Annotated in this window: 47 protein-coding genes and 1 pseudogene (1 of these 48 running past the window's edge); 25 read left to right on the forward strand and 23 right to left on the reverse strand. The window is 42.0% G+C overall.

From position 1 onward, the window contains the following. Positions 1–246, reverse strand: a 246-nt coding sequence (locus tag H562_RS0109135) for an IS1182 family transposase (protein ID WP_034691021.1), incomplete at its 3' end; no start/stop codon positions are given. Between the two features lie 192 nt (positions 247–438). Here H562_RS0109135 and H562_RS0109140 point away from each other — a divergent pair. The 4 genes from H562_RS0109140 (at position 439) to H562_RS0109155 (ending at position 6,092) form a co-directional block, all read left to right on the forward strand. Then, on the forward strand, positions 439–984 hold the full coding sequence (locus tag H562_RS0109140) for an NADPH-dependent FMN reductase (protein WP_027377227.1): 546 nt from the start codon (positions 439–441) through the stop codon (positions 982–984). A gap of 117 nt (positions 985–1,101) precedes the next feature. Continuing rightward, positions 1,102–2,985, forward strand: coding sequence for a DNA topoisomerase IV subunit B (locus H562_RS0109145; RefSeq protein ID WP_027377228.1), 1,884 nt, complete (start codon positions 1,102–1,104; stop codon positions 2,983–2,985). A gap of 23 nt (positions 2,986–3,008) precedes the next feature. Next, positions 3,009–3,482: a hypothetical protein gene (locus H562_RS0109150; RefSeq protein WP_027377229.1), complete on the forward strand. Its 474-nt coding sequence runs from the start codon at positions 3,009–3,011 to the stop codon at positions 3,480–3,482. A gap of 6 nt (positions 3,483–3,488) precedes the next feature. Continuing rightward, entirely contained in the window at positions 3,489–6,092 is a 2,604-nt protein-coding gene (locus H562_RS0109155; protein WP_027377230.1) for a DNA gyrase/topoisomerase IV subunit A, read from the forward strand. Between the two features lie 203 nt (positions 6,093–6,295). On the opposite strand, the gene H562_RS0109160 is transcribed toward H562_RS0109155, so the two are convergent. Both H562_RS0109160 and tamL read right to left on the reverse strand, forming a co-directional pair. Next, positions 6,296–8,521, reverse strand: coding sequence for a M20/M25/M40 family metallo-hydrolase (locus H562_RS0109160; protein WP_027377231.1), 2,226 nt, complete (start codon positions 8,519–8,521; stop codon positions 6,296–6,298). Between the two features lie 63 nt (positions 8,522–8,584). Continuing rightward, the gene (tamL, locus tag H562_RS0109165; protein ID WP_027377232.1) at positions 8,585–11,146 is read right to left on the reverse strand and encodes a translocation and assembly module lipoprotein TamL; all 2,562 of its coding nucleotides are present in this window, start codon (positions 11,144–11,146) and stop codon (positions 8,585–8,587) included. Between tamL and H562_RS0109170 the strand changes: the two genes are divergently transcribed. Beyond that, complete coding sequence (locus H562_RS0109170; RefSeq protein WP_027377233.1) at positions 11,132–11,860, forward strand: RNA methyltransferase; 729 nt, start codon at positions 11,132–11,134, stop codon at positions 11,858–11,860. The genes tamL and H562_RS0109170 overlap by 15 nt on opposite strands. 38 nt (positions 11,861–11,898) lie before the next feature. Here the strand turns inward: H562_RS0109170 and H562_RS0109175 are convergent, their stop codons facing one another. From H562_RS0109175 to porQ, 5 genes are all read right to left on the reverse strand, one after another. After that, positions 11,899–12,396: a hypothetical protein gene (locus tag H562_RS0109175; protein WP_027377234.1), complete on the reverse strand. Its 498-nt coding sequence runs from the start codon at positions 12,394–12,396 to the stop codon at positions 11,899–11,901. 2 nt (positions 12,397–12,398) lie between these two features. Next, positions 12,399–12,707: a phage holin family protein gene (locus tag H562_RS0109180; protein WP_027377235.1), complete on the reverse strand. Its 309-nt coding sequence runs from the start codon at positions 12,705–12,707 to the stop codon at positions 12,399–12,401. A gap of 76 nt (positions 12,708–12,783) precedes the next feature. After that, on the reverse strand, positions 12,784–13,167 hold the full coding sequence (locus H562_RS0109185) for a YtxH domain-containing protein (protein ID WP_027377236.1): 384 nt from the start codon (positions 13,165–13,167) through the stop codon (positions 12,784–12,786). Between the two features lie 99 nt (positions 13,168–13,266). Next, complete coding sequence (gene cmk / locus H562_RS0109190) at positions 13,267–13,941, reverse strand: (d)CMP kinase (RefSeq protein WP_027377237.1); 675 nt, start codon at positions 13,939–13,941, stop codon at positions 13,267–13,269. An 89-nt stretch (positions 13,942–14,030) separates the two neighbouring features. Beyond that, the gene (porQ, locus tag H562_RS0109195) at positions 14,031–15,029 is read right to left on the reverse strand and encodes a type IX secretion system protein PorQ (protein ID WP_027377238.1); all 999 of its coding nucleotides are present in this window, start codon (positions 15,027–15,029) and stop codon (positions 14,031–14,033) included. Between the two features lie 138 nt (positions 15,030–15,167). On the opposite strand from porQ, the gene pyrH reads away from it, so the two are divergent. Further along, positions 15,168–15,875, forward strand: a complete 708-nt coding sequence (pyrH, locus tag H562_RS0109200; RefSeq protein ID WP_027377239.1) for a UMP kinase — start codon at positions 15,168–15,170, stop codon at positions 15,873–15,875. A gap of 54 nt (positions 15,876–15,929) precedes the next feature. After that, complete coding sequence (gene frr / locus H562_RS0109205) at positions 15,930–16,484, forward strand: ribosome recycling factor (RefSeq protein WP_027377240.1); 555 nt, start codon at positions 15,930–15,932, stop codon at positions 16,482–16,484. 158 nt (positions 16,485–16,642) lie between these two features. On the opposite strand, the gene H562_RS0109210 is transcribed toward frr, so the two are convergent. After that, complete coding sequence (locus tag H562_RS0109210) at positions 16,643–17,293, reverse strand: NAD(P)H-binding protein (RefSeq protein ID WP_027377241.1); 651 nt, start codon at positions 17,291–17,293, stop codon at positions 16,643–16,645. 92 nt (positions 17,294–17,385) lie between these two features. On the opposite strand from H562_RS0109210, the gene H562_RS0109215 reads away from it, so the two are divergent. Beyond that, positions 17,386–17,730: an MmcQ/YjbR family DNA-binding protein gene (locus tag H562_RS0109215; protein WP_027377242.1), complete on the forward strand. Its 345-nt coding sequence runs from the start codon at positions 17,386–17,388 to the stop codon at positions 17,728–17,730. Positions 17,731–17,872: 142 nt separating this feature from the next. Here the strand turns inward: H562_RS0109215 and H562_RS0109220 are convergent, their stop codons facing one another. Next, entirely contained in the window at positions 17,873–18,793 is a 921-nt protein-coding gene (locus H562_RS0109220) for a bifunctional riboflavin kinase/FAD synthetase (RefSeq protein WP_027377243.1), read from the reverse strand. A gap of 402 nt (positions 18,794–19,195) precedes the next feature. Between H562_RS0109220 and atpD the strand changes: the two genes are divergently transcribed. The 4 genes from atpD (at position 19,196) to H562_RS14925 (ending at position 25,057) form a co-directional block, all read left to right on the forward strand. Further along, positions 19,196–20,704 (forward strand): F0F1 ATP synthase subunit beta, encoded by a 1,509-nt coding sequence (gene atpD, locus H562_RS0109225; protein WP_027377244.1) that lies wholly within the window; start codon positions 19,196–19,198, stop codon positions 20,702–20,704. 72 nt (positions 20,705–20,776) lie between these two features. Continuing rightward, a complete protein-coding gene (locus tag H562_RS0109230) occupies positions 20,777–21,058 on the forward strand; it encodes a FoF1 ATP synthase subunit delta/epsilon (protein WP_027377245.1) in 282 nt (93 codons plus the stop codon). 318 nt (positions 21,059–21,376) lie between these two features. After that, the gene (locus H562_RS0109240) at positions 21,377–22,186 is read left to right on the forward strand and encodes a glucose 1-dehydrogenase (RefSeq protein ID WP_027377246.1); all 810 of its coding nucleotides are present in this window, start codon (positions 21,377–21,379) and stop codon (positions 22,184–22,186) included. A gap of 222 nt (positions 22,187–22,408) precedes the next feature. Beyond that, positions 22,409–25,057 (forward strand): MGH1-like glycoside hydrolase domain-containing protein, encoded by a 2,649-nt coding sequence (locus H562_RS14925; RefSeq protein WP_034691022.1) that lies wholly within the window; start codon positions 22,409–22,411, stop codon positions 25,055–25,057. A gap of 6 nt (positions 25,058–25,063) precedes the next feature. On the opposite strand, the gene H562_RS0109250 is transcribed toward H562_RS14925, so the two are convergent. The 4 genes from H562_RS0109250 to H562_RS0109265 all read right to left on the reverse strand — a co-directional run bounded on the left by H562_RS0109250 (position 25,064) and on the right by H562_RS0109265 (position 28,830). Next, positions 25,064–25,831 (reverse strand): COG4705 family protein, encoded by a 768-nt coding sequence (locus H562_RS0109250; protein WP_027377247.1) that lies wholly within the window; start codon positions 25,829–25,831, stop codon positions 25,064–25,066. A gap of 83 nt (positions 25,832–25,914) precedes the next feature. Then, positions 25,915–26,325 (reverse strand): nucleoside diphosphate kinase regulator, encoded by a 411-nt coding sequence (rnk, locus tag H562_RS0109255; RefSeq protein ID WP_027377248.1) that lies wholly within the window; start codon positions 26,323–26,325, stop codon positions 25,915–25,917. 77 nt (positions 26,326–26,402) lie between these two features. Continuing rightward, the gene (locus tag H562_RS0109260) at positions 26,403–27,677 is read right to left on the reverse strand and encodes an aminotransferase class I/II-fold pyridoxal phosphate-dependent enzyme (RefSeq protein ID WP_027377249.1); all 1,275 of its coding nucleotides are present in this window, start codon (positions 27,675–27,677) and stop codon (positions 26,403–26,405) included. Between the two features lie 115 nt (positions 27,678–27,792). Beyond that, positions 27,793–28,830, reverse strand: a complete 1,038-nt coding sequence (locus H562_RS0109265; RefSeq protein WP_027377250.1) for a PLP-dependent cysteine synthase family protein — start codon at positions 28,828–28,830, stop codon at positions 27,793–27,795. 224 nt (positions 28,831–29,054) lie between these two features. Here H562_RS0109265 and H562_RS0109275 point away from each other — a divergent pair, with 224 nt between their 5' ends. From H562_RS0109275 to H562_RS0109290, 4 genes are all read left to right on the forward strand, one after another. Further along, positions 29,055–32,540: a glycosyltransferase family 117 protein gene (locus H562_RS0109275; RefSeq protein WP_027377251.1), complete on the forward strand. Its 3,486-nt coding sequence runs from the start codon at positions 29,055–29,057 to the stop codon at positions 32,538–32,540. 44 nt (positions 32,541–32,584) lie between these two features. After that, positions 32,585–33,115 carry a DUF1697 domain-containing protein gene (locus H562_RS0109280; protein WP_027377252.1) on the forward strand — a complete coding sequence of 177 codons (531 nt, stop codon included), beginning with the start codon at positions 32,585–32,587 and terminating at the stop codon, positions 33,113–33,115. 142 nt (positions 33,116–33,257) lie between these two features. After that, positions 33,258–34,067: a 3-deoxy-8-phosphooctulonate synthase gene (gene kdsA, locus H562_RS0109285; protein WP_027377253.1), complete on the forward strand. Its 810-nt coding sequence runs from the start codon at positions 33,258–33,260 to the stop codon at positions 34,065–34,067. A 292-nt stretch (positions 34,068–34,359) separates the two neighbouring features. Continuing rightward, the gene (locus tag H562_RS0109290; RefSeq protein ID WP_027377254.1) at positions 34,360–36,531 is read left to right on the forward strand and encodes a TonB-dependent receptor plug domain-containing protein; all 2,172 of its coding nucleotides are present in this window, start codon (positions 34,360–34,362) and stop codon (positions 36,529–36,531) included. A 163-nt stretch (positions 36,532–36,694) separates the two neighbouring features. Here the strand turns inward: H562_RS0109290 and H562_RS0109295 are convergent, their stop codons facing one another. The 5 genes and pseudogenes from H562_RS0109295 to H562_RS0109315 form a co-directional block, all read right to left on the reverse strand. Continuing rightward, entirely contained in the window at positions 36,695–37,105 is a 411-nt protein-coding gene (locus H562_RS0109295; RefSeq protein ID WP_027377255.1) for an MliC family protein, read from the reverse strand. Between the two features lie 331 nt (positions 37,106–37,436). Then, positions 37,437–38,959: pseudogene (locus H562_RS14930) on the reverse strand (nitrilase-related carbon-nitrogen hydrolase). A 21-nt stretch (positions 38,960–38,980) separates the two neighbouring features. Then, on the reverse strand, positions 38,981–40,024 hold the full coding sequence (locus tag H562_RS0109305; protein WP_027377256.1) for an anhydro-N-acetylmuramic acid kinase: 1,044 nt from the start codon (positions 40,022–40,024) through the stop codon (positions 38,981–38,983). A gap of 29 nt (positions 40,025–40,053) precedes the next feature. Further along, entirely contained in the window at positions 40,054–40,644 is a 591-nt protein-coding gene (gene lptC, locus H562_RS0109310) for an LPS export ABC transporter periplasmic protein LptC (protein WP_027377257.1), read from the reverse strand. A 3-nt stretch (positions 40,645–40,647) separates the two neighbouring features. Continuing rightward, positions 40,648–41,922 (reverse strand): hypothetical protein, encoded by a 1,275-nt coding sequence (locus H562_RS0109315; protein WP_027377258.1) that lies wholly within the window; start codon positions 41,920–41,922, stop codon positions 40,648–40,650. A 245-nt stretch (positions 41,923–42,167) separates the two neighbouring features. Between H562_RS0109315 and H562_RS0109320 the strand changes: the two genes are divergently transcribed. From H562_RS0109320 to H562_RS0109340, 5 genes are all read left to right on the forward strand, one after another. Next, positions 42,168–43,283 (forward strand): DNA polymerase III subunit, encoded by a 1,116-nt coding sequence (locus tag H562_RS0109320; protein ID WP_027377259.1) that lies wholly within the window; start codon positions 42,168–42,170, stop codon positions 43,281–43,283. Between the two features lie 139 nt (positions 43,284–43,422). Beyond that, positions 43,423–44,016, forward strand: a complete 594-nt coding sequence (locus tag H562_RS0109325) for a TetR/AcrR family transcriptional regulator (protein WP_027377260.1) — start codon at positions 43,423–43,425, stop codon at positions 44,014–44,016. A 47-nt stretch (positions 44,017–44,063) separates the two neighbouring features. Continuing rightward, a complete protein-coding gene (locus tag H562_RS0109330) occupies positions 44,064–45,392 on the forward strand; it encodes a TolC family protein (protein WP_027377261.1) in 1,329 nt (442 codons plus the stop codon). A 54-nt stretch (positions 45,393–45,446) separates the two neighbouring features. Then, entirely contained in the window at positions 45,447–46,508 is a 1,062-nt protein-coding gene (locus H562_RS0109335; RefSeq protein WP_027377262.1) for an efflux RND transporter periplasmic adaptor subunit, read from the forward strand. Positions 46,509–46,512: 4 nt separating this feature from the next. Further along, positions 46,513–49,701, forward strand: a complete 3,189-nt coding sequence (locus tag H562_RS0109340) for an efflux RND transporter permease subunit (RefSeq protein ID WP_027377263.1) — start codon at positions 46,513–46,515, stop codon at positions 49,699–49,701. An 87-nt stretch (positions 49,702–49,788) separates the two neighbouring features. Here H562_RS0109340 and H562_RS0109345 read toward each other — a convergent pair whose 3' ends face one another. The 3 genes from H562_RS0109345 to H562_RS0109355 all read right to left on the reverse strand — a co-directional run bounded on the left by H562_RS0109345 (position 49,789) and on the right by H562_RS0109355 (position 53,156). Then, on the reverse strand, positions 49,789–51,159 hold the full coding sequence (locus H562_RS0109345) for an MATE family efflux transporter (RefSeq protein WP_027377264.1): 1,371 nt from the start codon (positions 51,157–51,159) through the stop codon (positions 49,789–49,791). Between the two features lie 67 nt (positions 51,160–51,226). After that, the gene (locus H562_RS0109350) at positions 51,227–52,411 is read right to left on the reverse strand and encodes a sigma-54-dependent transcriptional regulator (RefSeq protein WP_027377265.1); all 1,185 of its coding nucleotides are present in this window, start codon (positions 52,409–52,411) and stop codon (positions 51,227–51,229) included. A gap of 67 nt (positions 52,412–52,478) precedes the next feature. After that, positions 52,479–53,156, reverse strand: a complete 678-nt coding sequence (locus H562_RS0109355; RefSeq protein WP_027377266.1) for a YggS family pyridoxal phosphate-dependent enzyme — start codon at positions 53,154–53,156, stop codon at positions 52,479–52,481. A 328-nt stretch (positions 53,157–53,484) separates the two neighbouring features. Between H562_RS0109355 and H562_RS0109360 the strand changes: the two genes are divergently transcribed. Both H562_RS0109360 and H562_RS0109365 read left to right on the forward strand, forming a co-directional pair. Continuing rightward, on the forward strand, positions 53,485–54,282 hold the full coding sequence (locus tag H562_RS0109360) for a sensor histidine kinase (protein ID WP_156831983.1): 798 nt from the start codon (positions 53,485–53,487) through the stop codon (positions 54,280–54,282). After that, entirely contained in the window at positions 54,255–54,899 is a 645-nt protein-coding gene (locus H562_RS0109365) for a response regulator transcription factor (RefSeq protein WP_027377268.1), read from the forward strand. Before H562_RS0109360 ends, H562_RS0109365 begins: the two co-directional genes overlap by 28 nt. A 145-nt stretch (positions 54,900–55,044) precedes the next feature. Here the strand turns inward: H562_RS0109365 and H562_RS0109375 are convergent, their stop codons facing one another. Then, positions 55,045–55,728, reverse strand: a complete 684-nt coding sequence (locus H562_RS0109375) for a Sir2 family NAD-dependent protein deacetylase (protein WP_027377269.1) — start codon at positions 55,726–55,728, stop codon at positions 55,045–55,047. Positions 55,729–55,821: 93 nt separating this feature from the next. Here H562_RS0109375 and H562_RS0109380 point away from each other — a divergent pair, with 93 nt between their 5' ends. Both H562_RS0109380 and gpmI read left to right on the forward strand, forming a co-directional pair. Beyond that, complete coding sequence (locus H562_RS0109380) at positions 55,822–56,346, forward strand: GNAT family N-acetyltransferase (RefSeq protein WP_027377270.1); 525 nt, start codon at positions 55,822–55,824, stop codon at positions 56,344–56,346. Between the two features lie 81 nt (positions 56,347–56,427). Continuing rightward, positions 56,428–57,671 carry the 5' portion of a 2,3-bisphosphoglycerate-independent phosphoglycerate mutase gene (gene gpmI / locus H562_RS0109385; RefSeq protein WP_027377271.1) on the forward strand. It continues 286 nt past the right edge of the window, so 1,244 of the gene's 1,530 nt are visible here — the first part of the coding sequence; it begins with the start codon at positions 56,428–56,430; the stop codon falls past the right edge of the window.

The following is a 57,671-nucleotide window of genomic DNA, read 5'->3' on the forward strand; positions in this document are numbered from 1 at the left end:
TTTTTCGATTTTCCTGCTGGAATAGATATTATCCATATAAGCGTAAACCATTACCTTGAGCATCATCTTGGGATGAAAGCTGGGTTTGCCATCTTTACTATACTCCTCAATGAGCAGTCTCAGATCAAGTTGCTCAATAACCCCATTAACGATGCGAACAGGATGACTTTCCGGAATCAATTCCTCGATTGAGGGCGGGAATAACCAGTTTTGTTGTTGATTATAATCTTTAAATTTAATATTCATATCATTGATTATCAATACTTAAAGATACAAAACAACTATAAAATAGACAATACTTTGCAAAAAAAATCACAAAAAAACCGCCTCAGTTTTGAGACGGCTTCTTTTATTTAAAGATCTCGGGCGCACTTTTATTTTAGCCAGATCCGCAGAAAAAGAAATGAATTTTGTACCTTACCTTTAAATAATTAAAAAATGTCGAAAAAAATAGCAGTACTCGTTGGCAGTTTACGGAAAGACTCATACAACAGAAAGATCGCAGAGGAACTTATCCGTCTGGCGCCCGAAAGCCTGGATATGCAACTCGTGGAAATTGGAAACCTTCCGCTTTACAACGAAGATCTGGAGGAAAATACACCGCAGGAATGGGTTGAATTCCGGAACAGGATCAAAAACTCAGATGGCATTCTTTTCGTTTCCCCGGAATATAACCGCTCAATTCCCGGCTGTTTAAAAAACGCAATTGATGTAGGTTCCCGGCCCGGCGGAAAAAGTTCATGGAAAGGGAAACCCGGAGCGGTGGTGACTTGCTCGCCAAGTGGGCTCGGTGGCTTTGGTTCCAACCACAACATCCGGCAGGCAGTCGTTTTTCTGGATATTCCGATGATGCAGCAGCCTGAAGCATATATTGGCAATGTCAACGAACTTTTTCTCAACGACGGAAAAACTGTAAACGAAAAAACAGAACCTTTCCTCACAAAGTTTGTAAATGCATTCGAAGTTTGGGTGAACAGGTTTTAATCCACGTTGCTTATTGCGACTGTCATTCAAAGTAATTCTCCACAATATTTTATAAATCAACTTGCATTCGCTATTTTTGTGAGTTACTTAATTTTTTAAAGACTTCTATTTCAACATATGAGCGAAAACAACCCCGTGATCTATTCCGAAGATAATATACGTACCCTCGATTGGCAGGAACATATACGCATCAGGCCGGGAATGTATATCGGGAAACTTGGCGACGGTTCCTCGGCAGACGACGGAATTTATATACTTTTGAAGGAGATCATCGACAATTCTGTAGATGAATTTGTGATGAAATCCGGCAAACGCATCGAGATAAAAATCGATGAAGGAAAAGCCACGATCCGCGATTACGGCCGTGGAATTCCGCTGGGTAAAGTGGTAGACGCGGTTTCGAAAATGAATACCGGTGGTAAATACGACTCCAAAGCGTTCAAGAAATCGGTAGGTTTAAATGGGGTAGGGACCAAAGCTGTTAACGCACTTTCCACCTATTTCAAAGTAAAATCTGTACGCGACGGTAAAGTAAAAACTGCAGAATTTTCAAAAGGTATTTTAACTGAAGATACCGCTGAGATCGATTCCACTGAAAGAAACGGAACCGAGATCAGTTTTGTTCCCGACGAGACTATTTTCACGCATTTCAAGTTCCGGAAAGAATACATCGAGAAGATGCTGAAAAATTACTGTTACCTGAATCCGGGTTTAAAAATCGTCTTTAATGGCGAAACTTATTTTTCGGAAAACGGTTTAAAGGACTTGCTTCAGGAAGAAATTGAAGGTGAGATTCTGTATCCTGTCATTCACCTTAAAGATGAAGATATCGAAGTCGGTATCACACACAGCGATAAATCGCAATCGGAAACTTATTTTTCTTTTGTAAATGGTCAGAATACCACGCAGGGCGGAACGCACTTGAATGTCTTTCGGGAAGCGTATGTGAAGACCATCCGCGAATTCTTTAATAAAAATTTTGAAGCGGCAGATATCCGAAAGTCAATTATCGCAGCGGTTTCCATTAAGATCGTGGAACCTGTTTTCGAATCACAGACCAAAACCAAACTCGGTTCCAGCGAAATGGAACCCGGTAAAGAAACGATCCGCGTATTCCTGACCAACTTCTTAAAAAATAAACTCGATAATTTCCTGCATCAGAATCAGGAAATCGCAGAGGCAATTCACCGTAAGATCATCATTTCCGAGCGCGAAAGAAAGGAACTTTCCGGAATTCAGAAACTGGCACGCGAACGGGCAAAAAAAGTTTCGCTTCACAACAAGAAACTCCGCGACTGCCGGCAGCATTATAACGATCAGAAAGCGGCCAGAAAAGGGGAGACCATGATCTTCATCACAGAGGGAGATTCTGCGTCGGGTTCCATTACAAAATCGCGCGACGTCGAAACGCAGGCCGTTTTTTCTCTGAAGGGAAAACCATTGAACTGCTACGGACTTACCAAACGCGTGGTTTATGAAAATGAAGAATTCAACATGCTTCAGGCAGCACTAAATATTGAAGATTCGCTGGAAGACCTTCGTTATAACCACGTGATCATCGCAACCGATGCCGATGTGGATGGAATGCATATCCGCCTTTTGATGATTACTTTCTTCCTGCAGTTTTTCCCCGACCTTATCCGAAACGGACATCTTTACATATTGCAGACGCCGCTGTTCCGCGTGAGAAACAAAAAGGAAACACGGTATTGCTATTCACAGGCCGAGCGTATAAAAGCATTGAATGAACTTGGGAAAAATCCTGAGATCACACGGTTCAAAGGTTTGGGTGAAATTTCTCCCGATGAGTTCAAATATTTCATCAGCAAAGATATCCGGCTGGAACCTGTAGTTTTGGGCAAAGACCAGACGATAGAGCAGATCCTGGAATTTTATATGGGAAAAAATACACCGGACAGGCAGTCATTCATTCTCGAAAATCTTGTAGTAGAAGAAGCCGACATTGAGACCAAAGAACTGCCGGAAGAAGTAGAAGCCTAACTAAACTGTGGAAACTGCAAACCATGAGACTCAGTAACCGCCGAAAAACCGGATTGTATACATTTCTGAATACGTTGCTTGTGATGAGTTTCGTTCTGGGCACAATATTGTGGCTGCTCGAAAAGTATAAATACCATTATCTGGGTTGGAGTTCATCTTTGTTTCTGCTGATTCCACTACTTTTTGGACTCATTTTTTACCTTCGCGGCCGGCAGATCTTTGAGTATGACAGCGATGGTGAAGCATTGAATTTTAAAAACAGGAACGTGTTCCGGCTTTTTGCAAAAGCAGTAAGCGACGAGTTCCCTAAGTATAAATTAAAAAATTATGAGGTCTTGAATGCGTTGCTGTTCAAGAAATTATACATCACCGTCTCAAGTAAAAAAAACAGTGCACTCATCCTTAAATACGATATTTCTTATCTGACAAAAAAGGAGTTGAGCGACTTGAAACTTTCACTGAGCAAAGTGATTAAAACTAATAAAGAGAGAGAATAACAGTTGATGCAAGAACAAGAAAATCACCACGAAGAATCGCTGAAAAAAGTTTCCGGACTCTATAAAGACTGGTTTCTGGACTACGCTTCCTATGTAATTCTGGACCGTGCCATACCTTCAATTTTCGATGGTTTCAAACCTGTGCAGCGCCGCATCATGCATTCCATGCGTGAACTGGAGGACGGCCGCTACAATAAAGTCGCAAACCTGGTAGGAAACACCATGAAGTACCACCCGCACGGCGATGCATCGATTACTGATGCCATGGTGCAGATTGGCCAAAAAGAGCTTCTTATCGATACCCAGGGGAACTGGGGAAATATTTTTACCGGCGATTCTGCGGCCGCGGCAAGATATATTGAAGCCCGCTTAACACCGTTTGCGCTGGAAGTGGTCTTTAACCCAAAAACAACAGACTGGGCAAAATCTTATGACGGCCGGAATAACGAACCGATCGATCTTCCTGTAAAATTTCCGCTTTTACTGGCTTCCGGAGTGGAGGGAATTGGCGTAGGGCTTTCTACCAAGATCATGCCGCATAATTTCAATGAACTCATCAATGCTTCGATCGCGCATTTAAAGGGAAAGAAATTTGAACTCTATCCGGATTTTCTGACAGGTGGAATGCTCGATGTTTCCAACTATAATGACGGTGAACGTGGCGGCAAAATCCGCACGCGCGCACGAATCATTCACAAAGACAAGAATACGCTGTGCATTACGGAACTGCCGTTTGGTAAAAATACAGGCGATCTCATCGATTCTGTGATCAAGGCCAATGATAAAGGCAAGATCAAAATTAAAAAAATCGAGGATAATACATCGGATGAAGTAGAGATCAACATCCATCTGAATAATGATGTGTCGCCAGATAAAACAATCGACGCCCTTTATGCATTTACCGATTGTGAAATTCCCATTTCTCCCAATGCCTGCGTAATTGTTGGCGACAAACCCGAATTTCTTTCGGTATCTGAGATTTTGCGGAGAAATACCGATCACACGGTTTCCCTGCTGAAGAAAGAACTGGAGATCGAACTCCATGAACTTCAGGAAAACTGGCATTTTTCGTCCCTTGAAAGGATTTTTATCGAAAACCGTAGTTACCACGATATCGAAGAGGTGGAAACCTGGGAAGATGTGATTGCAACAATTGACGCCGGTCTGAAGCCACATACTACGCACCTGCTGCGTGCTGTAACCGAAGCGGATATCCTGAGACTGACAGAAATCCGGATCAAAAGAATTTCCCGTTTTGATCTGGATAAATTTAAAGAAAACATCCTGGCGCTTGAAGGAAAGATCGAGCAGGTAAAGTACAATCTTGAAAACCTGATTGCCTACGCCATAACTTACTACACCAACATTCAGAAAAAATACGGCAAAGGAAAGGAACGCCGTACAGAACTGCGCGTTTTCGATACGATCGATGCGGCAAAAGTGGCCGTAGCGAACGAGAAATTTTATGCCAACTTCGAGGAAGGTTTTATCGGCACCTCTTTAAGGAAAGATCAGTATCTGTTCGACTGTTCGGATATCGATGATATCATCACTTTCCAGAAAGACGGTACCATGAAAGTGGTGAAGGTGGAAGCCAAGACCTTCATCGGTAAAAATATCGTGCACGTCGCAGTCTGGAAGAAAAACGATAAACGCACCGTGTACAACATGATTTACCGCGAAGGCAAAGAAGGTCCGTATTTTATGAAACGTTTTTCAGTGACCGGCGTCACCCGAAATACAGATTACAAACTTGCTTCCGACAAAAAAGGCTCCGAGATGCTGTATTTCTCCGCAAATCCTAACGGCGAAGCAGAAGTAGTTTCCGTTCTTTTAAAACCTAATGCCCGCGTCCGAAAGAATAAGATGGATATCGATTTTTCAGAGCTCGCCATTAAAGGAAGAGATTCCAAAGGAAATCTTGTAACGAAATATGCGGTAAAAAAAGTTGATCTGAAAGAAGAAGGCCATTCTACATTAGCGCCCCGCAAGATCTGGTTCGATGATACCGTACGACGACTTAATGCTGATGCGCGCGGAACGCTGCTCGGAAGTTTCAAAGGTGATGACAAGATCCTGACGGTCAATACGCATGGTGAAGCAAAGCTGCTGACCTTTGATCTGATGAACCGTTTCGAAGACGACTACCTGGTTCTGGAAAAATGGAAACCGGAACAGCCAATCACTGCAATTTATTTTGATGGCGAAAAGCAGATTTATTTCATTAAGCGCTTTTTACTGGAAAATACCACCAATGTTCAGCACTTCATGCTGTCGGAGCATCCAAAATCTTTTATTGAAAATGTAATTGTAGCCAACAATGCGACACTGGAACTAATTTTCGCAAAAGAAAAGGGCAGGGAAAAAGAACCTGAAACCGTAGTCGTTGACGAGTTTATCGCCGTAAAAGGAATCAAGGCCATTGGAAACCAGCTTACAAAAAGCAAACTGAAAACCGTAAATGTCACCATTCCGGAACCGGAAGAAGAAATTAACGAAGGTTTCGATGTTGTGGAGATCACCGACGGACATACCAGTTTCATTGATGAAGATGTGAAAGAAGAAGATTATCCGGAAGAAGGAAAACTGGGCGAACTTCCATTTGACTAATAAAAGAAACGTTTTTTACGCGGTAAAAATATTGGCACCCTGTCAAGGTTTGGAACCTTGACAGGGATTTAAAAAAAATAGTTTTCAGAAGAACAAAACCAGTGCGGGTCCCATTTGGCTGATAAATGAAATCCGCATCTAACAAGGAAATTTTCATTTAGAAAAAAGCGACCATCTGGCGCCTTTTCAATTTTTAAAGTCTGTTAAAACTTCACCTGAACAGTCATTTCTCTGCCGGCACGCAAAATGGTCACCGGAAGTTCATCGCCGGAATTAATTTTTGAGAGACAGTCCATATAACTGTAAACTTCCTTTACTTCGCACTTTCCGATTTTTTTCAAAATATCACCCGCCTGAATTCCTGCTTCTGCAGCCGGGCGTTTTTCGGTGACACCATCGATGTGCAGACCGTCTTTGGTATTGGCATAACTTGGCATAATGCCGAGTGTGACTTTGTATTTCGGTACGGCTTTGCTCTCCGATATTTTGGTTTTTGTAAAGGGGATCTGTTCTGCACGCGCTAAATCATTGGCAATATTAAAAACATAATTAGTCAGATTTTTTAAACCTGTGAAGTTGATCAACTCTGTATCATCACTTGGTTTATGATAATCGGCGTGCGTTCCTGTAAACAGAAAAAGAACAGGAATATCCTTTAAATAAAAACTGGTATGATCAGAAGGTCCGACGCCCGAACTGTCAATGGCCAGATTGATTCCTGCCGGTCTATTTTTACTAATGATTTCTGGAAAAATTGGCGAGGTGCCGACACCACCAACCGTCAGGACTTTGTCTTTATTCAGGCGGCCTATCATATCCAGGTTGATCATGCTGATGACATTTGGATATTTATTTTTGATGTTTTCGGCGAAATATTTTGAACCCATCAAACCATCTTCTTCCCCGGAAAACAGGGCAAAAACATAGTTTGCTTTCTCTTTGGATTTATTTTGAGAAAACATTCTTGCCAATTCCAAAACCGCAGAAACTCCGGAAGCATTATCATCTGCACCGTTGTGAATCTGCCCTTCAGAATTCATGAGCGTAGAATTGTGGTGTTCATTCAAACCCAAATGATCGAAATGTGCCCCAATAATAATGGTTTTATCCGCTTTATTATCCAGATATCCGATGACGTTTCTTCCATTAATTCTCACGGAAGAATTGTCTTTGTGCGGATTTAATTTCACGTCATAAGAATAATTCTGCATGAAATTTTTTCCTTCTAAAGGTTTTAACTTTAAAATTGAAAACTCTTTTGCAATATAATTTGCGGCTAATTTTTCGCCTTCACTTCCGGTCAATCTTCCTTTTAATTCATCGGAAGCTAAATAGGAAATTGTTTTTTTTAGATTTTTTTCGGAAACCAGTTCGGCTGGATCACTTTCAACCCAATCTGCGATGAAGACGTTTGTTTCGTGCGGTTTATCACCTTGTCGGTTACTCGCGAAAACGAATTTTTTTCCGTCGGGAGAAAACATTGGAAATGCATTGAACTCGCTTTCATAGGTAATTTGCTGTAAATTATTTCCATTCAGATCAACGGAATAAATCTGGAAATCATACCCTTTAGTAGAATGATGATTGGAAGAAAATACAATTTTTTTATCGGATGGATGAAAATACGGAGACCAGTTCGCTTTTCCAAGATGCGTTACCTGTTTTAAATCTGTTCCGTCAATATTCATGGTATAAATTTCCATCGCAGTTGGCGCAACTAAATGCTGAGCGAGCAAATCCTTATAATCTTTAATCTCTTCGGGAGTTGTTGGTCGGGAAGAACGGAAGACTAATTTTTTGGAATCGTGGGAGAAAAAAGCACCGCCATCATAACCCAATCCGGAAGTCAGCTGTATTAAATTTTTTCCGTCAATATCCATTCTCCATAATTCCAGATCGCCACTTCGGTCCGACGTAAAAACGATATATTTTCCGTCCGGAGAAACTACTGCTTCGGCATCGTACCCGGGCGAATCGGTTAATTTTTTGATGATTTTTCCATTTAAATCTGCAATATAAATATCAAATTCTGCGTAAACTGGCCACAAATATTTTCCGTCCGTTCTGGGAGCAGGTTTTGCGGGACATTCTTTGCTCGACTCAAACGTGGAAGCATACAAAATATGTTTTCCATCGGGCATGAAAAAAGAGCAGGTTGTTCTTCCTTCACCATTTGAAATTAGCTGCAGATCCTTGGTTCCGATATTTTTTTTATTGAGATCCAAAAGGTAAATCTGATCGCAATGCGCACCTATAGCAGGATTGGTAACCTGCATGGTGAGCATTTTGCTGTCGGGCGAAAAATATGCTTCGGCATTGTCTCCGCCGTATGTCAGCTTCCGGATATTTTTCAGATTCACTTCCTGCCCAAATAAAAGTGCAGAAAATCCTATTACCGTAAAGGTTAAAAACGAGCGTTGTATTTTCATTTTTCTCATTTTGAATATGATCAAATATAAGAAAATTAAAAACGCATACCGGAAAAAGGGCCTTTAAAAAGGATAACCGAACGCGAAATTCAGCACAGGTTTCCAGGTATTACCCAGGACAAACCGCTCGCCAACCGGTTTGTTGGGATCGTATACTTTGTACGCGGCATCCAGCCGGAGCGTGATATAGGCCACATTAATTCTTACACCCAGTCCGGTTCCTACGCCCATTTGGGAGATGAATTTGTTGAATTTAAATTCATCGCCAAAACCATTGTCCTTCAAGCTCCAGATATTTCCTGCATCTACAAACGCAGCGCCTTCAAACATTTTGGTGAAAGGCATTCTGTACTCAATATTGGTGGTAAGCTTCACATTATCCATAATATAAGAGCGCACTTTCTCATCGAGTTGGGAATCTGCAGGTCCCAGACCGCCAAATACACGCCACGCGCGAATGTCGTTGGAACCGCCATTAAAATACGACCTTACAAAAGGCATGGTACTGGAGTTTCCGTAAGGAATTCCGATCCCAATGAACTGGCGCAGCGCCAGGGTGTTTTTGCCGCTTGCGAAGGTGAAATACTTTCGTACATCAAAATCAAATTTTACGAACTGCGAATAGGGAATGTTGAATATTTTTTTTGTTTCTCCCGATACCACGCCATCTGCCTGCGGACTTGCATTAAAAATACTGAAAACATTTCCGGCAGTTTCAACCTTTGCGTTGACGTAAATCGGATTGATACGGTCTTTTTTTCCAATTTCGTTGTAGATGAAATTATAAATGAAAGAAGAGATAAGTACGTCCTGGGTTTGCCTGTCTTTATTAATTAAAGTCTGACGGAAGGTGTTAAAAAGTGACAGCTGATCGGCACTCAGGGTACCCTGAAAACCAGGATCGTTGACAATTACGCCGGAAAGATAATCGGAACTGAGTTCATTATTAATGAAATCCTGATACAGATCCGGTGAATAAAGCTGAAAAATCTGATCCCGGACTAAACCATCGGCGGGAAAAAAATCGTAATAGCGGTCTTTGTTCCGTGTAAAACTTAACTGCGTATTGAACAGCGAAAGCCGGTGCGTAACAATATCGTTCACGTTGGCAAAATAATTTAAACTGGCATTAAAACCTATTCTGCCCAGACCTATATTGTCCTGCGCAGAGGCACCCAAAATGATGGAAGAATTTGGCGAAAATCTTTTAGGGATGAGTTTCCACGTTTTAAAAGGCATAAAAAGTCTGGGGAAATTCAACGTGGCCTGTGTCGAAATTTCGTAGGCTAAATTTCGCTTTTCGGTATCCTTGGTGCTTACGACTGAACCGAAAATGCCGGAAACGCTGGTCGTTAAGTTTTCTGCACCGCCAAAAACATTTCTTGTGGTAAGATCTACCGAAGGTGAAACTCCAAAATTAAGGATCTCGGAATAGTTAATGTCTGCTGCGACTTTGAAATCGTATTTTGCCAGCGGTGCAAGATAATAACTGACATCTAAAATACTGTCATTGGCTTTGCGGGTTTCCTCTTCATATTTAATGATGCTGAAATTATTCATCGCTGCAATATTCCGTTTGGTAAGGTCCAGATTTCTCTGGTTGTAAAGTTCGCCTTTCTTCAGAATGATGGGCCGCCAAAGTGCCATTGTTTTATACTGATTGTCGAGTTTGTAAAAGTTGATGCCTAGAAGAGAATCTTTCACAGTGTCGACGCTATCTGCAAGCTTGCCGAGATAGTGCACTTTAATATCACCAATGGTCGTGAGTCTGTAAGGCGAATCCACGGAATCTTTATGGATATCCATCGTAAGCGGCACGAGTTTTCGGCTTTGCAGGGTGTCTGCAGTAAAGTAAATTTCTTCGTTTGAACTGTTGAATTTGTAATAGCCGCGGTCTTTCATCAGGTCGCTTATGCGTTTCACCTCCTTTTCCAGCACGCTCTGATCCAGGACGGTTGTGCCTTTTACCAGGCTTTTGCTCAGATCTTCTTCATAAATCGATTTGATCGCGGGATCTGGAATATTGTAGTAATAATCACTGATCTTTGTAGGATCTTTATGTGTAATTAGGTAATTTGCCTGGGCCTTTTTAGCAGCGGAATCCAGATCGTGACTGAATTTTACACTGGTGTCCCAATAACCGCGATAGACCAGATATTTGCGGATAGACTCGGCACTCGTTTCTGTTTTACCTTCTTCCAGAATAACCGGCGCCTGTCCCAGATTGTGCAGGAAACGCTGGAAAAATAAACTTTTTCCGACATATTCGGGATGTTCATATTTAATGAAAAGTGAATCTCTGAGTTTCTGATCCCTCATTTCCGAAGGATACGTCATATATTCATTTAGAATAGAATCGTATTTGATGTCGGTCGCATTGTAAAACCAGAGTGCTACAGGAAAAATAAAAAGCTGTTTTCTGTTGGGTTTTTGACTTACGTAGTCGGGAACTGCATCCTCGTGAACTTTCCCGTCTTCGTATCTGAAATTATTTTTAGTAAGCAAATACTCTCCGTCCGGAACTTTCTTTGTGGTGCTGCAGGCGTACAGAAAAAGTACGGTAATTGCAGATGCAACAAATAAGTAATACTTTTGAAAATATTTTGATAAATGCTTACAGCTCATAAAATAAAAATTTTACAGTCCCTGGACCAGAAGAAGTTCAGACAAAAATACAATTTGTTTTTGGTTGAAGGTAACAAAACCATCGCAGAAATACCATCTACAAAGTATAAAATCACCGATCTTTACTCTGTAAATCCATCGTCATTACCTATAAAAAATCATGTAATTACTGCAATAACGCCGCAGGAATTAAAGAAAATAAGTTTTTTGAAACATCCAAAGGATTCCGTGGCAGTTTGTGAATTACGGCGGGAAGAAACTGTAGGAGATGTCCCGATCCAGTTGATTTTAGATGGTGTACAGGATCCCGGCAATCTGGGGACGATCATCCGTTTGGCAGATTGGTTTGGGATTCCGCAAATCATCTGCAGTTTAGATACTGTGGATATTTTTAATCCAAAAGTGATCCAGGCAAGTATGGGTTCTTTTTTACGGGTTAATGTTTTCTATCAGGATATAGAATCTTATTTAAAGGAAAATACCTCTCCTGTACTTGGAACCGATATGGAAGGCGAAAACCTTTACCAATTTAACTTTCCCGAAAAATTCAGCCTGGTTTTAGGTAATGAAGGAAATGGCATTCGCCCCGAAATTGAAAGATTGTTAACCGACAGAATTACAATTCCCAGGTTTGGCGAATCTCGTGCAACCGAAAGTCTGAATGTTTCTATGGCCGCCGGCATTATCCTGGGACAGATCTTTGGCAGGAATTAAAAAAACCGTCCCAAAAAAATGACACGGTGTAATTCTGTTTAAATAAGCTGTTCCATACTCGATGTGGTGCGGTTTCGCTGCCACTTTTCCAGTTTTTTGCGAATGAAGCGTAACGCCATGGGAGCAAGATAAATGAGCGCTAAACCTATGGCTTTCTTCTTATAGCTTGTATTGTTTAGATTTTTCCGGGCATAATTTCCCACGAAAGTTACTGCACCGATCTTCAGCGTATTTTCAAGCACATTAAGTCCTGAATCGCTTTTTGCAAAGCCGAATATTGCATTTTTTTTTAATACCGAATCCTTCACAGTATTCGAAATTTCCTGCACGATCTCCGGCGTTTTCAGAAAAGTTTTGGTGTCGCCGTCTGGTTTTAGTTCTTCGCCCAAAAAGCGGTCCGTAAAACCGTGAGTAAGCGCACTCAGCGTTTCCTTGGTATTATCGAAGGTTAACAAATCCTCCATCTCCGAAATTTCTTTTTTTAAGAATGCCTTTTTTGTGCGGAGTTCATCCAGGCTCTTGTATTTACTTGCCATGATTAATCGTCTAGGGATTCAAGAATTTTAGTGGCCATCATATTTTTAATCTTTTTTCTCAAAGCGAATGTGAGTGCAATCATCAGCAGACAGAAACCCGCAACAATCAATACACCCCACCCGTAATTACCGATATAACTGCCGATTAGAAGCCCGATTCCTACTAAAAATAAAATCAGGAAAAAAACGGCGAAAAATAGTGCGAGGACAAGATAAGTGAGTGTGCCCGCCAGTGAAACCGATTTTTCTGTGGCTTCGAGTTTCAGAAGGTCTACTCGTTTGTATGCGTATTCTTTAATGAGATCCAACATGGCCTAAATTTTTTTGAAGTTACAAAAAAAGGAACTCTAGAGTTCCTTTTATTTTAGAATAAAATGGTCAGTCCGGTTACGACTGCATTCCATCCAATTCATTTTCTACATCCTGTACAACTTCAGTTGTTTTGGCTACTGCCTGATCTTTATATTTATCGTAACCTTCTTTTACAGAAGATGCCACTTTGTCAGCAGTATCTTTAACCTGTGCAGAAATGTTGGAATACTGATCTTTAACTTTACCTGCAACGTCCTGATACTGCTCTTTTGCTTTTTCAGAAACGCGTCCGTACTGATCTACAGCCTGACCTTTCAGATCTGTAGCTTTGTCTTTGATCTTTCTTCTGGTTTCTTTTCCTTCTTCCGGAGCGTAAAGCATTCCCAGAACTACACCTGCTGCCGCACCGGCAAGCAAACCTGCCAAGACTGCACCGGCATTATTTCCTTTTTTAGACATTTTGTAAATTTTAATAGTTAATATAATGTTTGATGATTGTCATCTACCCTAAAGTTACAATTAATATACCAAATTTCCGAAAGATTTTCTTAAACTATGTTAAATGTCTTTTATATAGGATAACATAAGTTGAATTGTTTCCTCCTTTGTCAAAAATGTGTTGTCGATCACAATCGCATCACCAGCTTTTTTAAGCGGTGCCACCTCGCGCTCACTGTCGATCCGGTCGCGTGTCTGCAGGTTTTCCGCTACATCATCGAACGAAACAGTGTACCCGAGACTTTCAAGCTCCTTGAAACGGCGGTTTGTACGTTCTTCAATGCTTGCTGTCAGAAAAAACTTATAATCCGCGTCTGGAAAAACAACAGTGCCGATATCCCGGCCATCCAGAATTACGCCGCCGTTTTGGGCCATATTTCTTTGCGTATCGAGCAGGAAATCGCGCACTTCCTTTTGCGCAGCAATTAAACTTACACTGGCGGAAACTTCAGCAGCGCGAATTTCGGTACAGATATTTTTTCCATTAAGAAAAAGTTCAAGACAACCGTTGATGTTGCGAAAATCAAGATGTATTTCATTAAAATGCGATAAGAGACTTTTCAGGTTAATTTGCCCGTGATCGTTCATGCAGCACGAGAGCGCATAATAGGTTACGCCTCTGTACAGCGCGCCCGTATCCATATGCACAAGCCCCAGCTTTTCGGCAATTATTTTTGAGATGGAACTTTTTCCGGTGGAGGAGAAGCCGTCGACAGCAATTACAGGTTTTCTCATATTACAAATTTCCTGATTTTTTTCCGATTTAAAAAATTAAAAGAAAATCCGTGGCCGGCGATGGGAGATTTGTAAAAAAAGGTAAGCGCTCAGCGTCGGTTACCCGAAACTTCGATGAGATCGAGTGTTAAACCAAACATGTTGACGTTGGAAGCATTATGGTAGCGAACATGTGCATAATCAAACCTGAAGGATGAGATCTTAATTCCAAAACCGGCCGAAAGTCCGGCGAAACTGCGCTGACCAAGTACCGCAAGTTCGTTGCCGCGTTTTACATTATAGCCAAACCGGATGTTGAAAGCCTGCTCGGGGAAAAGCTCGGCACCGAAAGATAAATGGTCGGCAACTTTCCTGGTCCAGTGGATTTCCTGTTCGTTGTTATTAAAGTCCTGCGAAATATTCATTTTTTGCAGATCATGAGCGGTAATGGTAAAAGCCACCGGAAATTCATCCATGATTTTTGTATAGCCCAAATCTACCCGGAAAGCTACATTTTCGCGCACACCGTTGAAAGGTTTGAACTGATAACCGAAATTACGGAATACCAATGCCAGCGTTTCCTTACTCTGTTCATTATGATACGTAACTCCGGCACTGCCAACCACTGCCATCGACGTATAATTATCGATCTTTGAAGTGACAAAATTAGCGCTGCCGGCAATCGTCCAGTCCTCATCAAACTGATAAGCGTAACCGGCGCCAATAGAAGCATCCATCGCACCAAAGTCACCGCTGATATTTGCGCTTTCGTCGGTACGCGGCATTTTGCCGTAGTCCATATAGCGTGCATTAAAGGAAATGAGATGTGCCTCACCGAGATCTTTTACAAAACTCACGGTTCCGTAGTTGGAATCGGCGAGATAAGAGGAATAGTTCAGGGAGATCATTTGATCCTGGTCCAGATTCATCAGTCCGGGATTTACCCCTGCAAAACTTACATCATAATCGCGGACCGAAACAGCATCGCCGCCCAATGCAGCCTGTCTCGCCGAGAAAGGAATATTGAGAAAAGGGTAGACGTTGGTACCTTCCTGGCTGTACAAAAGGGTTGACAAAAGCAGGAATGGCGCGAGGCTTAGTTTTTTCAAATTATGATCTGTGTTTGCAAAAATAATTTTTTTAAAATTATTGCTGAAAAAATTTTCTCTGTAAATATAAATCTATTAACGAAATTATTTGCGTTTCCTTATATTTGCACTGCAAAAAAAGGCAATAAAAAATTAAAAATGAAATACAACAGAATTCTTCTAAAACTTAGCGGCGAGGCCCTCATGGGAAAGCGTTCCTACGGTATCGACAATGACAGGCTCAAAGAGTATGCGGCAGAAATTAAGAAAGCCGTAGAAATTGGTTGCCAGGTTGCTATCGTCATTGGCGGAGGGAATATCTTCCGCGGTGTAGCCGGCGCTGCGAAAGGAATGGACAGAGTTCAGGGTGATTATATGGGAATGCTGGCAACAGTGATCAATGGTATGGCGCTTCAGGGCGCGCTGGAAGATGCCGGCGTACACACCAGACTGCAGTCAGCAATTGAAATGGATAAAGTGGCAGAACCCTTTATTAAAAGAAAAGCGACACGCCACCTGGAAAAAGGAAGGGTTGTAATTTTTGGTGCAGGAACCGGAAATCCTTATTTCACGACCGATACCGCAGCAACACTGCGCGCAGTAGAGATCGGCGCAGATGTGATTCTAAAGGGAACCCGTGTAGATGGAATTTACGACAGCGATCCTGAAGTGAATTCAAACGCTGTAAAATATAATTCATTAACTTTCGCCGAGGTTTTCGAAAAAGGACTGAAAGTGATGGACATGACCGCATTTACCCTCAGCCATGAAAACAATTTGCCGATCATCGTTTTCGATATGAACCGCGAGAACAACCTCCTGAAAATTGTAGAAGGCGAAAATATCGGAACGCTTGTGAATCTGTAACACAAGACTGTGCAACGAAGAATTAAAAGTGAGCATTAAAACTTTAAAGTAAATATGGAAGAATTATCATTTGTAGTCGATATGGTGAAGCAGGAAATGGATGCCGCGCTTAAGCACCTGGATCATGCTTTTCAGAAAATCCGTGCGGGCCGTGCTTCTACCGCCATGGTTCAGGATGTAATGGTTGAATACTACGGCGCGCCAACTCCGCTAAACCAGGTGGCCAACGTAATGGTGCCCGATGCCATGACCATTTCTATACAGCCCTGGGACAAAACAGCGATCGGACCTATTGAAAAAGCGATCATCAACTCCAATCTTGGTTTTGCACCGATGAATAACGGTGAAAATATTATTCTTAATGTGCCGCCCTTAACGGAAGAAAGACGCCGCGAACTGGCAAAAAGCGCAAAAGCTGAGGCCGAAGCATCGAAAATTACGGTTCGTAACGCGCGCCAGGACGGTATGAAAGAACTCCGCAAATTAGAAGGCGTTTCTGAAGACCTTATTAAAGATGAAGAAGCGAAAATTCAGGTTCTTACAGATAAGTATATCAAACTTTGCGACGAAAACCTGAAAGTGAAGGAAGCCGAAATTATGAAAGTGTAATTTTCGCAAATTTCTATAGAAAATAAGGAAACCGTTTCAATTTTATTGAGACGGTTTTTTTCAACATTAAAGAAGATTTAAAATGTGTTTAAACGTTGAAATAACTTTGACTTTTATTAAAAATAGAATTTTATTGTCAAATATGTTCAAGCAGCAGTTTATTTTTTCTCAGCAAAACTGAAAATGTTTCCCAGTTTAATTTTGGAGTAGCCGTTGGATTTTATTTTTGAGGAATTGATCATTGCCTGGGCCAAAACACCCGTAGGCAAGGGTTTCTGATTCGTGAGCACGCCTAATTTGTTGGCAAACTTGATGATCTTTCCGCCCAGAACTTCTCCGGTTCTTTCAGAATCTGGTCTTTCGAGCATTCCGGGCTGGAAAATGGTGATCTTGTCAAAGTGCAGATTTTTTACACTTTCCTCAAGTTCACCTTTCATTCGCGAGTAGAAAGTTTTTGATTTTGGACTTGCTCCGTACGCCGACACCAGAATATAATCTTCCACACCGTTTTCTTTTGCAGCTTTGGCAAATTCATACTGATATCCGTAATCGACCTTATACTGCGCTTCTTTACTTCCGGCGTTTTTTAGCGTGGTGCCGAGACATGAAAACGCTACATCGCCTTTTACGAGATCATTCCATTTATCCGGATTGTCGAAGTCTACAATATGTGTCCGGAGTTTTGCATGTTTGGTTTGTAATGCTTTTCTGACAAATACATGAACCTCGGTGTAAGCCGGATCTTCCAGTAATTTAGATACCAACTCCTTTCCGGTAGCGCCGGTTGCGCCGATCACAAGTGCCTTCATGTTTTTTTTCTTTATTAATGAAAATCTGCAGGTTAAAAGTACTATTTTTGACTGACTTCACCTCACCGACACGGGCACTGATTTTTTATAAAATGGACGCTAAAGAAATACTCACTTATTGTCAGACTAAAAAAGGCGTAGAAGAGACGTTTCCCTTCAATCCTGAAACGCTTGTCCTGAAAGTCCTGGGAAAGATGTTCCTGCTCATGCCGCTGGAAAAGCAACCGCTGGAAATCGCTCTAAAAACCGATCCGGAGTGGAGCGCGGAACTTCGGGAACAGCATCCGCAGATCACGGGCGCTTATCACATGAACAAAACGCACTGGAATTCTGTGGTTTGCGAAGGTTTGAAACGCGATTTAATTTTAAGGATGATCGATCAGTCGTATGATCTGGTTGTAGCTTCGTTACCGAAAAAACTGAGGGACGAACTTTAGAAGTTTACGATTCCTGGCAAATGATTTTTACCCTTTTCAAAAGAGCATTGAAATCTGAGATTTCTTCCAACGACACTGACCTGTTTAATTCCTGAAGTCAACGGTCCGAAAATATCAGCGTTGCAGACAAATCCAATAGATTTTAACTGAAATATTTTTCGGTTCTCATTTTATCTTCATCAAGTTTTTGGATGAGCTGTTCCAGATTTTCGAATTTGATTTCGTCATGCAGAAATTCCCGAAAATTTACCGAAATCTCTTCTCCGTAAATATCTTCATCAAAATCCAGAATATAAACTTCCACAGAAAGCGTTTTACCCGAAACCGTAGGATTGGTGCCAATACTCAGCATTCCTTTTAAATGCTGATCCTTAACAAAAACATCAACAATATAAGCGCCTTTTTTTGGTAAAAGTTTCAGGGTGTTAACTTCAATATTTGCGGTAGGATATCCGATAGTCCGCCCAATTTTCTTTCCGTGAACCACTTTTCCGGAAACAGAATATACGTAGCCCAACATTTCACCGGCTTCTTTTACTTTCCCCTGCGACAGGGCGTTTCGGATCTGTGTGGAACTGATGTGCTTTCCACTGAAATCCACGGCTTCAACCTGTTCAACTTCGAAACCACACTCCGGAGCCATTTTTTCTAACAGAGAAAAATCACCGCTCTTATTTTTGCCGAAGGTGTGATCGTAGCCGATGATGAGATGTTTAACATGCAGTTTCTCCACCAAAATCTGTCTCAAAAAGTCTTCACCCGTCAGGTTTCGGAATCCCTCTGAAAAATCCTGTAAAAAAAGATTTTGGATTCCGTGCTTTTCGAGGAAATAGGTTTTTTCTTCAATGGTATTTAATAATTTTAAATCATCTTTTGGATTGAAGACAATGCGCGGATGGGGCCAGAAGGTGAGAATGGCGGATTCCAGGTTTTTTTCTGCCGCAACTTTATTAAGTTTCTCAGTAATATGTTGATGCCCGATATGTACCCCATCAAACATACCGATAGAAAGTGCCAAAGGTTTTTTTTTGCTGTACGATGCAAGATTTTTGATGATTTTCAAAAGAAGAAATTTTGGTGGTGCAAAAATATAGTTTTTATGTGGAAGGTTGCAAAGTCTCTTTCAAACCGAATGCTCATAGGTGTTTTTAACTCATAAGGTGCAACATTCAGTCAGGTATCAGTAAAAAAGTAAAATTATATTCACAGGAAAACTGGTAAATATCATCAGGCTTTCAGTAGCTGTTCATACAATTACTCGAACTGACAGTTCAAAAAAAAATTACTCAGACGATCATTAAAGAGTAAAGGAGAATTTGAAAAGGCATTAATTCTAATCCAAAATGATGGCAACTATTTTCTAAACACCCAAAAACGGAAGAAGGAATATGATAAAAATCTTCTTTTTAAAGCAATTGCAGATTTGGGAAGTTTCACTATATTTGCAATCAGAAAAAATTTAGCAATGGCAAACCAAATTAAAGGAAAAATTTCTCAAATTATCGGACCGGTAATCGACGTAGTTTTCGCAGATGCAGAACAGCTTCCGAAAATATATGACGCACTGGAAATCTTAAAGGTTGACGGTAACAAAGTAATACTTGAAGTAGAGCAGCATATTGGCGAGGATTCAGTACGTTGTATCGCGATGGATGCGACCGATGGTCTGCAAAGAGGGCAGGAAGTGATCTCCCAAGGTCAGCAAATCACGATGCCTACCGGCGAGAACGTTTACGGAAGACTTTTTAATGTTGTAGGTGATGCAATCGACGGCATTCAGCAGGTTTCCAAAGAAAACGGTTTGCCGATCCACAGAGAAGCACCAAAATTTGATCAGCTTTCGACTTCCGCAGAAGTTCTTTTCACAGGGATTAAGGTAATCGATTTGGTTGAGCCTTATTCCAAAGGTGGTAAAATTGGTTTGTTCGGTGGAGCAGGTGTTGGTAAAACAGTTCTTATCCAGGAGTTGATCAACAATATCGCGAAAGGCCACGGTGGACTTTCTGTGTTTGCCGGTGTTGGTGAAAGAACAAGAGAAGGAAATGACCTTTTGAGAGAAATGCTCGAATCAGGCATTATTAAATATGGCGACGATTTCATGCACTCTATGGAAAATGGAGGTTGGGATCTTTCCAAAATCGATCTGGAAGCCATGAAAGAATCCAAAGCGACCTTCGTTTTCGGACAGATGAATGAGCCGCCAGGAGCAAGAGCACGTGTAGCTTTATCCGGACTGACCATTGCAGAAAGTTTCAGAGATGGCGACGGTACAGGGCAGGGTAGAGATATCTTATTCTTCGTTGATAACATATTCCGATTTACACAGGCCGGTTCAGAGGTTTCAGCACTTTTGGGACGTATGCCGTCTGCAGTAGGTTACCAACCGACTTTGGCTTCTGAGATGGGTGCCATGCAGGAAAGAATTACCTCCACTAAAAACGGTTCCATTACATCGGTTCAGGCGATCTACGTTCCTGCGGATGACTTAACGGATCCGGCTCCTGCAACTACTTTTGCCCACCTTGATGCAACCACGGTTCTCGACAGAAAGATTGCTTCCCTGGGTATTTACCCGGCGGTAGATCCTTTGGCTTCAACATCCAGAATCCTTACACCTGAAATTTTGGGTGACGAGCATTATAACTGTGCACAAAGAGTAAAAGAAATACTTCAGAAATACAAAGCTTTACAGGATATCATCGCCATTCTTGGTATGGAAGAACTTTCCGAAGAAGATAAATTATCTGTTTACCGCGCCAGAAAAGTACAGAGATTCCTTTCTCAGCCTTTCCACGTGGCAGAACAGTTCACCGGTCTGAAAGGAACTTTGGTAGACATCAAAGATACCATCAAAGGATTCAACATGATCATCGATGGCGAACTCGATCACTTACCGGAATCTGCTTTCAACCTGAAAGGAAATATCGAAGACGCGATCGAAGCCGGAGAAAAAATGTTGGCAGAAAACGCATAACCGAGACGGTAGACGAATAGACCACGGTCAAATCTATTATCTGTTCATCTATTATCTATTATCTAAAAAATAATGAATATAAAAATATTAACCCCGGAATTTGTAGTTTTTGAAGGAGAGGTGAGTTCAGTTTTACTTCCCGGAAAGAATGGCGATTTCCATATCAAGAAAGATCACGCGGCGATCGTAGCTTCGCTTATCGGCGGAAAAGTAAGGGTTTTCACCAATGAGATCGCTGAAAATTATGCCGGACATTTCATTAAGGAAAATGAAAAGGAAAGCGTTTTCTCTTTTGCGGTAAAGAGTGGAGTAATCGAATTCAATAACAATAAAGGAATTATTCTGGCAGAATAACTTCTCTTTATATATTTAAAAGTCCCGTTTTGGTTTCCAGAACGGGATTTTTTTTGACCTTTCAAAACTTTTAAATGAAAGAAGAAAAGATGTATTCAAACTTGTTTTTAATGAATTTTCACCGGGCTCAGAACGCTTTTCACAAAAAATTCTGCCGGAAAATTACCTGTAAATCCGCATTCTGATTTCTATTTAAACAAATAATAAAGAGAAAAATGTTTTTGATTTCCTAAATTTGAGTAGAATTCACAGTCACGGACGGATTTTTGCTGGACTTATCACCTTACATTTCGCCTTTAATTTAACAACATTCTTTTTATGGAAATTTCCCTCAAAAATCAGGTCGCCTTAATAACCGGCTCTTCCAGCGGTATCGGCGCCGGCATTGCAAAATCACTCTCAGAATCCGGTGCGACCGTCGTTATAAATTATCCCTTTCCGGGCGCAAAAGAGCAGGCCGAAGCGGTTCTGGATGAAATTTCCGGTAACGGCGGGAAAGGAATCATTTACCAATGCGATGTTTCCAAAGAAGATGAAGTCGTAAAAATGTTTCAGGATATAATCAGGGATTTAGGAACCATAGATATTTTGGTTAATAATGCCGGGATCCAGAAAGACGCAAAATTTATGGAAATGACGCTTGACCAGTGGAATGCCGTCATCAGCGTAAATCTCACGGGCCAGTTTCTTTGCGCACGCGAGGCGATCAAAGAGTTTCTCCGCCGCGGCATCGATCCTGCAAAATCCGTGGCCTGCGGAAAAATCATCCATATTTCCTCGGTTCACGAGATTATTCCCTGGGCGGGTCACGCTAATTATGCGTCCAGCAAAGGAGCCATCCGAATGCTGATGCAGACACTGGCGCAGGAATATGGTGCGGACAGGATCCGTGTGAACTCGATTTGTCCGGGCGCTATACAAACGCCCATCAACACCACAGCCTGGGACACCAAAGAAGCTCTGGATTCGCTGCTGACCTTAATTCCGTACAACAGGATTGGCCAGCCGGCAGATATCGGCAATCTTGCGGTTTTCCTGGCGAGCGATATGTCCGATTATATCACCGGCGCCAGTATTTTTATCGACGGCGGAATGACCACTTTCGAAAGTTTCTCCACCGGTGGCTAAGCCGGTTTTACTAAAGGTGCTTTTTGCGCGCGTACTGCTTTTTTTGGGCGCACATTTCCGCCTTCCATTCCCGCTTTTTTAACCGCCGGCTTCGGCTCTGCTCAGCCGCCGGTTAAAAAGAGCTCCATTCAAGTCGGGGCGCAGGTACAGCGCAGTCGCGAGTTTACATTTTAAATAAATGATCGATCATCACTTTTCCTTAATCTAAAAAACCCATCACCCATGACCGAAGAAAGTAAAAGACTTCCCGACATTACCTGGAAAAAATGGGGGCCGTACGTCAGTAACCGCGAGTGGGGTTTGGTGCGTGAGGATTACAGCGCAAACGGTGATGCCTGGAATTATACTTCACACGACACCGCCGAAGCGCGGACTTACCGCTGGGGCGAAGAAGGGATTTGCGGCATCTGCGATGACAAACAGCTGCTCGTTTTTTCTCTCGGTTTGTGGAATAAGAAAGACAAAATGGTGAAAGAAAGGTTCTTCGGTCTTACCAATGCGCAGGGAAATCACGGTGAAGATGTAAAGGAATATTTTTATTATCTCGACAATACGCCGACGCATTCCTACATGAAAATGCTGTACAAATATCCACAAAAAGCATTTCCGTACGAAGAACTCATTCAAAAAAATGCCGAAAGCGGCAAACTCGATCCCGAATTCGAACTCATCAATACAGGAATTTTTGATGGAAATGAGTATTTCGATATTTTTATAGAATATGCAAAAGCTTCGCCAACAGATATCCTCATTAGAATTACCGTCATCAATAAATCCGCGAGCGAAGCGCCGCTGGTTTTGCTGCCAACGGTTTGGTTCCGCAATACTTGGAATTGGGGTTACAACGATCTGAAACCGGAGTTGCTGGCGGAAGAAAATAACCACATCAAAATAAACCGGCAGGATGTTGACATCAAGCACTTTTACGCCAAAGAATCTGCGGATATATTTTTCTGTGAAAATGAAACCAATAACGAACGGATATTCAACGCTAAAAACGAAACTCCTTTCCCCAAAGACAGCATCAACAATTACATCATGACCGGAAAACGCAGTTTCATTAATGAAGAAAAAAAAGGCACCAAGGCTTCTTTTTTTATTGATGAAACTGTTGGCGCTCACAGTACAAAAGTTTTTGAATTTCGCCTGTGTGACCAGGATTTTGCTCAGCCTTTTGCTGATTTTGGCGATATTTTTAAGACCCGGCAGAAAGAAGCCGATGAATTCTACACCGACATCCAGAAAGGTATCGAAAGCGACGATGAGAAACTGGTCCAGCGTCAGGCCTTCGCCGGCATGCTTTGGAACAAACAGTTTTACCACTACAACATCTGGAAATGGCTAAAAGGTGATCCGGCTGAACCCAAACCGCCCCAATCCCGCAAACATATCCGTAACTACGACTGGATGCACCTGAATAATTTCGACATTATTTCGATGCCCGACAAATGGGAATATCCGTGGTATGCGACCTGGGATCTGGCTTTTCATACCTTAAGTTTTTCGCTCATCGATCCGGATTTTGCCAAACAGCAGCTCAAGCTTTTTACGCTGGATTGGTACATGCACCCGAACGGGCAGCTTCCGGCGTACGAGTGGAATTTTTCCGATGTGAATCCACCGGTTCATGCCTGGGCGGTTTTCCGCGTTTTTAAAATTGATGAAGTTTTGAAAGGCAAACCCGATCTTAAATTTCTGGAAACCGTTTTTCAAAAACTCCTGCTCAATTTTACCTGGTGGGTGAACAAGAAAGATATCAATGGAAACAACATTTTTGAGGGTGGTTTCCTCGGGCTGGATAACATCGGCGTTTTCGACCGCAGTGATCCGCTGCCCAACGGCCAGAGTCTGGAGCAGGCCGACGGTACAAGCTGGATGGCGATGTTCGCCCTGAATATGATGCGCATTTCAATAGAACTTGCGCAGTATAATCCCATTTACGAAGAAATGGCCACCAAGTTTTTCGAACATTTTCTGTACATCGCAAACGCGCTGGATAATATGGGCGAGAACGAATTTTCCCTTTGGGACGAAGAAGACGAGTTTTTTTATGACGCGATCTCTACAGACACCGGAACAAGCATGTTTCTTAAACTTCGGACCATTGTGGGACTGATTCCAATGTTTGCGGTGGAGGTTATAGAAGACGAAATGCTCGAAAAGCTCCCGCTCTTTAAAGCAAGAATGGAGTGGGTTCTGGAAAATAAACCGGAACTCGCTGCCCTGGTTTCACATTGGGAAGTTAAAGGTCAGGATTCCAAACACCTGCTCAGTCTATTGCGCGGCCACCGTCTGAAAAGGCTTTTGGCAAGAATGCTTGATGAAAAGGAATTTCTCGGTGAATTTGGCGTGCGCGCCATGTCGAAGGTTTATGAAGACAATCCATTTCAGCTCGATTTCAATGATATGAGCTATACGGTGAAATATATGCCCGCCGAAAGTGACAGCTCACTCTTCGGCGGGAACAGCAACTGGCGCGGACCGATATGGTTTCCCATTAATTTTCTAATCATCGAAAGTCTGCAGCGGTTTTTCTTTTACTACAGTCCCGATTTTCTGGTCGAGTGCCCAACAGGAAGCGGCAAATATTCAAATCTGGACGAGATTGCTGATCAGCTTGGCGACAGACTCTCCCGTATATTCCTAAAGGATGAAAATGGAAAACGCCCTTTCAACGGGCAATACCCGAGATTCCAGGAAGATGAGGACTTTAAGGATTATATTCTTTTTTATGAATATTTTCATGGTGACAATGGGCGCGGCGTGGGAGCCTCGCACCAGACAGGCTGGACGGGCATTATCGCCAAAATCCTTCAGCCAAGATTCAGCAAGATGAAAATGGCAAAAGCCGAAACCGAATCTCCGAACTGAGATATTTTAAACTTCGTTTGTAATTTCATTCTTCTTTAAATGATGGTGCGAAAGAAAAATAAGGAGTACCATAAGTGCTATCGAAACCAAAGACGCGTTGAGTGTTCCGAGATCCAGACCGCCTTTAGCCAGAGGTTTGGTAAGGAAATCACCGAAGGTTGCACCGAAAGGCCGCGTAAATATAAAGGCGATCCAGAACAGAAGAATGTGATTTATTTTTGTGAAATAATGCAGCGCAACCACCGCAATAATAATGAAACCTGTAACCACAGCGCCTGTCAGATAACTGAACTCAATATCATCGCTAAGGAAATCACCGAACGCCGTTCCTAAACTGTTAGAAAACAAAACCGCCATCCAGAAATAAAGTTCCTTTGATCTTTCGAAAATAGGGTAGACTTCCAGATTCCTAAATCTCTTAAACCAAAAATACAGACTCAGCGAGAGCAGTGAAACCAGCAGAAGACTTCCCAAGGCATAACCCAGATGCAGACTTCGGTCGATAAAATCGGATATCTCCGTACCAAATGTAGTAGTCCCAATGATCACAAGCCAATAAAGTGCAGGAATATATTTTTTAGCATTAAGTTGCAGAAATAAAGCTGTTGCAAAAAAAAGAAACGTCACTGCCAGGCCGATGCTGTAACCAAGACCAAGTGTCTGCGCTATAAAATCGCCAAGTGTTTCGCCCAGAGTTGTAGCGACAATCTTCATTAACCAAAAAAGCAGGGTAATTTGTGCCACTTTGTTTAGGGATGTACCTGGCTGTTCCATGCGTTTTATTTTACGTAAAAGTAGAAAATTCAGGCGTGACCTTTAAATAAAAAAGACCGCTTCTTGAGCAGTCTTAGTTTTTACTATAAATCGAAATCGCCGGCCGCTTCGGGCTGATAAATAATCTCATCGATCACGATCTTGGTCATACCCGACGGAATAACCCAATCGATCTCATCGCCCACGCGGTAACCGATCAGTGCGGCAGCTACCGAAGAAAAAATAGATATTTTATGCTCCTTGATATTGGCAAGGTCGGGATAAACCAACTGAAACTGAACCACAGTTTTGTTATTCTGGAAATGGATCTTAACAATACTGTTCATGGTGACCACATCTTTGGGTACTTCTTCCGACGGTACGACCTTGGCATGATGCAGTTCATTTAAAAGTTTTTCGGCTTCTTCTTTTTTAATGCGGTTGCTGGCTTTGGCTGCCGAGATTGCTTTGTGAATACGCGAGAAATCCTGCTTCGTTATTATGATCTGATCCATGAAATTAAATATTAAGAGTTAAAAAAAACCGTTCGAATTCTTCAAACGGTTTATATAAAATATTTTGTTGAAAAATTCTAAGACGATTTGAACTGAAGATTTTTTTCTTCAAGCAGCTTTTGCTCCTGTTCTTTGTAGAATCCGGAAACCAGTTTCTCGTGGATCGCTTCAAAGGCAGCAAGTGTCTCGTTGATCTCCGCATCGGTATGTGAAGCTGTAGGAATCAGGCGCAAAAGAATCATTCCTTTCGGAATTACCGGATAAATAACCACCGATGTAAAAATGCCGAAATTTTCGCGCAGGTCTTGAGACAGCAATGTAGCCTCTACCGTAGAGCCTTCCATCATCACGGGTGTTACGCAGGTATTGGAATTTCCTAAGTTAAAACCTCGTTCCTTAAGGCCGTTCTGAAGTTTGTGTACATTCTCCCAAAGTTTGGCCTTAATTTCGGGGCGCGAACGTAAAAGATCAAGCCTTTTCAAGCCACCGATCACCATTGGCATTGTTAATGATTTTGCAAAAACCTGTGAGCGCAAATTGTATTTAAGTATTCTGATGATATCCGCATCGGCCGCGATAAATGCGCCAAAACCAGCCATTGATTTTGCAAAAGTTGAAAAGTAAACATCGATCTGATCCTGGCAACCCTGTTCTTCACCAGCACCAGCGCCGGTTTTTCCCAAAGTTCCAAATCCGTGTGCATCATCAACCAAAAGTCTGAAATTAAACCTGGATTTCAATTCACAGATTTCTTTCAGTTTTCCCTGCATACCACGCATACCGAAAACACCTTCGGTAATCACCAAAATCCCACCGCCCTGTTCCTGTGCAACTTTTGTAGCGCGCACCAGGTTTTTTTCAAGGCTTTCAATATCGTTGTGCTTGTAGGTAAAACTTTTGCCCATGTGCAGACGCACGCCATCTACGATGCAGGCGTGAGAATCTGAGTCATAAACAATTACATCATGGCGGCCCACAAGGGCATCGATCGTGGAAACCATTCCCTGGTAACCGAAATTTAAAAGGTAGGCTGCTTCTTTATTTACAAATTCTGCAAGTTCTCTCTCCAATTGCTGGTGCTGTTCTGTTTCGCCGGACATGGCTCGCGCACCCATTGGGTAAAACATTCCGTACTGTGCGGCAGCTTTGGCGTCGGTTTCCAGAACTTCGGGGTGGTTGCATAAGCCAAGATAGTCATTGGCACTCCAGAAGATCACTTCTCTTCCCTGGAACTTCATGCGCGGACCGATTGGACCTTCGAGTTTCGGGAAAACAAAATATCCTTCAGCGTAATCTGCAAATTGCCCCAGAGGACCGGGATTCTCCCGAAGACGGTCAAAAATATCAGTCATATATTATTTGATTTTTTAGAATTGTACTAAGTTGCAAAGTTAACAAAAAATCAAGTAAAAATACCCTTATATCGTACAAGACAAGGGTAAATTATCGGTATGGAAATGTTGTGTATTACTTGATATATTCGGTTTTGAAAACGCTGTCGTAATTGTGCACGCAGTTATTTACAAAACCCTGTTGTGACATCCACTCATCACTGTAAACTTTGGTGATATAACGTGAACCGTGATCGGGAAAAATCGCCACTACCACATCTTCTGCAGAAACCTCATGAGAGTTGGCATATTGCAAAAGTCCCTGTACCACCGCACCGGTTGTATAGCCACCCATGATCGCTTCCTTTAAGGCAATCTCACGGGTTCGGTAGGCAGACATCTCATCATTGACACGCACAAACTCATCTACTTTATCAAAGAGAAGCGCGGAAGGAATAAGGTTTTTGCCCATGCCTTCGATCTGATAGGGGTGAATATCTTCTTTATGGATCGTACCCGTTTCATGGAAACCCTTTAATATAGATCCAGACGCATCTACACCAATCACCTTAATATCAGGATTTTTTTCCTTTAAGAATTTCGCAGAACCCGAAAGAGTTCCTCCGGTGCCTGTACACGCTATCAAATGCGTAATCTTTCCTTTTGTCTGCGCCCAAAGTTCCGGACCGGTGGTCTGGTAGTGCGCATCAATATTAAGTTCGTTAAAATACTGATTGATATATAATGAATCGGGAATTTCCGAAGCGACCCTTTTTGCCACTTCGTAGTAGGAGCGGGGATCATCAGCAGGCACATTGGCGGGGCAAATATAAACCGTTGCACCAAGTGCTTTGAGGTAGGCAATTTTTTCCTTTTTGGTTTTGTCGCTTACTGCGAGCACACATTTATAACCTTTGATGATACAGACCATCGCGATGGAAAATCCTGTATTTCCGGAGGTAGTTTCTACTACAGTAGAGCCGGGTTTCAAAAGCCCTTTTCTTTCTGCAGCTTCTATAATATGCACTGCTATACGGTCTTTCGTGGAATGGCCGGGATTATAACATTCTAATTTGGCATAAACCGTCGCGGGAATTTCTTCGGTAACTTTATTTAATTTAACTAAAGGTGTGTTACCAACTAACCCCAGAATGTTGTCGTAAACATTAGTCATTGTTCTTCATTTTCTCTTGTAAAACCGTCTGCAAAAATACTAAAAAATAAATAACGCTGAAATTTATACCCATATTTATGATTTATTTCACTTATCTAACTTTTAAAAATCTGCTGAAATATTGTGAATTTATGAATAATGCTGGGGGAGTGCAAATTTAAAGTTCGTTAAAATCGGCCTATACTTACTGAAAATTCTTATTTTCGCAACATTGAAAATTAACTATGAAAAACTGGTCTTTTAAACAGTGGAATACCCTTTTGGGCTGGGTGGTCTTCGTGATCGCCTTTTTTACTTACCTCTCTACAATTGAACCTAATTTCAGTTTCTGGGATTGTGGCGAATATATTTCCTCAGCGGTAAAACTGGAAGTTACACATGCTCCCGGCGCAGCGCTGTTTCAGCTCGTAGGTGCGGTAGCGGCGATGTTTGCTTTTGGCAACGGTGAAAATTATTCGGTCGTCATCAACGCTATGTCTGCGCTTTTCAGTGCGCTGACCATACTTTTCCTTTTCTGGACGATCACTCACTTAGTCCGAAGGCTCTTAAATAAAAATTTCGACGAGATCACGCGCCACCAGGAAATTCCTGTATTATTTGCAGGCGTGGTCGGTGCGCTGTGTTTCACATTTTCAGATACATTCTGGTTTTCTGCTGTGGAAGGAGAAGTGTATTCCATGGCAAGTATGTTCATTGCGCTTTTACTGTGGCTCATCACCAAATGGGAGAATGAATACCACGACCTTGATAACGAACGCTGGATCATCTTGATTTTTTTCGTTACTGGTTTGTCTGTGGGAGTGCACATGATGTGTATGCTTGTAATCCCGGCAGTCTGTCTTATATATTATGCGAGAAATTATGAGTTCAGCTGGAAGAGTTTCCTCTGGGCTAACCTCATTACACTCCTTATTTTAGGAATTGTATTTAAGGGTATTTTCCCTTTTATCATGACCATGTTCGGCAAAATGGAAATCTTTGCAGTTAACGGTATTGGTCTGCCTTTCCATTCAGGAACGATCATCGCCTTTTTAATTCTGATTGCGCTCTGCTATTTTGCACTGAAGTATGCCAGAAAATCCACGAAGAAAATTTACCAGACCATTGCGCTTTCGGTCATCTATATGATCATCGGTTTTTCATGCTGGATGGTGATTCCGATCCGTGCAAATGCCAATCCGCCGATGAACCTTAATGATCCGGATACCGCGATCGGTATGCTCGATTATTATAACCGTGAGCAGTACGGCGACTGGCCCACTTCTTACGGACAAAACTATACCGCATATCTGGATGCAAACGGAATTCAAAAAAATGATGACGGCAGTTACAAAACTGAAAAAACTGGCGACGTTTACGAAAAAGACGAAAATACCAAAACCTACCGACGCGTAGGCGACCGCTTTAATTATGTTTTCAGCAAAGAGCACGTGAGTTTTATGCCGCGTATGTTCAGCGAAGACAAAAGTGTAATGTCAAACTATATCTCAATGTACGGCGCGCCGGATTTTTCCTTTAATTATGATAATGAAGACGTAGCCAACAGCCCGGAAGCCAAGAAAATCTTCGATGAGCTGCGCCAGAAATATGACGAGGGCACCATTAAAGCGGAGGATTACCTGAAAGTTAAACCTTATAATTTAATTCATGTTCAAAGACCGTCGCTGGCGCAGAATCTTAACTATTTTTTCACCTTTCAGAACGGATATTATTTTGTGCGCTATCTGATGTGGAACTTTGTGGGCCGCCAGAATGATCTGGAGGGTTCTATGGAAAATACAAAAGGAAACTGGATTTCCGGAATTCCATTTATCGATAATTACATGCTTGGAGATCAGGATAAGATGCCTTCAAAATTTAAAAATGAAAGTACGGTTGCCTTTTTCTTCCTGCCTCTGCTTCTGGGGATAATTGGCTTTTTCTTTCAGCTTAACAGAGATTTCGGCCGGTTTTATGCCATACTTTCTTTATTTGTAATTACAAGTGTCGGCATCGTGTTTTATACGGGCGTGAAACCATTTGAAGTCCGTGAAAGAGATTATGCAATGGTCGGCTCTTTCTACGCGTTTGCAATTTGGATTGGCCTTGGCGCGGCGGCAGTACTCTGGTATTTGCAGCAGAAAGTAAAATCGGACACGGCGAATATTGTGGCCGGCATTGTTCTGCTGGGTGTTCCGCTAATGATGGGCTTTCAGAATTACAATGTTCACGACAGAAGCGGGCGGTATACCGCATATGATTATGCTTATTCTACTCTAAAATCCCTGCCGAAAAACGATATCCTATTTGTTTATGGTGATAATGACACCTATCCGATTTGGGGAATGCAGGAAACATCGGGAATGCGGGATGATGTGAAAGTGGTGAATTTTACTTTGCTTTCCACTCCGTGGAATATTGATCAGGTTAAAAGGCGGACCTATAATTCTATGCCTGTACCTTCTGTCCTGACCCATGAGGATTACCGGGATGGCAGCAACGACCAGATTTTCCTGATGTCTAAAGGCGACTGGGAAAATGTATTCGCCAATATGAAAGATCAGGGCGCACCCGAAACCACGTTTGCAGGCTTCCGAAAATTCCTCACGCAGGATTCAATGACCTTAAAAGAAGCTGTAAATTTTATCAAAACAAAATCCGATGATAAAGACCAGATCCTGAAAATGCTTTTCGGTGAAGATAAATATGAAAAGTTCAACTTTCTGCCGGTTTCCAAATTCATTTTACCTGTTAATAAAGCAAACGCCGTAAAATCCGGAATCATCCAGGCCAAAGATCTGCCGCAGACCGTAGACCATATTACGCTGAACTATAAGAGCAACAGCATGTTCAAGAATAACCTCATATTGCTGGACATCCTCTCAAATTTCGACTGGAAAAGGCCAATTAACTTTTCAACCGGCGGAATTTATGATCCGGAAAATATTTTCTACCTGGGCGAGTATCTTCAGTTCGATGGATTCAGTTACCGTTTGGTCCCAATAAAAACGCCGGAACGTGAAGATGGCGAAATGGGAAGGGTAGATGCCAATTCACTTTACAATATTGTGAAGAATTACCGTTGGGGAAATTTCAAAGACCTGAAAGTACATTTCGATGAAACCTGCACTCAAAATATCGTGAGTTACCGAAGTTCCGCAAGCCGTGCTGCCGAAGCACTTTCACTGGCTGGTGAGAAAAAGAAAGCTATCGAGATGCTGGACCTTGCTTCCCGGGAAATTCCGGTCGCAAAATACAATGATCCGCGCTCTTTGAGTTCAATGGTATACGGATATATAGTTTCCGGACAGGAGAAAAAAGGCCTGGATCTTGCCGAGCAACTCAAAAAAGGAATCTTCAGCGAGTACGACTACTATTACAGCCTCTCGCCAGATGAACAGAGGTTTGTAGGCCGGCAGATGCGGACAAAACCGCTGGAATATTCGTTGGTTGTTGGCGCCGTTTCCGATGCGTACAATAAGATTGGCCAGAAAAATAAAGGCTATGATTATCTGGTGAAATCCATAGAACCGGTTGATAAGCGCTTCCACAATTTTGTAAAGGACCTGCAGATCATGGGCAGGGAAAAAGCAATGGACCAGTCGGAAAACGTACAGAAGATAACGCCATTTTACACGTATTTGTTTGATGTGATGGAACCTTATGATTCTACGTATTCCCAGGAAAAACAGGATCAGATCACCAACGCAATTATGAAAGCTACTCAATAGATGAGTGATTTTACGGGAAGCCATCGCATAAAAATTACAAAAAATTGAAATCGAAGTACTGTGCTTTTCTTCGTGGCGTGAATGTAAAAGGCACGACCATGAAAATGGCGGAAGTCTGCAGGATTTTTACGCAAAATGGGATGGAGCAGGTCACTTCGGTTTTAGCCACGGGGAATATTATTTTTTCTTCAACTTTGAAAGCGCCGGAACTCAATCCGCTATTGCAAAAATCACTTTCAGATCATTTTAATTATGACGCTTTTCTCTTTTTAAAAACTGAAGAAGAAATAAAAAATATTTATACACACAATCCATTTCAAAAGAATACCGATTTTCACATCTATATTTTTATTGGAAGCGAAGGCATTGAAAATATTTTGTCCGAAGAATTTAGAAAATCAGAAAAATCTGAAGGCGAAGAATCACATATTGTTAACGGCACCTTCTACTGGAAAATTGTAAAGGGAAAAACCCTGGACTCCGACTTTGGAAAAGTACTGGGCAGGAAAAATTTAAAGGATAAACTCACTTCCCGAAACATTAATACTTTAGAAAAGATTATAAATAAATTCTGAAATTCACCTGAACAGAACGGACCCATGTCCGTTTTTTTTTATGTTTTTTTATGGTAGACTTTCGAAAAAGCCCGGCCTGAAACTTTAAACAGAAAAATTGTATTTTTGTTGGTCTTCAGAACTTTTTTAAATAGAAATATAAATGATTCAATACTTAGAAACCATACACCACAAAGATTCCAAAAACTTCTTTCTCATCGCCGGACCCTGCATCATCGAAGGCGAAGAAATGGCGCTGCGAATCGCAGAAAAAGTGGTGGAACTGACCAACAAATACAATATTCCCTATATCTTCAAAGGCAGTTTCAAGAAAGCCAACCGCAGCCGTGTGGATTCCTTTACAACCATCGGCGAAGAGAAATCGCTGGAAATTTTGAAAAAAGTAGGAGAGACCTTCAACATTCCGACTACGACCGATATTCATGAAAATGAGCACGCTGCCCTGGCCGCACAATATGTGGATGTGCTGCAGATCCCGGCATTTTTGGTTCGCCAGACTGACCTGCTGATTGCGGCGGCAAAAACCGGAAAATGTGTAAGTTTGAAAAAAGGGCAGTTCCTTTCTCCTGAATCCATGCAGTTTGCGGTTCAGAAAGTAACAGATTCCGGAAATCCAAAAACAGCGATCATCGAAAGAGGGAATTCTTTTGGTTACACCGATTTGGTTGTAGATTTCCGGGGGATTCCCACCATGCAAAAGTACGCGCCGGTGATCCTGGATGTTACACATTCGCTTCAGCAGCCGAACCAGAGTTCAGGCGTTACGGGCGGCAGACCCGACCTTATAGAAACCATTGCCAAAGCCGGTATCGCTGTGGGTGCAGATGGACTTTTCATCGAGACGCATCCAAATCCCGCCTGCGCACTTTCCGACGGAGCAAACATGCTGCAGCTCGACAAACTCGATGACCTGCTCCAGAAATTATCCCGCGTGCGCGAAGCGATTCTTTGATTTTTTATTATCTTTAAAAACTAAACTACAAGCCTTGAAAAAACTACTTCTACTCCTGGCGTTCGTGCCGGCACTGGCATTTTCGCAGATTAACCTTAAAGTGTTGGATGAAGACGGCAATCCCGTTGCACAGGCAAATGTTTCTTACAATAACGAAAATTTTACCACTGATGACAAAGGTTTTGTAAAGGTCCCGCTTGCAGATTCGGAACAGCGGCTGAGCGTGGAAAAGGAGAATTTCCGGGGTTTTACCAAGAACATAAAACCCGCACCCAAGGTACAGAACGTAAATGTGCTGTTCGTGAATGTACAGCGCGAAACCCAGATCCAGGAAGTGGTATTTCAGAAAAAAGGGAAACCCAAAGTCACCGACCTTACATCGATGGAAATTTCAACCAAAGAAGCGCAGCAGGTCGCCTCACTTTCGGGCGGTGTCGAAGGGCTGTTGAAAACTTTGCCTTCGGTAAATTCAAATGCCGAACTTTCCTCACAATACATGGTACGCGGTGGGAATTATGATGAAAATCTGATTTACATTAATGATATTGAGATTTACCGGCCGTTTCTGATCAGAAATTCCCTTCAGGAAGGACTGAGCATCATTAACCCCGACATGGTACAGGCCATCAACTTTTCTGCCGGTGGTTTTGAAGCGAAATACGGCGATAAAATGTCTTCGGCCTTAAATATTTATTACCGCCAGCCCACGAAATTTGAACTTTCGGGTGAGGCGAGTTTGATCGGCGCCCGCCTGTCGACAGGATTTGCTTCAAAAAATAAAAAATTCACAGGAATTATTTCCGGCAGATACCGAAATACCAATCTGGTTCTGAACACATTAAATGAAGATACCGATTTCAATCCGCAGTACATTGATTTTCAGTCTTACCTGAATTACAAGTTCAACGATAAATGGGATATTTCCTTCATCGGTTACTGGAGCAAGAATGATTATGAAATGATTCCGAAAGTAAAGGAAGTGGAATTTGGTTCTGTTCTTACTCCTTTGAAGTTGAGCGTTTTCTACGACGGTAAAGAAGATGATAAGTACAAAAATATGATGGGTACGGCGACGGTCAACTATAAACCAAATGATAAATGGAAATTTACACTGGACAGTTTCGCCTACCAAAACCGTGAAAAAGAATATTATACCATAGCTTCGGCGTACATGCTGCAGACTTTCGATCCTGTGACCGGTGAGCCGATTACTTCCTATGATGTGGGCGGACAGATCGATCACGCACGAAATGACCTTTTGGTAAAAACCTATGGCGCCCAACTTAAAACCAAATTTTCACCCGACGTAAATACCGATTTTGAAGTGGGCTTAAAGTTCGAAAAAGAAGACCTGCAGGACAATACCAACGAATGGCAGCTCGTAGATTCATTGGGTTACAGCACACCGCGCGACTTTGTAAACCCCGGAACGCTGGATGCTTCCCAACTTCGTTTGCGTTTTAATATTGCGGGTGCAAACCACATACAGCCGACAAGACTTTCGGGTTACGCCCAGTATTCGAAAAAATTCTACTGGGGCGACAACCGTGTTTTTGTAAATGCAGGGATCCGCGCTTCTCATTGGGATTTTAACGACGAGACCATCATTTCACCACGTGCCCAGGTTGCGGTAAAGCCGAACTGGGATATGGATATGCTCTTCAAACTTTCCGGCGGAATTTATTATCAGGCACCTTTTTATAAAGAAATTAAAGATCTGGACGGCAACTTTAATCCAAATATAATTTCCCAGAGATCCATGCAGATCATTTTTGCCAACGATTATGAATTCAGGATGGTTGACCGGCCGTTTAAACTTACAACCGAATTGTATTACAAAAAGATGGACAATCTGATTCCCTACTATCTTGATAATGTACGGATTCGCTATTCCGGTCAGAATAATTCACAGGGTTACGCTTATGGTGTGGATACGCGGCTTTTCGGTGAATTTGTGCCGGGAGTGGATTCCTGGATTTCGGCCAGCTATGCAAGAGTAAAAGAAAATATTGATGACCGCGGCTATATTTCGCGACCTACAGATCCGCGTTTCAGATTTTCGATGTTTTACCAGGATTATATGCCGAAGTTCCCCTCGATGCGTGTAAATCTTACTTTGGTTTTTGCAAACGGATTACCTTCCGGAACACCAATTTCCTTAGATACAGCAGGCAAACCGGATTTTGAAGCACCTTACAAATACCAGAAGACTTTACCATCGTATAAAAGAGTGGACATTGGACTTTCAAAAGTGTTCATCGATCAGAAAGACAATAAAGTAAATGGTGGATTCTGGGGAAATTTCCGGGAACTTACCTTAGGCGTGCAGATCTTCAATGCATTCAACATCAGTAATACGGTGGCGAACCAATGGGTAAATGATGTATCTACCGGTTATAATTACCCGGTTCCTGTACGGCTGACCGGGCGGTTTTTCAATGTAAAAGTCGACTTTAAACTGTAATTAAAAAAGAGTTTTATGAAACTTAAAGAATCAATAAAACCGGTTTATGTTTAAAAACCGGTTTTTTTATGCTAAAGAAAAAGTCTTCAGATGGAGAACTTAAAAATACAAAAAAATAAAGGCTGCCAAAATTAGCAGCCTTTCCTATTTTTTCAATGGATCATTATTGTCTTTTTCCAGTAACAAGATCTTTATCGTCTTTCCCAAAATAAAACTCTCCCTGATGGCCTATGAAATAGTAGCCGTTTTCATCCACATATTTTTCTCCGCTTCCTGAAACTTCCTGTTTCATATTATATGTTTTACCGTCGGTTTCGTTTTTTACAACTACTGTCCCGTTCGCGGCGTCGTGCGTAAGTGTAAATTTGGTTTTACCGTCATTACTTACATAATTGAAAGTATTACCGGTTTGCATAGTGTCAGCTTCGGGAGCGGCAACTATGGTGGAGTCCTGCGCCGGCATCGCCATACTGTCTACAGAGGAATCCATAGCAGTTGTTTCGGTCTTCTCTTTGGAACATGAAGCCAGAGTTAATGAAAGTGCGACAGCTGGTAAAAGAAATTTAATGTTCATTTTGATACAGTTTTATAATTAGACCTAAATGTCGCAAACCTTGTGCCATCTTTGAAAACACGACCTTTTAAAAAATATATTTATCTCAGGACAAGCAGGTACAGTATTACCCATATTGCAATGAAAAATAATCCGGGAAATAAAACCGACCGGGCCTTTTGCACATCTTTTTTAATAAGCAAAAGATATAATAGATAAAGAACGAAGAGAACGGTAAAGCCGAGCGCCATTAAGGGATAAAGCATAACTTCCGGTTTTTATTAGTAATCAGCGCATCATCGGTCGCCGTTCAGTAAAGTTACTTAATATTTTTAAAGAATTGTCAGCGATATCATTCCGTCTCGCTGTTATGGTTTACGGTGTCGTACAGATCTTTCCTTCTGTCGGTCATCGTTCTTACGGCTCCGTAATGATGAAGTTCTTTCAGTAAATTAAGATCAACATCTACAATTAATGTAGTTTCCGTATTCGGTGTGGCTTCACCTTTTACCGCATTCGACGGGAATGCAAAATCAGAAGGTGTAAAAACCGCTGCCTGACCGTACTGAATATCCATGTTATTTACTCCCGGAAGATTTCCCACACAGCCTGCAATAGCCACATAACACTCGTTTTCAATTGCGCGCGCCGCAGCACAGTGGCGAACTCTCATATACGCATTCTGCGTGTCGGTCAAGTAAGGAACAAATAAAATTTTCATGCCCTGATCTGCGAGGATCCGCGGCAATTCCGGGAATTCAACATCATAACAGATCACCAAACCCACTTTTCCGCAGTCGGTATCGATGACTTTTATTTCATTTCCACCTTTCATTCCGTAGAATTTTTTCTCATTTGGTGTAATGTGAATCTTTCGGTGCTCATCGATCTTACCGTCGCGGTGAAGCAGATAACTGATGTTGTACAGATCATCCTTTTCGGTATCGGCAAACGGCATGCTTCCGCCGATAATATTGATGTTATAACTGATGGCCAGCTGGGAAAGGCGCACTTTAATTTCCTCGGTCAGTTCGGCGAGCTTAAACATACTTTCACGCTCCGAAAGATCATTAAAAGGAGCTAAAAGCGGAGTATTGAAAAACTCGGGAAACATGATGAATTTGACTTGTAATCTGCCATCACATTCACGAAAAATTCAACCTGCTCGAAAAACGCGTCGATATCTTTGAAATGGCGCATCTGCCATTGCACCAAACCCAACCGGATAACTGAATCCTGCATGGTGTTTGGCTTTTTGCTGTAATAAATGTTATTCCACTGCAAAAGCACCGCGTTTTCTTCGGAATGCAGATCTTCGGGAAGATAGTTTTTCAACACACGAACGGGCAAAAAATTATTCGCCAGCTGAAAACTTAGAACCGGATCATAAATCTCTTTTTTTCGCACCTGCTGAATGTATTCGCGCGGCGAAAGTTCTGCGCTGTGCAGATGATAATGTGGAATCCTGCCGCCAACGATGATTGATTTAAGGTTCAGTTTTTCGCACAGTTCCTTACGCGCATCGTAAAGGCGTCGCGCGAGCCGAAGTTCACGGAATTCCGGATCTACAAAAATTTCAATTCCATATAACACGTTTCCCGTTTCTGAATGGGTGTTAAAGGTGTAATTCCCTGTAATTTCCTTATACGTGTGATCATCGCCAAAAAGCTCGTACTGCACTTTCAGCGAAAGACAAACCGCTGCGATCTTATCATCTACGGTGATGCAGATCTGCCCGTCGGGAAAGATCTTGATAAGTTTCTGAATGCTCTTCTTAGACCAGATATTTTCCGACATGGTAGGATATGCTTTCTGCATGGTTTCCTTCAGTTCATCGTAATCGCTGAGGGCTAAGTTTCTGATATCTATCTGCATAAATGTATTTTTTTTAAATTCCTAAATCAGGATTCCGGCACAGTGATCTGCCGTGCTTCCTGTGGCCGAAGACAATATATTAATTTCATTATTGAAACGCAAAACGCCCATAAATGCGAAGATCAATGCTTCTTTGAAATCGATTATCCGCGCATCAGGTATGACTGTTTCTGCGTTGGTTTTACTCTTTATTCTTTCCAGAAGCCAGGAATTATAAGTTCCACCGCCCGTGAATAAGACCTTCCTGATTTTATTTTTGTTAAAGGTTTCGGCAATTTGTTCTGCCGCATGTTCTGTAAATGTCGCCAGAATGTTCTGCGGCGTATCCTCCTTTAATAAAGGAAAAACATTTGCGTTAACCCATTCAATACCCAAAGATTTAGGGGGATTTTCGCCGTAAAAAGAAAGCGTATTTAGCTCTGCCAAAATATTTTCATTAACCATGCCGCTTTTCGCCAAAGCACCATTTTCATCAAAATCATGCCCCAGTTTCTTTGCAAAATCGTTGAGCACAATATTCACCGGACAGATGTCAAAAGCGATTCGCCGACCATTTTCTTTAAAGGAAATATTTGAAAAGCCGCCGAGATTCAGACATGCATCAAATTCGGAAAACAGGAGTTCATCGCCAATCGGAACCAACGGCGCACCATTGCCGCCGCGCAAAACATCGGCACTCCGGAAATCGTAAATTACAGGAATTTCATTGATGATGTGTATCGCACGGCCGTCACCGATCTGTAAAGTAAATTTTTTTTGCGGCTGATGAAAAACCGTATGCCCGTGAGAAGCGATCAAATCGACATTGCCAAGGGCATTTCTGCCGATAAATTCTTTGACTTTGTTTCCCAGATAAAAACCGTACTCCGAATTTAGTGCAAGCAGCTCTTCGGCTTTCAAAAAAACTGCATTCCGAAGCTTTATATCCCAATGTTGAGAATAGGGAATTGTCTCGGCACACAAAATCTCAAAAGTCCAGGACCTGTCCTTTTTAAATCTTGCAAAACAGATATCCAGCCCATCAAGACTGGTGCCCGACATGAGGCCAATCGCCTGGAACTCCATAAAAAAATATTTTACCGAATTTACAAAAATCAGCGCCCTTTTTCGGGAATTTTTTTTGCATTAATGTCGCCCGAATTGTCGTAAAAGGTGTATTCGGAAAAATCATCTTTAGCCTTCATCCCTTTTGCGCCCACGAGCGTAGAACCGTCTTTATCGGTCACAAACACAGTGTCGCTCGTGTAGATCACACGTTTTACCTGATCCCAGTAAATGGACTGCATGGCAAACATTTGGTTTTCGTTGGTGATGATCTTTACATTTCCCTTCGCTTCGTAAAACTGTTTCTTCTCGTTATATTTAGCGTATTTTGCGTCGATCTTTCCGGGCAAATCCGGTTTTTTCTTGTCATAAAAAAGGATGTGAATTCCTTTTTTAGCTTCGATGTAAGGCGAATCGATATACTCATACTTCTCGATAAGCGGCGCTGTGGCGCGGAGTTTTACAATACCGGAATCGCGCTGCACGATGGTGGCATTGTTGATGACTTGCGAGGGAAAATTTGTATTCCTGTTTTTATCGATTTGGGTAAGATCTTCTTCACAGGAATTCAAAGCAAAAAATATAGCACATCCCACGAGGGCGGCTATATTTTTATAGAATATTTTTCTGTAAAGATTCATCTCTTAATCATAAAGACGTTTCATAAACCATTTGTCGGCAAAATTAATTCCAATCCGCAGGTTTATAAAGTTCTGGCGAACCATATTGTTGTCTACAGTTCCTCTCTTACCAAGTTCCACACCAATATCGATTCCGCTCATACGGTTCACACTTCGGTTCTCGAATGGCAGTGTTACACCTCCGGTGACCGCAAATTTATTGATATCGGTTCCGTTTAAGGAAAGGTTTCCTTTCTCGTAGTAAGCGCCATAGCGGTAAGTAACCCTGGAGAAATAGCTTCGGAAATTGTTATAATTTGGCAAGATCCAACCACCTGCAGCAATTCTGTAAGAGTCCTGATTGGCGAATGGCTGGCCTAAAAACTGAATCGTTTCGCCTTTTTTATAATCTACCTGCGTACCCAAAAACCATTTGGAATCTTTACCATAACCGGCACCCAAAGAAAACTCCATTGGTATAAGATTCTTATCCTCACTTATTTTCTCATCGATGATGCTGATGTTGTTCTTGGTTTCACCGGTGGTATAAAAATAGGTGCTGTTGGTGTACGCGGTTTCCATCTGCCCGGTATTACCGAATGTGTAGGTCGCACCTAAAGTGAGCTTTTTATCGGTGTTTACCACTTTTTGGTAAGCAGTTCCCAGCGTGAAATTGAAAGTCTTGATCTTATTTTTGGTCTCGTATCCATTGATGAGTTCGGCATTTGAATAAGTGAGCTCATTAATATCATACAGATTTCCGAAGTAGAAATTACTTCTTAATCCTAATGCAAATTCCGGCGAGATCTGATAAGAAACTGCCGCCTGCACGGTATTCAACGTCCCTTCACCGCGAAAAGATTCCCCTTTCTGTGTTCCGTCTGAAAGTGTTTCATTTTTTAGGACCGAATATTTTTTGGAACTGTAAGGCTGATAACCCAGACCAAATTTAACTTTCGGCGAAAGCGGGAAAGCGATTGCAATATTCGAGAGGTAAGTGGAATGCTTGGTGATATTCGAATTATCGAAATTGGATTTGAAAAAATTATTTTCGTTTGTTCCCTCCAGTTTTATAGTGGTAAGCTCCAGATTTTTATTCGCAGCGGGATTGCTGAAGTTAAAATTATTGTTGAAATCCCAAATATATGCGGTAGAAATACCACCCATTGCATTCACATCGGTCGTGTTGTCATACTTCACATCACCGATTCCAAAGGCGGCATAAGGAGAATTACCAATCGACTGTGCCTGCAGAAAATAGCCGGCCGCAAGGAAAGGCAATACAAAAAATCTTTTCATTCTTTATTTTTAAAAATAATGCGCAAATATCTTAAATATTACTGAACTGGAAAAATTTACTTTGGTTAAAGTTTGTTAAGGGAAGATCGCGGTTTAATAGATTATTGAATGCTGAATTTATTTTGATGGAGACTTTTTTTAAAATTAAAAAAATGGACTTTAACTAGTGATTTTCACAAAAAAAAAGAAAGCTCAATAACCCACAGTCGAAAATTCTGCTCAAACTAAATTATTATCTTTGAAAAATGAATTGGGAACAGATCACCGGCCAGGAAAAACTTAAAAATTTACTCAAAAACAGCATCACCGAAAACAGGGTAGGGCATGCCCAACTTTTCGTAGGGAAAGCGGGTTACGGAACGCTGCCGTTGGCATTGGCATTTGCAAAAGAGGTATTGCGCGCAGAGAACGAGTTTTCATCTTCGAAAGTAGAAACACTGAACCACCTGGATCTTCATTTTACTTTTCCTGTTTTTAAAGTAAAAGACAAAGCAACTTCGCAACCTTTTCAAACCGATTTCCGGGACATGGTTCTGGCAAATCCATACGCTAACAGTGACGACTGGACCAAACTCCTTTCCTCAGAAAATAAGCAGCTTACGATTTACGCGGATGAGATGGATGAGCTTAACAAGAAATTTTCTTTGAAAAGTTTCGAGGGCGGAAGCAAAATTCTGATCATGTGGCAGGCGGAGAAAATGAATATTTCGGCCGCCAATAAATTTCTGAAATTTCTGGAAGAACCGCCTAAAGACACTTTGATACTTTTACTGGCAGAAAGTGCCGACACTATTTTGCCCACGATCCTTAGCCGAACGCAGCTTGTTGAAGTCCCGCGGATTACTGATGAAGCTATAGAAAAGTCGCTTCGGCAGAAATTTTCGCTCACTGAAGAAAAACTGAAAGAAACGGTTTTCCAGGCGCAGGGTAACTGGAACTTGGCGCAGAAGACTGCTCTTGCCGAAAATTCCGAATCCGAATTCGAACAGCTTTTTATACAATGGGTCCGCGACGCGTTTCAGGTGAAAAAGAAACCGGAATTCCTGAAAAACATTGTACTATGGGGCCGCAACATTGCTTCTCTGAACCGTGAAAAGCAAAAGAGTTTCCTGGAATACTGTGCGGAGATGTTTCGCCTGGCGCTACTTCAGAATTATGGAAATACCGGGCTGGTTTATAAAAAAATTGAGACCGGCGGATTTAAATGGGAATCATTCTCAAACTACATAAGCGGTGCAAATATCGAAGCGATACTGGAGGAAATCTCCGAAGCCGACTACCATCTTGAAAGAAACGCGCACGCCAAAATCCTTTGGACCGACCTGGGGATCAAACTTTCGCGGTACATCCATAAGAAATAACATAACCTTTTTAACTTCATCTTTTTACTAAATCGACAAATCCGATTACGGTTTTCGATAAATACCATCAATAATTCAGTTTAACAATTTTGTCAAAATAAATGTTTGGTTTAAATTTGCACAAAATTGTTTAACAAAAATGTCAATCCAGGATAAAAGGGATCATACCCAGGAACTAATAAAGGAAACCGCAAAAAAATTATTTTTCGTGCAGGGCAGGTTTGATGCCACCACGCAGGAAATTGCAGATGAAGCAGGCGTAAACCGCACACTGATCAATTATTACTTCAGGTCGAGGGATAATCTGATGCAGGTTGTTTTCGAGGATGCCCACCGGGTAGAAAGTGATAAGACCGATATTATCATGCGTTCTGACCTTCCGTTCAAGGAAAAGATCTCGCGCTTTATTGATGGTAGTCTGGCCACCACACGCCGGTATCCTTATCTCGAAACGTACATCGTTTCACAAATCAACAAAGGAAGCTGCCATAAGAGGAATGTGGAAAAAAATGATCTTATGCTCTTATACCGTGAAATTTCAAAGGAAATGGAGGCCGGGAATATTGAGAAAATGGAACCTGTACAGTTTATTTTTAACATGATTTCTCTTTTAGCTTTTCCCAGTGCGATTCGGCCTTTGTTTATGGAGAATATGATGATCGATGATAAGGAATTCGACCGTTTACTCTCCCAACGGAAGGAAATTATTCTCAATATACTTTTCAAGAAATAATAATCAGCAACAAATAATTACCATATAAAATGACCAATTGGACAAAAATGGCCGTCGCCGGTATCTTCGTGTTTTCATTCTCCGGGCTGAAAGCGCAGCAGACCGTAACACTGAAAGACGCCATAGAATATGCACTCCAAAACAAGGCAGATGCATTAAAATCGAAACTGGACGTGCAAAATGCCGACTACCAGATCATGGAAGCAAAAGCCAATGCGCTGCCACACCTCAACGGAGTAGGAAATCTCACGTACAATCCCTTACTGCAGAAATCGGCTTTAGACGTAGGAGCCTTCAGTGGCGGGCCAAGTAATATTCAGATGATTTCGTTCGGTCAGAAATGGAACGCCGGAATCGGAGTAGAACTGAACCAGGCTATATTTAATCAGAAAGTTTTTATCGGGCTGAAAGCTGCGAAATCTACTAAAGAATTTTATCAGTTAAACGAGCAGCTGACCGAAGAGCAGATTATCGAAAGGGTATCCAATGCCTACTTTCAGGTTTTTACCATTCAGCAGAAAAAAGAAACTTTAGAGAGCAGTTATGCCAGCACTGAAAAAGCCCGGGACATTATAAAAAGTCTTTTCGATAACGGTTTGGCAAAAAAAGTGGATCTGGACCGTACCAACGTAAACCTGACCAACATCAGGACCATTCTTACGCACCAGCAGAACGGAATTAACCAGGCCGAAAACGCACTTAAATTTTATATGGGAATGCCCATTGAGAATGATATCGTACTTGTAAAATCCGATATGGAGGTAACACCGCATCTTTTAGATGAAACCATTGCCACAGATCAGCGCACAGAAGTTCAGGTTCTGGACAAACAGAAAGAGCTGCTTCAGTATAATAAAAAAGCAGTGGAGGCAGATTATTACCCTACCGTAAACCTGGTTGCAAATTACAGCTATCAGGGAATTGGTGATAAGTTCCCGCTTACACACGGTAAGAACAGCGGCGTGTACTGGTCGGATTATTCTGCAATAACTTTAGGGGTGAATATTCCTATTTTTAATGGTTTTGCTACCAAAGCGCGTGTCGCGATGGCCCAGATCGAACTTGATAAACTTGATGCTGACATCAAAGACACGAAACTTGGTTTAGATCTGGCTTACCAGAACGCCAAGTCGCAGATCGAAAACAGTTTGGCAGCTCTGGATAATCAAAAAGCCAATGTGAGTCTGGCGGAAACTGTAGCCTCTAATACAAAAAGCAATTACCAGTATGGCCTGGCGACACTTACCGATTTACTGGAAGCCGAAAATGCGCTGGTAGAAGCCAAAAACAATTACAGCAATGCGGTACTTGATTATAAAATTGCAGAAATACAATACTACAAATCCAAAGGAGAACTTAAAACTTATTTAAAATAACAGAAAACAGAACGTTGAAAGTTAACTTTTGACATTAAAAAAATAAATATTGAAATGAAAAAAACTCTAATATACATCATTGTTGCCGCTATACTGATCGGCTTGGGCGCATACAAGATCGCTTCCAACAAAGCGGACCAGAAAAAGGAAGTTGCCGAAGTTGCAAAACAGGTTGATAAGATCAACGTAAATGTGATCACAGCAGAAAGAGAAAACATCAATACCGATTATACAGCAAACGGGACTTTTATTCCCAAACAGGAAACCAACCAGTCATCCGAAATTTCCGGGCGAATCGTAAATGTAATGGTTCGCGAAGGTTCCAGAGTAGGTGCAGGTCAGGTTCTGGCAACCATTAAAAGAGATGCGATTGAAGTTGATGTGACACAGGCACAGAATAATCTGCAAAATGCGATCATCGATAATCAGCGGTACGAAAACGCGTATAAAACAGGTGGTGTAACCAAGCAGCAGCTGGACAATTCCCGTTTGCAGCTGAAAAACATGCAGTCGGCGGTCCGTGCACAAAAAGTACGTGTCAACGATACCAGCGTAAGAGCTGGTATCAGCGGGATCATCAATAAAAAAATGGTTGAACCCGGCATGGTGGTTTCTCCGGGAACTCCGCTGTTCGAAATTGTAAACATCAACAGTTTAAAATTATCTGTTTTGGTGGATGAAAGCCAGATCGGCAGAATCCAGATCGGCCAAAGTGTTCCGATCACAGTAAATGTTTTGGGTGACGAGACCTTTAACGGTAAAATTACATTCATCGCGCCGAAAAGTGATGCCTCACTTAATTTCCCCGTGGAAATTGAGGTGGCAAACAACGGCAGTTTAAAAGCCGGTATGTATGGAACAGCCTTGTTTAAAACGAATTATGGTGCAGAAAACCAAAATATGCTGACGGTTCCTGCAGAAGCTTTTGTGAACGGTGTAAGCTCCGGCCAGTTATTCATCGTGCAAAACGGTACGGCAAAAATGATCAGCGTAAAAACCGGAAAAGTGTACGGCGACAAAGTTCAGATCATCAGCGGGTTAAACGGTGGCGAGCAGGTGATCACCAGCGGACAGATCAACCTGGAAAACGGATCTAAAATTAACATCGTAAAGTAGAACAATGAAATTAGCAGAAATATCAATAAAAAGACCGTCGTTAATTATCGTATTGTTTACGATTCTTACGCTGGGCGGTTTGCTGAGCTACTCTATGATGGGGTACGAGCTGATCCCGAAATTTGAGACCAATGTAGTCACCATCTCCACGATTTATCCCGGAGCTTCACCAAGCGAGGTAGAAACTTCGGTGACCAGAAAGATCGAAGACGCGGTAGGGTCTTTAGAAAACGTGAAAAAAGTAGAATCGTCTTCATACGAAAGTCTTTCCGTAATTATGGTTCAGCTGAACACGGGAGCAGATGTAAACTATGCCCTGAATGATGCGCAGCGAAAAGTAAATGCGATCTTATCCGAACTTCCGGATGATGTTGATGCGCCTTCACTGAACAAATTCTCACTGGATGACCTTCCGATCATGACGATGAGTATTACCAGCAAAAAGCTGAACAACAAACAGCTTTATGACCTTTTAGACAAAAAAATAGAACCGATCTTTTCCCGTGTGAACGGTGTTGCGCAGGTTGACCTTGTCGGCGGGCAGGAGCGTGAGATCCAGGTAAACATCGACGAGAAAAAACTGCAGGGTTACGGCATTTCCATTGGCGATGTACAGCAGGCAATTCTTTCCTCAAATCTGGATTTCCCTACCGGAAGTTTAAAATCAAGAACATCGAAAGCGACCATACGCTTATCGGGAAAATATAAGTCGATCGCTGAAATGAACAACCTGATCATTTCCACCAAGAATGGTGCTCAGGTGAGACTTTCAGATGTAGCTTCTGTTTTTGATACGCAGCAGGATGTTGAAAAAATTGCAAGATTCAATCAGAATCCTACGATCCTGATGCAGGTCAAAAAGCAGTCTGATGCAAATGCAGTAGCAGTTTCCGCCAATGTGCAGAAAACCATCGCCGAAGTAACAAAAAATTATCAGGCTCAGGGACTGGATGTAAATATTGTAGATAACAGTACAGATTTCACCCTGGAGGCGGCAAATCATGTGATCTTCGACCTTGTACTGGCGGTTATTCTGGTGGCTGTGGTAATGTTGCTGTTCCTTCACAACATCAGAAACGCCTTTATTGTAATGGTTTCGATTCCGTTATCACTGGTCGCGACATTCATTGGGATGTATTTAATGGGTTATACCCTGAACTTAATGAGTTTACTGGGACTTTCACTTGTGGTGGGAATTCTTGTTGATGACGCGATCGTGGTTCTGGAAAATGTGTACCGACACATGGAAATGGGTAAAAGCAGAATCCGCGCAGCTTACGACGGAGCTTCGGAAATTGGATTTACGGTAACTGCAATTACATTGGTTATTGTCGTAGTATTTTTGCCGATCGCGATGAGTTCCGGTTTGGTTTCCGATATTTTGGCCCAGTTCTGTGTTACGGTAGTTATCGCCACATCATTCTCGTTACTGGCTTCGTTCACCATCATTCCATGGTTATCATCAAGATTCGGAAAAGTGGTTCATCTTACCGGTAAAAACCCGTTTGAGAAATTCATTCTTTGGTTTGAAACACAGTTGGATAAATTTACGCACTGGATTTCCAATATTTTAGAATGGTGTTTAAAAACAGGGTTAAGGCGGATAATGACTGTTGTTATTACCTTTATTGTTTTGATCTCCTCATTTATGCTGGTCGCGTTCGGCTTTATTGGTGGCGAATTTTTCCCAAAAATGGACCGCGGGCAATTCCTGGTTCAGATTGAACTGCCAAAAGATGCAACAGTAGAAAAAACCAATCAGGTTACATTAAATGTCGAAAAATATCTGAGAAACGATAAAAGGGTAGTAGACCTTATTACTACCGTAGGCCAGCAGTCCAATGGTTTCGGAGCTTCACAGGCCACCGTGTATCAGGCAGAAGTTCAGGTCAATCTGATCGATAAATCGGAAAGAAGCGAAAGCACCGATATTATCGCTGCAAAATTCAAGAGAGATCTTGAAGAAAAATTTACCGGTGTCGAATTTAAAACCGCCCCCATCGGCTTAATGGGCGCAGACAACGCACCGATCGAAATGGTGGTGACAGCACCCGATAACGAAACCGCAAATAAAGAAGCCAACAGAATCCTGGGATTACTGAAAAAAGTTCCGGGTGCTGTAGATGCAGAACTGTCTACCGATACCGGAAGCCCCGAAGTGCGTGTGAATATCGACCGCGATAAAATGGCAACTTTAGGTCTTAACCTTTCGAGTGTAGGCCAGACCATGCAGACCGCCTTTAACGGAAATACCGACGGAAAATTCCGCGCAGGAGAATACGAGTACGACATCAACATCCGTTTTGCAGATGCGAACCGACAGTCAATCGATGACGTTCGAAACCTGATATTCACCAACAACAACGGCGAACAGATCCGCTTAAGCCAGTTTGCAAACGTAGATATGAGCTCGGGACCGAGTCTGCTTCAACGGCGGGACAAATCACCTTCTGTAAAAGTACTTTCCAAAGTTGTTGGGCGTCCTGTAGGTGATGTGGCTAATGAATGGGCCGCACAATTTATGGATAATGAGAAAACGAAACCTGCCGGCGTAAATTACATCTGGAGTGGTGATATGGAAAACCAGACCGAAGGTTTTGGAACCCTTGGAATTGCTCTGTTAGCTGCCATCGTGCTGGTTTACCTTGTTATGGTTTCGCTGTATGACAGTTTTGTGTACCCTTTCGTGGTGCTGTTTTCAATTCCATTGGCACTGATCGGGGTAATGGTCATTCTGGCGCTGACCAACAATTCATTGAACATTTTTACCATGCTGGGAATGATCATGTTGATCGGTTTGGTTGCAAAAAATGCGATTATGATCGTGGATTTTGCCAACATGCGGAAAGCAGCGGGCGCGTCAACTCACGATGCGCTGCTTCAGGCCAATCACGCGCGACTCCGGCCGATATTGATGACCACCATTGCGATGATCTTCGGTATGTTGCCAATCGCACTGGCAAAAGGAGCAGGAGCGGAAATGAATAACGGGCTTGCCTGGGTAATCATCGGTGGTTTGACTTCATCATTATTCCTTACGCTGATTATTGTTCCCGTAGTTTACTCACTTTTCGACTCATTACTGAGAAGAATGGGCAAAGATGAAAAGTTGGATTATGAAGCTGAAATGACAGCAGATTACGAACATCAGGAATTAAGTGACGACGGTTATACACCGAAACACATTGTGTAGTAAATAGTTTTAATTATTTTAGAAAGCCGCTTCATTTTTTGAGGCGGCTTTTTTCTGCATTAAAGAAAACATGATTCTTTAATTTTTTTATTCTGATGGAGAATTGAATTTATCGATTTTCATTTGAGAAAGCCTCAGGAATCTGCGGATAAGTAAAAATGCGGAGATGGTAAGTCCAATCCCAAGAGCGATCCACATGCCGTAAGCACCCATTTTCATTGTGACACACAGGTAATAACCCAGTGGCAGCGCAATGATCCAGTACGCCACGAAGGTTAACATACTGGGAATCTTCACATCCTGCATTCCGCGCAGAACGCCAAGCGATAATACCTGCAAGCCATCTGAAAGCTGAAAAAGTGCGGCAATGATCAATAATTTTGATGCCAACAGGATTACTTCAACATCTTCTTTCTTGGTGAAAAAAGTCGGCAAAACATTTCTTCCCGCGATAAAAATAAGCCCGCAAAAAGTCATGAAAAAGAATACGATTTTCAGATTGTTAACCCCTACATTCCTCAGTTCAACATAATTTTTTTCACCAAATCTGTTGCCCGCCATAATGGTCGTGGCAATACTGAAACCGATGCAGAGATTAAATGTAAACGATGCCATCGACAGCGCAATCTGATGTGCAGCTATATCTTTTGCAGAGATCAGTCCGCAGATAAAAGCTGCCGCTGCAAAAGCAGTCACTTCAAAAAACATCTGCAAAGCCGTAGGAACTCCCAGTTTGATGAGCTTGCGGAAAACATCTCTGCGGAAGAGTTTAAAATTCAGTTTAAAACTGTCCATATATCTTTTGGTTGCCGGATTCTTTTTCATTACAAAGAATATGAAAACGACCATGAAAACTCTTGCTACAAATGAAGCATAAGCGGAACCGTCAACGCCCAGCGACGGCATGAATACGCCTTTAATAAAGATATAATTCAGAACGATATTGATTACGTTCGCAATAATTGTCGCCTTGGTTACGCCAATGGTAAAACTCAAACCTTCCGAAACTTCGCGCATCGTTTGGAACGCCATGAAAGGCAAAATACTGATTATCGTGATGCGGAGATAACTTTCGGTATCGGGAATAATTTTCTCCGGCTGATCGAGATGATAAAGCAGCGGCAGTGCAAACAGCATGAGAATTACCAGCAGTAAACCAATGCCCATATTCAGCACGAAACCGTGCCGGAAGATCCTGTTGATGGTGTTGTGGTCTTTTTGAGACTGTGCCTCTGCAACCAGCGGCGGTATTGCCAGTGAAAATCCCAGCGCCAGAACAAACACCGAAAAAAATACACCGTTCGCCAGTGATACCGAAGCCAGCGCATCTGCACCCAAAAGTTTTCCGACCATAATATTGTCGAAAAGCTGCACCGAAACCTGTCCGACCTGTGTGATCATGACTGGGAAGGCGAGTTGAAATAACCGGCGGGTGTGAACGGGATTTAATATCGGCATAACGGCACAAAAAAAGTTTGCAGCAAAAATACTGCAAACTTTAACGATATCTTAAAAACCCAAAGGTTTATTTTCTTACAAAACTTGCAACGTCTTCAGCAGAAACAGGATTACTGCCAAGAATAATCAATCGTTCCACTACATTTCGAAGTTCACGGATATTTCCTGTCCAGGTAAAATTCTCAAGGGCGGTTATTGCTTTCTGATCGAAATCTTTCAGCGCGGTACCGTGTTCTTCAGAAATAACTTTTGCAAAATGTTTCACCAGAAGCTTTATATCTTCTTTTCTTTCCTCCAGTGGCGGCACGTACAACTCAATCACCGAAAGCCTGTGGTAAAGGTCTTCGCGAAACTTTCCGCTGGCGATTTCCTTATGCATATCTTTATTGGTAGCAGCTAAAACGCGCACATCCACCTTGATTTCCTTGTCGCTACCCACCGGGGAAACTTTACTTTCCTGCAGGGCACGCAAGACTTTAGCCTGCGCAACCAGCGACATATCGCCAATTTCATCCAGAAAAATGGTACCGTTGTGTGCAAGTTCAAATTTTCCCTGTTTATCTTTAATGGCGCCGGTAAAACTTCCTTTCACGTGACCGAACAGTTCAGATTCGATCAGCTCTGACGGAATGGCCGCGCAGTTCACCTCGATCATAGGTCCTTTACTTCGGTCACTCTGTGCATGTATGGCGTGCGCTACCAGTTCCTTTCCCGCGCCATTTGGTCCGGTAATCAAAACACGCGCGTCGGAAGTCGCTACTTTTTCGATCATTTCCTGAATTTTCTTCAGCGCAGGAGAATCCCCGATCATTTGGTATTTTTTGTTGACCTTCTTTTTTAAGGTCGTATTTTCTACTTTAAGGTTTTGGTTTGTAGTCTGTAAGATCCTTTTGTCCAGCGCATTCTTTACGCTTGTAATCAGGCGGTTGATGTCAATTGGTTTGGAGATGAAATCATAAGCGCCTTCTTTCAGGCAAGATACGGCAGTATCGATGTCAGCATGGCCGGAAATCATGACAAAAGTAGTGTCAGGTTTCACCTGTAAAGCCTGCTTAAGCAATTCCGTACCCGAAAGTTTTGGCATTTTGATATCCGATACCACAAGTGCGAAATCATCTTTTTCAATATGTTTTAAACCTTCCAGCCCGTCTTCAGCGATTATAAATTCATAATCCGGAAGCTCATCACTAAGGATACTTGTGAGCACACCGGAAATAGTTTTTTCATCTTCAACAATTAAAATCTTTTGCATTTAATAGAATTATGGATTTAATAAAAATTTTGTATAAAATTTAGAAAAGTGGTTGCAAAAATCATACCTAAAAGGAGGTTCCGTAGTTGCGCTTTCCGAAAAGTGCCGAACCGATTCGCACCGAATTTGCGCCACATTCAATCGCAAGCTGAAAGTCATCACTCATCCCCATCGACAGGGTTTGGAGCTGCCTGTGCATTGAGAATTCATCAAAAATATTTTTCAAAGTTGAGAATTCCTTTTTTACAGTTTCCCGATCTTCAGTAAAAGTAGCCATTCCCATCAGGCCGGTAATCTGTACATGCGGAAAATCGCCCGCCAGATATTGCTGAAACAGGATCTCGGCCTCATCCTTATGCAATCCAAATTTAGTATCTTCGGCAGCAATCTTAATTTGCAGAAGTACTTTGATCGTCCGATTATGTTTTTCTGCCTGCTTATTTATTTCGTGCAGGATTTTTGCAGAGTCAACACTTTGTACAGTATCTATAAATCCCGCTATATATTTTACTTTGTTGGTTTGCAGATGACCGATCAGGTGCCACGCAATATCACGCGGCAATACGGGTTGCTTGGCAAGAAGTTCCTGCACTTTATTCTCTCCGAAAACCCGCTGGCCAAGATCATAAGCCGACTGTATCATTTCTGCCGGATGGGTTTTGGAGACAGCCACAAGCTGCACATTTTCGGGTATCAGCGATCTTATTCTTTTGAAATTGCTTTCCAGTTCAGTACTATTCTGCATGCAGTGGATGGAATTATTTCCTTTAAAACAGGAAGATTAAATACGACGGTCTAAATTTACTTCTAATATCTTCAATTTCCAAAATCCGTTGTCGGAATAATAGGCGACTACCACGTTTTAATTGGGTGTATTCACTTGACCTGCGCATTGGAATTGAAATATATTTGTGAGGCAAAAATAATTGGTATATAAAGACTTACCTCAATTTTTTGATATTTCATACCAATTTTGCAGAAATAATTTACAAAATCAACGGCGAATTATCCGGGTATTTTTCTTTTCGGTGATTTCTGCGGGCCTCAGGAATATAAACCACAAATCGATGCGCATGGAATACTTTAAAATACTTTTTCCGTACGTTTTAGTGCTGTTTATTTTGGTTATACTGATTTATCTTTTAAGTCATTTCGGTATCTTCAAAAAAAAGTCTACTTTTATAATACCCCGCGATGTAAAACAAGCTAACTTTGAACTGGAACTTGCACGAAGCCTAAGCGGGATCAAAGAGGAGACACTTCAGTACATTAAATATGAATTGCAGAATGAAGTGGCCCAAAAACTATCGGTTGTGCGGTTACTGATCAGTAGAATTTCTTACTCAGCAAACGTTGACCGACCAAAGATTGTAGATGAGATTTATCTTATAACAGGAGAATGCATTCGCGATATCCGGAATATTTCGGCAGCCTGCGTAAACCAACACGCGGAACAAGCTTCGTTTTTCGAACTTTTGCAATCCGAAATTATGAAGATCAAAAGAACAACATTAAGGGAAATAGATCTTAGTATTAATGCAAACACGTTGGAACTGGACCGTGAACACGGCATTATATTATTTAGGTTAACACAGGAACTGCTTGCTTTGGTCGTTGAGAGTTCCGGGGAAAAAATCATCTGCATTAAAGTAAATGATTCGGAAAGGCTGACAGAAATTATAATCGAAGCAGCTGAGCTGAAGTTTCAGCGGATTATGCAAAAGTTCGGACAGAAGTTCCGAAATATGGCGAAAAGAGCAGAACTCATTAACACCGATATTAAAACCACCGCGCTGGCGCCAGCCGGAACACAGATATCGGTAACATACAATAAACAGGGCACATGGAAAAAATCAAAATTGCAATCGTAGATGATCATAAACTGGTGTCGAAGGCGCTGGAGAATATGATTTCATTTAATCCCAGTTACGAGGTGATTATGAACTGTTTCAACGGTCAGGATTTTTTGGATGAACTTCGCTCCAGACAAATTTTTCCCGATGTGATTTTAATGGACATCAATATGCCAGTGAAGAACGGAATTGAAACCACCGAAGAGATCACCAAAGAATTCCCAGGCCTAAAGGTGATCGCCCTGACAATGGAAGACAACGAAACCACAATAATTAAAATGCTGAAAGCTGGTGCCAAAGGTTACCTTCTGAAAGATATGTCGCCGGATATTCTTTTTGATGCCATTGACATCGTGCATAAAAAAGGCATTTTCTACACCGATCTGGTGACCCAGAGTTTGCTAAAGATCAAAAGCGAAGAAAAATTGGCTACAGAACTGCACGAACTGCTTAAAGAGCGGGAGATTGAGTTCATAAAACTGGCCTGCTCCGAACTTACTTATCGCGAGATCGCCAGCCAAATGTTCCTGAGTCCACGAACCATCGATGGATACAGGGATTCTGTTTTTGTAAAGCTCAACGTGAAAACGCGCGTTGGAATTGTGCTGTTTGCGATTAAAAACAATATTATTTAAAAAAAGGGTGTTTTCACTCTAGGAACCTTTGGTTTTTTAAGATAATTTTGCCCCTGTAAACGAACACAACAGATGAAAAAGATAAACCGGTTTTGTAATAAAATCGGTTTTTCTTTTATCAACATTCAGGATATCGGAATATTTTTCACATTTCATTTTTGAGAATTTCAGCCAGCTTACGCATTCCATCGGTGGCCGGTATTTTATAAAAATTGCTGTGGTGCACAAAATCATTTTCCAAATGCGGATCGATAAGATATACTTTGCATTTTTCAGGAATGTAATGTATCAGGCCGGCAGCCGGGTAGACCTGCATCGAGGTGCCGATGACAACAAAAAAATCTGCAGCCGCCGCAATTTCCACGGCGTTTTCCATCGCTGTCACATTTTCGCCAAACCAAACGATATGAGGTCTTAACTGTACACCTTCCGAATTCACATCGCCTAAATTCAAATCTTCAGTCCATGGAATGATTGCGTTTTCAGAATTTACAGCACGCGCCTTTTTTAGTTCGCCATGCAAATGCAGAACCTGCGAAGAACCGGCACGCTCGTGCAGATCATCTACATTTTGCGTGATAATTGCTACATCAAAATATCTTTCGAGGTCTGCAAGTAAAAAGTGCGCTTCATTGGGTTCCACATTTTTTAACTGGCGCCGGCGCGCATTATAAAAATCCAGTACAAGTTTTGGATTTCTGGCAAAGCCCTCAGGACTTGCTACATCTTCTATACGGTAATTTTCCCAGAGACCACCGGCGTCCCGAAAAGTTTTCACACCGCTTTCCGCGGAAATACCTGCGCCCGAAAGAACAACCAGCTTTTTCATAAATGCTTTTTTTAAAGATATAAAATCTACATTGAATGGAAAGACGCATCTTTCCTCATTTCTTTTTACATTTGAAAATAAAAAATAAAATAAATGCCTGTAGTCAATCCACAATATACTTTCCGAAAAGCAATATCTGCTGACAGATCCGCAATCTGGCAAGTCCTGCAGGATGCCATCGAGAGGCGGAAAAAAGATGGCAGTGACCAATGGCAGCAGGGTTATCCAAATCCAGGCACTGTGGCAAATGACATTGGAAACGGTTGGGGTTATGTTCTGGAAATCAACGGAAAGGTTGCCGCGTACGCCGCGGTCATTTTCGACGTGGAGCCCGCCTATGAAATCTTAGAAGGAAAATGGCTTACTCAGGACGAATATGTGGTGATACACCGTGTAGCGGTTGGTGATCAATTTGCAGGCAAAGGCCTCGCGACGCAACTTTTCCTAAATATCGAAAATTTAGCGTCAGACAAAAAACTATTCAGTATTCGGGTTGATACGAAATCTGACAATCTGGCTATGCTGAAAATTTTTAAAAATTTAAATTACACGTACTGCGGCGAAGTGTATTTTCACAACAGCGCCAGAAAAGCTTTTGAAAAAATCCTCGGTTCCTAGCACCTTGAGACCGTAAAATAGATTGACAGCACGGGAAAAGTCGTTTCAAATTACTAAATTTGTAAGACAAAATCTTACAAAATGTCTAAAAAAGCTATACTCGCAATTCTCGACGGATGGGGTCTGGGAACGGATCCCAAAGTTTCAGCAATCGCACAGGCACAGACGCCATTCATTGATTCCTGTCTGCAAAAATATCCACACTCCACACTTGAAGCCAGCGGTATTGCCGTGGGGCTGCCTTTTGGGCAAATGGGTAATTCGGAAGTCGGGCACATGAATCTTGGAGCGGGTAGAGTAGTTTATCAGAACCTGGTAAAGATCAATATGGCCGTGGAAAACGCCACGCTTGGCAAAGAAAATGTAATTACAGCTGCTTTCGACTACGCCATTAACAATAAAAAAAACATTCATTTTATCGGTTTGGTTTCCGATGGTGGCGTTCATTCCCACATCAATCATCTCAAAGGTCTGTTAACGGCAGCGCATGAAAATGGCCTGACCGACAATGTTTACGTTCACGCTTTTACCGATGGGCGCGACTGTGACCCACATTCCGGCGTAGGTTTTATGAAAGACCTTACAGAACACATGGATAAAACCACCGGCAAGCTTGCCACAATCATAGGACGGTATTACGCCATGGACCGCGATAAAAGGTGGGAACGCGTGAAGCTCGCGTATGATGCGATGGTTAATGGTATCGGCGAAGTCACACATGATCCGATAGCGACCATGGAAAAATGCTATAAGGATGGCATTACCGATGAATTTTTGCGCCCGATCATATGTCTGAAAGAAAGTAACTTACCAGTGATTAAGATTGATAACGGCGACGTGGTTTTTTGCTTCAACTTCCGTACAGACCGTGCCCGCGAGATTACCGAAGTCCTTACACAGCGCGAAATTCCCGAGTATGGCATGTCACCACTGGATCTATATTATGTAACAATGACCAATTTCGACAATAACTTTAAGAATGTAAAAGTTGTTTTTGATGAAGAAGTACTAAAGGAAACAATGGGCGAAGTCCTGGAAAAAAACGGCAAAACGCAGATCCGCGTGGCTGAAACCGAAAAGTATCCCCACGTGACATTCTTCTTTTCCGGTGGGCGTGAAGCGGAGTTCCACGGTGAGAGGCGGTTGCTATGCCCGAGCCCGAAAGATGTTCCTACCTACGATTTCAAACCGGAAATGTCAGCTTACGATATCACCGAAAAGATTCTGCCGGAAATCCAGAATGAAAGCGCCGACTTTATCTGCTTAAACTTTGCAAATACCGATATGGTAGGTCACACCGGAGTTTTTTCTGCCGCTGTAAAAGC

The organism is Kaistella palustris DSM 21579, assembly GCF_000422265.1.
Lineage (GTDB): Bacteria > Bacteroidota > Bacteroidia > Flavobacteriales > Weeksellaceae > Kaistella > Kaistella palustris.

What these genes read in the sequence shown, in the direction of transcription:
- H562_RS0109140 (WP_027377227.1), top strand. Translation starts at nt 439, where the DNA reads ATGTCGAAAAAAATAGCAGTACTCGTTGGCAGTTTACGGAAAGACTCA.
- H562_RS0109145 (WP_027377228.1), top strand. Translation starts at nt 1,102, where the DNA reads ATGAGCGAAAACAACCCCGTGATCTATTCCGAAGATAATATACGTACC.
- H562_RS0109150 (WP_027377229.1), top strand. Translation starts at nt 3,009, where the DNA reads ATGAGACTCAGTAACCGCCGAAAAACCGGATTGTATACATTTCTGAAT.
- H562_RS0109155 (WP_027377230.1), top strand. Translation starts at nt 3,489, where the DNA reads ATGCAAGAACAAGAAAATCACCACGAAGAATCGCTGAAAAAAGTTTCC.
- H562_RS0109160 (WP_027377231.1), bottom strand. Translation starts at nt 8,521, where the DNA reads ATGAAAATACAACGCTCGTTTTTAACCTTTACGGTAATAGGATTTTCT.
- H562_RS0109170 (WP_027377233.1), top strand. Translation starts at nt 11,132, where the DNA reads ATGCTTACAGCTCATAAAATAAAAATTTTACAGTCCCTGGACCAGAAG.
- tamL (WP_027377232.1), bottom strand. Translation starts at nt 11,146, where the DNA reads ATGAGCTGTAAGCATTTATCAAAATATTTTCAAAAGTATTACTTATTT.
- H562_RS0109175 (WP_027377234.1), bottom strand. Translation starts at nt 12,396, where the DNA reads ATGGCAAGTAAATACAAGAGCCTGGATGAACTCCGCACAAAAAAGGCA.
- H562_RS0109180 (WP_027377235.1), bottom strand. Translation starts at nt 12,707, where the DNA reads ATGTTGGATCTCATTAAAGAATACGCATACAAACGAGTAGACCTTCTG.
- H562_RS0109185 (WP_027377236.1), bottom strand. Translation starts at nt 13,167, where the DNA reads ATGTCTAAAAAAGGAAATAATGCCGGTGCAGTCTTGGCAGGTTTGCTT.
- cmk (WP_027377237.1), bottom strand. Translation starts at nt 13,941, where the DNA reads ATGAGAAAACCTGTAATTGCTGTCGACGGCTTCTCCTCCACCGGAAAA.
- pyrH (WP_027377239.1), top strand. Translation starts at nt 15,168, where the DNA reads ATGAAATACAACAGAATTCTTCTAAAACTTAGCGGCGAGGCCCTCATG.
- frr (WP_027377240.1), top strand. Translation starts at nt 15,930, where the DNA reads ATGGAAGAATTATCATTTGTAGTCGATATGGTGAAGCAGGAAATGGAT.
- H562_RS0109210 (WP_027377241.1), bottom strand. Translation starts at nt 17,293, where the DNA reads ATGAAGGCACTTGTGATCGGCGCAACCGGCGCTACCGGAAAGGAGTTG.
- H562_RS0109215 (WP_027377242.1), top strand. Translation starts at nt 17,386, where the DNA reads ATGGACGCTAAAGAAATACTCACTTATTGTCAGACTAAAAAAGGCGTA.
- atpD (WP_027377244.1), top strand. Translation starts at nt 19,196, where the DNA reads ATGGCAAACCAAATTAAAGGAAAAATTTCTCAAATTATCGGACCGGTA.
- H562_RS0109230 (WP_027377245.1), top strand. Translation starts at nt 20,777, where the DNA reads ATGAATATAAAAATATTAACCCCGGAATTTGTAGTTTTTGAAGGAGAG.
- H562_RS0109240 (WP_027377246.1), top strand. Translation starts at nt 21,377, where the DNA reads ATGGAAATTTCCCTCAAAAATCAGGTCGCCTTAATAACCGGCTCTTCC.
- H562_RS14925 (WP_034691022.1), top strand. Translation starts at nt 22,409, where the DNA reads ATGACCGAAGAAAGTAAAAGACTTCCCGACATTACCTGGAAAAAATGG.
- H562_RS0109250 (WP_027377247.1), bottom strand. Translation starts at nt 25,831, where the DNA reads ATGGAACAGCCAGGTACATCCCTAAACAAAGTGGCACAAATTACCCTG.
- rnk (WP_027377248.1), bottom strand. Translation starts at nt 26,325, where the DNA reads ATGGATCAGATCATAATAACGAAGCAGGATTTCTCGCGTATTCACAAA.
- H562_RS0109260 (WP_027377249.1), bottom strand. Translation starts at nt 27,677, where the DNA reads ATGACTGATATTTTTGACCGTCTTCGGGAGAATCCCGGTCCTCTGGGG.
- H562_RS0109265 (WP_027377250.1), bottom strand. Translation starts at nt 28,830, where the DNA reads ATGACTAATGTTTACGACAACATTCTGGGGTTAGTTGGTAACACACCT.
- H562_RS0109275 (WP_027377251.1), top strand. Translation starts at nt 29,055, where the DNA reads ATGAAAAACTGGTCTTTTAAACAGTGGAATACCCTTTTGGGCTGGGTG.
- kdsA (WP_027377253.1), top strand. Translation starts at nt 33,258, where the DNA reads ATGATTCAATACTTAGAAACCATACACCACAAAGATTCCAAAAACTTC.
- H562_RS0109295 (WP_027377255.1), bottom strand. Translation starts at nt 37,105, where the DNA reads ATGAACATTAAATTTCTTTTACCAGCTGTCGCACTTTCATTAACTCTG.
- H562_RS0109305 (WP_027377256.1), bottom strand. Translation starts at nt 40,024, where the DNA reads ATGGAGTTCCAGGCGATTGGCCTCATGTCGGGCACCAGTCTTGATGGG.
- lptC (WP_027377257.1), bottom strand. Translation starts at nt 40,644, where the DNA reads ATGAATCTTTACAGAAAAATATTCTATAAAAATATAGCCGCCCTCGTG.
- H562_RS0109315 (WP_027377258.1), bottom strand. Translation starts at nt 41,922, where the DNA reads ATGAAAAGATTTTTTGTATTGCCTTTCCTTGCGGCCGGCTATTTTCTG.
- H562_RS0109320 (WP_027377259.1), top strand. Translation starts at nt 42,168, where the DNA reads ATGAATTGGGAACAGATCACCGGCCAGGAAAAACTTAAAAATTTACTC.
- H562_RS0109325 (WP_027377260.1), top strand. Translation starts at nt 43,423, where the DNA reads ATGTCAATCCAGGATAAAAGGGATCATACCCAGGAACTAATAAAGGAA.
- H562_RS0109330 (WP_027377261.1), top strand. Translation starts at nt 44,064, where the DNA reads ATGGCCGTCGCCGGTATCTTCGTGTTTTCATTCTCCGGGCTGAAAGCG.
- H562_RS0109335 (WP_027377262.1), top strand. Translation starts at nt 45,447, where the DNA reads ATGAAAAAAACTCTAATATACATCATTGTTGCCGCTATACTGATCGGC.
- H562_RS0109340 (WP_027377263.1), top strand. Translation starts at nt 46,513, where the DNA reads ATGAAATTAGCAGAAATATCAATAAAAAGACCGTCGTTAATTATCGTA.
- H562_RS0109345 (WP_027377264.1), bottom strand. Translation starts at nt 51,159, where the DNA reads ATGCCGATATTAAATCCCGTTCACACCCGCCGGTTATTTCAACTCGCC.
- H562_RS0109350 (WP_027377265.1), bottom strand. Translation starts at nt 52,411, where the DNA reads ATGCAAAAGATTTTAATTGTTGAAGATGAAAAAACTATTTCCGGTGTG.
- H562_RS0109355 (WP_027377266.1), bottom strand. Translation starts at nt 53,156, where the DNA reads ATGCAGAATAGTACTGAACTGGAAAGCAATTTCAAAAGAATAAGATCG.
- H562_RS0109360 (WP_156831983.1), top strand. Translation starts at nt 53,485, where the DNA reads ATGGAATACTTTAAAATACTTTTTCCGTACGTTTTAGTGCTGTTTATT.
- H562_RS0109365 (WP_027377268.1), top strand. Translation starts at nt 54,255, where the DNA reads ATGGAAAAAATCAAAATTGCAATCGTAGATGATCATAAACTGGTGTCG.
- H562_RS0109375 (WP_027377269.1), bottom strand. Translation starts at nt 55,728, where the DNA reads ATGAAAAAGCTGGTTGTTCTTTCGGGCGCAGGTATTTCCGCGGAAAGC.
- H562_RS0109380 (WP_027377270.1), top strand. Translation starts at nt 55,822, where the DNA reads ATGCCTGTAGTCAATCCACAATATACTTTCCGAAAAGCAATATCTGCT.